The sequence below is a fragment of the Fusobacterium sp. SYSU M8D902 genome (genome assembly GCF_040199715.1).
In the GTDB taxonomy this organism is placed as follows: domain Bacteria; phylum Fusobacteriota; class Fusobacteriia; order Fusobacteriales; family Fusobacteriaceae; genus Fusobacterium_A.
Window position 1 is genome coordinate 1 of the sequence record NZ_JBEFNA010000013.1, and the last position, 54,597, is coordinate 54,597.

At 29.9% G+C, this 54,597-nt stretch carries 51 protein-coding genes; 24 read left to right on the plus strand and 27 right to left on the minus strand.

Annotation, left to right across the window (positions count from 1 at the left end; genetic code table 11):
• Window positions 1–848: TolC family protein (locus tag ABNK64_RS06255; RefSeq protein ID WP_349763838.1), on the minus strand; the 848-nt coding region annotated here is incomplete at its 3' end.
• An 88-nt stretch (window positions 849–936) separates the two neighbouring features.
• On the minus strand, window positions 937–1,557 hold the full coding sequence (locus ABNK64_RS06260) for a TetR/AcrR family transcriptional regulator (RefSeq protein WP_349763839.1): 621 nt from the start codon (window positions 1,555–1,557) through the stop codon (window positions 937–939).
• 116 nt (window positions 1,558–1,673) lie between these two features.
• Here ABNK64_RS06260 and ABNK64_RS06265 point away from each other — a divergent pair, with 116 nt between their 5' ends.
• The 5 genes from ABNK64_RS06265 (at window position 1,674) to ABNK64_RS06285 (ending at window position 6,865) form a co-directional block, all read left to right on the plus strand.
• Entirely contained in the window at window positions 1,674–3,968 is a 2,295-nt protein-coding gene (locus ABNK64_RS06265) for a patatin-like phospholipase family protein (RefSeq protein WP_300390492.1), read from the plus strand.
• A gap of 169 nt (window positions 3,969–4,137) precedes the next feature.
• A complete protein-coding gene (locus ABNK64_RS06270) occupies window positions 4,138–4,749 on the plus strand; it encodes a MotA/TolQ/ExbB proton channel family protein (RefSeq protein ID WP_291256522.1) in 612 nt (203 codons plus the stop codon).
• 3 nt (window positions 4,750–4,752) lie between these two features.
• Entirely contained in the window at window positions 4,753–5,145 is a 393-nt protein-coding gene (locus ABNK64_RS06275) for an ExbD/TolR family protein (protein ID WP_291256521.1), read from the plus strand.
• On the plus strand, window positions 5,138–5,869 hold the full coding sequence (locus tag ABNK64_RS06280; protein WP_349763840.1) for a TonB family protein: 732 nt from the start codon (window positions 5,138–5,140) through the stop codon (window positions 5,867–5,869). The genes ABNK64_RS06275 and ABNK64_RS06280 overlap by 8 nt, the downstream gene beginning before the upstream one ends.
• A gap of 114 nt (window positions 5,870–5,983) precedes the next feature.
• Window positions 5,984–6,865: an ROK family protein gene (locus ABNK64_RS06285; protein ID WP_291256519.1), complete on the plus strand. Its 882-nt coding sequence runs from the start codon at window positions 5,984–5,986 to the stop codon at window positions 6,863–6,865.
• A 97-nt stretch (window positions 6,866–6,962) separates the two neighbouring features.
• Here the strand turns inward: ABNK64_RS06285 and ABNK64_RS06290 are convergent, their stop codons facing one another.
• From ABNK64_RS06290 to agaV, 4 genes are read right to left on the minus strand one after another with little or no spacing between them, the layout of a single operon-like run.
• Window positions 6,963–7,388, minus strand: a complete 426-nt coding sequence (locus ABNK64_RS06290; RefSeq protein WP_349763841.1) for a PTS sugar transporter subunit IIA domain-containing protein — start codon at window positions 7,386–7,388, stop codon at window positions 6,963–6,965.
• A 16-nt stretch (window positions 7,389–7,404) separates the two neighbouring features.
• Entirely contained in the window at window positions 7,405–8,211 is an 807-nt protein-coding gene (locus ABNK64_RS06295; RefSeq protein WP_349763842.1) for a PTS system mannose/fructose/sorbose family transporter subunit IID, read from the minus strand.
• Window positions 8,201–8,983: a PTS N-acetylgalactosamine transporter subunit IIC gene (agaW, locus tag ABNK64_RS06300; protein ID WP_291256516.1), complete on the minus strand. Its 783-nt coding sequence runs from the start codon at window positions 8,981–8,983 to the stop codon at window positions 8,201–8,203. Before agaW ends, ABNK64_RS06295 begins: the two co-directional genes overlap by 11 nt.
• Window positions 8,984–9,002: 19 nt before the next feature.
• Complete coding sequence (agaV, locus tag ABNK64_RS06305) at window positions 9,003–9,479, minus strand: PTS N-acetylgalactosamine transporter subunit IIB (RefSeq protein WP_291256515.1); 477 nt, start codon at window positions 9,477–9,479, stop codon at window positions 9,003–9,005.
• A gap of 276 nt (window positions 9,480–9,755) precedes the next feature.
• Between agaV and ABNK64_RS06310 the strand changes: the two genes are divergently transcribed.
• From ABNK64_RS06310 to pfkB, 3 genes are read left to right on the plus strand one after another with little or no spacing between them, the layout of a single operon-like run.
• The gene (locus ABNK64_RS06310; RefSeq protein ID WP_291256514.1) at window positions 9,756–10,895 is read left to right on the plus strand and encodes an SIS domain-containing protein; all 1,140 of its coding nucleotides are present in this window, start codon (window positions 9,756–9,758) and stop codon (window positions 10,893–10,895) included.
• Window positions 10,896–10,922: 27 nt separating this feature from the next.
• Window positions 10,923–11,774 carry a tagatose bisphosphate family class II aldolase gene (locus ABNK64_RS06315; protein ID WP_291256513.1) on the plus strand — a complete coding sequence of 284 codons (852 nt, stop codon included), beginning with the start codon at window positions 10,923–10,925 and terminating at the stop codon, window positions 11,772–11,774.
• 2 nt (window positions 11,775–11,776) lie between these two features.
• The gene (gene pfkB, locus ABNK64_RS06320; RefSeq protein WP_349763843.1) at window positions 11,777–12,721 is read left to right on the plus strand and encodes a 1-phosphofructokinase; all 945 of its coding nucleotides are present in this window, start codon (window positions 11,777–11,779) and stop codon (window positions 12,719–12,721) included.
• A gap of 97 nt (window positions 12,722–12,818) precedes the next feature.
• On the opposite strand, the gene ABNK64_RS06325 is transcribed toward pfkB, so the two are convergent.
• The 11 genes from ABNK64_RS06325 to kduI form a co-directional block, all read right to left on the minus strand.
• Window positions 12,819–15,230, minus strand: a complete 2,412-nt coding sequence (locus tag ABNK64_RS06325) for a polysaccharide lyase 8 family protein (RefSeq protein WP_349763844.1) — start codon at window positions 15,228–15,230, stop codon at window positions 12,819–12,821.
• 257 nt (window positions 15,231–15,487) lie between these two features.
• Window positions 15,488–15,916 (minus strand): PTS sugar transporter subunit IIA, encoded by a 429-nt coding sequence (locus tag ABNK64_RS06330; RefSeq protein ID WP_291255534.1) that lies wholly within the window; start codon window positions 15,914–15,916, stop codon window positions 15,488–15,490.
• 13 nt (window positions 15,917–15,929) lie between these two features.
• Window positions 15,930–17,825, minus strand: coding sequence for a heparinase II/III family protein (locus ABNK64_RS06335; protein ID WP_349763845.1), 1,896 nt, complete (start codon window positions 17,823–17,825; stop codon window positions 15,930–15,932).
• A gap of 1 nt (window position 17,826) precedes the next feature.
• On the minus strand, window positions 17,827–18,648 hold the full coding sequence (locus ABNK64_RS06340) for a PTS system mannose/fructose/sorbose family transporter subunit IID (protein ID WP_300342027.1): 822 nt from the start codon (window positions 18,646–18,648) through the stop codon (window positions 17,827–17,829).
• Window positions 18,638–19,456, minus strand: coding sequence for a PTS mannose/fructose/sorbose/N-acetylgalactosamine transporter subunit IIC (locus tag ABNK64_RS06345; protein ID WP_291255244.1), 819 nt, complete (start codon window positions 19,454–19,456; stop codon window positions 18,638–18,640). Before ABNK64_RS06345 ends, ABNK64_RS06340 begins: the two co-directional genes overlap by 11 nt.
• Window positions 19,457–19,474: 18 nt before the next feature.
• Window positions 19,475–19,975 carry a PTS sugar transporter subunit IIB gene (locus tag ABNK64_RS06350; protein WP_349763846.1) on the minus strand — a complete coding sequence of 167 codons (501 nt, stop codon included), beginning with the start codon at window positions 19,973–19,975 and terminating at the stop codon, window positions 19,475–19,477.
• Between the two features lie 12 nt (window positions 19,976–19,987).
• Window positions 19,988–21,175, minus strand: coding sequence for a glycoside hydrolase family 88 protein (locus ABNK64_RS06355; protein ID WP_349763847.1), 1,188 nt, complete (start codon window positions 21,173–21,175; stop codon window positions 19,988–19,990).
• Between the two features lie 161 nt (window positions 21,176–21,336).
• Window positions 21,337–22,074 carry a GntR family transcriptional regulator gene (locus ABNK64_RS06360; protein WP_349763848.1) on the minus strand — a complete coding sequence of 246 codons (738 nt, stop codon included), beginning with the start codon at window positions 22,072–22,074 and terminating at the stop codon, window positions 21,337–21,339.
• Between the two features lie 60 nt (window positions 22,075–22,134).
• The gene (locus ABNK64_RS06365) at window positions 22,135–22,971 is read right to left on the minus strand and encodes a hypothetical protein (RefSeq protein ID WP_291255240.1); all 837 of its coding nucleotides are present in this window, start codon (window positions 22,969–22,971) and stop codon (window positions 22,135–22,137) included.
• Between the two features lie 172 nt (window positions 22,972–23,143).
• The gene (gene kduD / locus ABNK64_RS06370; protein WP_300342021.1) at window positions 23,144–23,917 is read right to left on the minus strand and encodes a 2-dehydro-3-deoxy-D-gluconate 5-dehydrogenase KduD; all 774 of its coding nucleotides are present in this window, start codon (window positions 23,915–23,917) and stop codon (window positions 23,144–23,146) included.
• Window positions 23,918–23,946: 29 nt separating this feature from the next.
• Window positions 23,947–24,777, minus strand: a complete 831-nt coding sequence (gene kduI, locus ABNK64_RS06375) for a 5-dehydro-4-deoxy-D-glucuronate isomerase (protein ID WP_291255238.1) — start codon at window positions 24,775–24,777, stop codon at window positions 23,947–23,949.
• A 226-nt stretch (window positions 24,778–25,003) separates the two neighbouring features.
• On the opposite strand from kduI, the gene ABNK64_RS06380 reads away from it, so the two are divergent.
• Window positions 25,004–25,771 carry an IclR family transcriptional regulator gene (locus ABNK64_RS06380; RefSeq protein WP_349763849.1) on the plus strand — a complete coding sequence of 256 codons (768 nt, stop codon included), beginning with the start codon at window positions 25,004–25,006 and terminating at the stop codon, window positions 25,769–25,771.
• Window positions 25,772–25,846: 75 nt separating this feature from the next.
• On the opposite strand, the gene ABNK64_RS06385 is transcribed toward ABNK64_RS06380, so the two are convergent.
• The 6 genes from ABNK64_RS06385 to ABNK64_RS06410 all read right to left on the minus strand — a co-directional run bounded on the left by ABNK64_RS06385 (window position 25,847) and on the right by ABNK64_RS06410 (window position 32,852).
• On the minus strand, window positions 25,847–26,455 hold the full coding sequence (locus ABNK64_RS06385; RefSeq protein ID WP_349763850.1) for an HAD family hydrolase: 609 nt from the start codon (window positions 26,453–26,455) through the stop codon (window positions 25,847–25,849).
• Window positions 26,452–27,240, minus strand: coding sequence for a response regulator transcription factor (locus ABNK64_RS06390; RefSeq protein ID WP_349763851.1), 789 nt, complete (start codon window positions 27,238–27,240; stop codon window positions 26,452–26,454). Before ABNK64_RS06390 ends, ABNK64_RS06385 begins: the two co-directional genes overlap by 4 nt.
• Entirely contained in the window at window positions 27,237–28,940 is a 1,704-nt protein-coding gene (locus ABNK64_RS06395) for a sensor histidine kinase (RefSeq protein WP_349763852.1), read from the minus strand. Before ABNK64_RS06395 ends, ABNK64_RS06390 begins: the two co-directional genes overlap by 4 nt.
• A 52-nt stretch (window positions 28,941–28,992) precedes the next feature.
• Window positions 28,993–30,648 carry an ABC transporter permease gene (locus tag ABNK64_RS06400; RefSeq protein WP_291255233.1) on the minus strand — a complete coding sequence of 552 codons (1,656 nt, stop codon included), beginning with the start codon at window positions 30,646–30,648 and terminating at the stop codon, window positions 28,993–28,995.
• Entirely contained in the window at window positions 30,638–31,759 is a 1,122-nt protein-coding gene (locus ABNK64_RS06405) for an ABC transporter ATP-binding protein (RefSeq protein WP_349763853.1), read from the minus strand. Before ABNK64_RS06405 ends, ABNK64_RS06400 begins: the two co-directional genes overlap by 11 nt.
• Before the next feature lie 76 nt (window positions 31,760–31,835).
• Window positions 31,836–32,852 carry an ABC transporter substrate-binding protein gene (locus ABNK64_RS06410; RefSeq protein ID WP_349763854.1) on the minus strand — a complete coding sequence of 339 codons (1,017 nt, stop codon included), beginning with the start codon at window positions 32,850–32,852 and terminating at the stop codon, window positions 31,836–31,838.
• Between the two features lie 247 nt (window positions 32,853–33,099).
• Here ABNK64_RS06410 and hrcA point away from each other — a divergent pair, with 247 nt between their 5' ends.
• From hrcA to ABNK64_RS06465, 11 genes are all read left to right on the plus strand, one after another.
• Complete coding sequence (gene hrcA, locus ABNK64_RS06415) at window positions 33,100–34,125, plus strand: heat-inducible transcriptional repressor HrcA (RefSeq protein WP_291255230.1); 1,026 nt, start codon at window positions 33,100–33,102, stop codon at window positions 34,123–34,125.
• Window positions 34,118–34,708: a nucleotide exchange factor GrpE gene (gene grpE, locus ABNK64_RS06420; protein ID WP_300342011.1), complete on the plus strand. Its 591-nt coding sequence runs from the start codon at window positions 34,118–34,120 to the stop codon at window positions 34,706–34,708. Before hrcA ends, grpE begins: the two co-directional genes overlap by 8 nt.
• A 62-nt stretch (window positions 34,709–34,770) precedes the next feature.
• Window positions 34,771–36,591 (plus strand): molecular chaperone DnaK, encoded by a 1,821-nt coding sequence (gene dnaK, locus ABNK64_RS06425; protein WP_291255228.1) that lies wholly within the window; start codon window positions 34,771–34,773, stop codon window positions 36,589–36,591.
• Window positions 36,592–36,683: 92 nt separating this feature from the next.
• On the plus strand, window positions 36,684–37,556 hold the full coding sequence (locus ABNK64_RS06430; protein ID WP_349763855.1) for an aldose 1-epimerase family protein: 873 nt from the start codon (window positions 36,684–36,686) through the stop codon (window positions 37,554–37,556).
• Between the two features lie 62 nt (window positions 37,557–37,618).
• Window positions 37,619–38,797 carry a molecular chaperone DnaJ gene (dnaJ, locus tag ABNK64_RS06435; RefSeq protein WP_349763856.1) on the plus strand — a complete coding sequence of 393 codons (1,179 nt, stop codon included), beginning with the start codon at window positions 37,619–37,621 and terminating at the stop codon, window positions 38,795–38,797.
• Window positions 38,798–38,860: 63 nt separating this feature from the next.
• Window positions 38,861–39,133, plus strand: coding sequence for a preprotein translocase subunit YajC (yajC, locus tag ABNK64_RS06440; protein ID WP_349763857.1), 273 nt, complete (start codon window positions 38,861–38,863; stop codon window positions 39,131–39,133).
• Window positions 39,134–39,197: 64 nt separating this feature from the next.
• Window positions 39,198–40,205 (plus strand): N-acetylmuramoyl-L-alanine amidase family protein, encoded by a 1,008-nt coding sequence (locus tag ABNK64_RS06445; RefSeq protein WP_349763858.1) that lies wholly within the window; start codon window positions 39,198–39,200, stop codon window positions 40,203–40,205.
• Between the two features lie 14 nt (window positions 40,206–40,219).
• Window positions 40,220–40,750 carry a GerMN domain-containing protein gene (locus ABNK64_RS06450; protein WP_349763859.1) on the plus strand — a complete coding sequence of 177 codons (531 nt, stop codon included), beginning with the start codon at window positions 40,220–40,222 and terminating at the stop codon, window positions 40,748–40,750.
• A 127-nt stretch (window positions 40,751–40,877) separates the two neighbouring features.
• Window positions 40,878–41,456: a bis(5'-nucleosyl)-tetraphosphatase (symmetrical) YqeK gene (yqeK, locus tag ABNK64_RS06455; protein ID WP_349763860.1), complete on the plus strand. Its 579-nt coding sequence runs from the start codon at window positions 40,878–40,880 to the stop codon at window positions 41,454–41,456.
• Window positions 41,453–43,585 (plus strand): ribonuclease R, encoded by a 2,133-nt coding sequence (gene rnr / locus ABNK64_RS06460; RefSeq protein ID WP_349763861.1) that lies wholly within the window; start codon window positions 41,453–41,455, stop codon window positions 43,583–43,585. The genes yqeK and rnr overlap by 4 nt, the downstream gene beginning before the upstream one ends.
• A gap of 122 nt (window positions 43,586–43,707) precedes the next feature.
• Window positions 43,708–45,951 (plus strand): diguanylate cyclase, encoded by a 2,244-nt coding sequence (locus ABNK64_RS06465; protein WP_349763862.1) that lies wholly within the window; start codon window positions 43,708–43,710, stop codon window positions 45,949–45,951.
• Window positions 45,952–46,008: 57 nt separating this feature from the next.
• Here the strand turns inward: ABNK64_RS06465 and aroA are convergent, their stop codons facing one another.
• Complete coding sequence (gene aroA, locus ABNK64_RS06470; protein ID WP_349763863.1) at window positions 46,009–47,274, minus strand: 3-phosphoshikimate 1-carboxyvinyltransferase; 1,266 nt, start codon at window positions 47,272–47,274, stop codon at window positions 46,009–46,011.
• An 87-nt stretch (window positions 47,275–47,361) separates the two neighbouring features.
• Between aroA and ABNK64_RS06475 the strand changes: the two genes are divergently transcribed.
• The 3 genes from ABNK64_RS06475 to ABNK64_RS06485 are packed head-to-tail and all read left to right on the plus strand — an operon-like array spanning window position 47,362 to window position 48,417.
• Window positions 47,362–47,649 (plus strand): chorismate mutase, encoded by a 288-nt coding sequence (locus ABNK64_RS06475; protein WP_349763864.1) that lies wholly within the window; start codon window positions 47,362–47,364, stop codon window positions 47,647–47,649.
• A gap of 2 nt (window positions 47,650–47,651) precedes the next feature.
• Window positions 47,652–47,993 (plus strand): ethanolamine utilization microcompartment protein EutS, encoded by a 342-nt coding sequence (gene eutS / locus ABNK64_RS06480; RefSeq protein WP_291256701.1) that lies wholly within the window; start codon window positions 47,652–47,654, stop codon window positions 47,991–47,993.
• Between the two features lies 1 nt (window position 47,994).
• A complete protein-coding gene (locus ABNK64_RS06485) occupies window positions 47,995–48,417 on the plus strand; it encodes a EutP/PduV family microcompartment system protein (RefSeq protein WP_291256700.1) in 423 nt (140 codons plus the stop codon).
• A gap of 72 nt (window positions 48,418–48,489) precedes the next feature.
• On the opposite strand, the gene brnQ is transcribed toward ABNK64_RS06485, so the two are convergent.
• The 3 genes from brnQ to yfcC form a co-directional block, all read right to left on the minus strand.
• Complete coding sequence (gene brnQ / locus ABNK64_RS06490) at window positions 48,490–49,764, minus strand: branched-chain amino acid transport system II carrier protein (RefSeq protein ID WP_349763865.1); 1,275 nt, start codon at window positions 49,762–49,764, stop codon at window positions 48,490–48,492.
• 95 nt (window positions 49,765–49,859) lie between these two features.
• On the minus strand, window positions 49,860–51,221 hold the full coding sequence (locus ABNK64_RS06495) for a sodium/glutamate symporter family protein (protein WP_349763866.1): 1,362 nt from the start codon (window positions 51,219–51,221) through the stop codon (window positions 49,860–49,862).
• Between the two features lie 72 nt (window positions 51,222–51,293).
• On the minus strand, window positions 51,294–52,796 hold the full coding sequence (gene yfcC, locus ABNK64_RS06500; protein ID WP_349763867.1) for a putative basic amino acid antiporter YfcC: 1,503 nt from the start codon (window positions 52,794–52,796) through the stop codon (window positions 51,294–51,296).
• Window positions 52,797–53,131: 335 nt separating this feature from the next.
• On the opposite strand from yfcC, the gene ABNK64_RS06505 reads away from it, so the two are divergent.
• Window positions 53,132–54,499, plus strand: coding sequence for an ATP-binding protein (locus ABNK64_RS06505; protein WP_291256696.1), 1,368 nt, complete (start codon window positions 53,132–53,134; stop codon window positions 54,497–54,499).
• Window positions 54,500–54,597: the final 98 nt, after the last annotated feature.

Here is a 54,597-nt window from a genome sequence, read left to right on the forward strand (position 1 = left end):
GGTAGCTCCACTACTTTTGTATCAATTTTTTCTAAAACAATATCCTCTTGTAAGTTTAAGTTAAGAGTTCTTTTTAAGTTCATTTTAGCTATTTTTAACTCTCTCTCATTTTTATTTAAAGATATCTTTTGACTTTCAACTAAAGTTTGAACTTTTTTTAACTCCCAATCTAAAATACCCTCAACTTTTAGAGATACTTCTGCTTTTCTCTCTAACTCTTCAGAGGATTTTAGATTGTTTATTAAAGTCTCTCTCTCTGACTCTAGTGCTAATATATAGAAATATTCACTCATCACCTGTAATTGCAACATCTTGTCAGCAAAGCTCTCAGCCAACTTGCTTATATCCTCACCTTTTTTTCTAGCACTATATAGATACCAAGTAGATGGAACAAATATTGGTATTTGAGCAGCTATTCCTACAGTTTGAAAACTCTCATCTACAAGTTTTGTCTCTATTGATTTTGGTAATTTAGATAAGAATCCTCCTACTTGGGGTGGCAATGGCAATGCTGATGGTAATGGTGGTAATGAAGGTAATCCCATCTCCAAATTGATAGGGTCATCTAGCTTTGTGTAATTTGCACCCAATGTTATAGAGGGTAAAAAATTTCCAAAGGCTATCTTTCTATCTAAACTTGCTATCTCTGTTTCTAGTCTTTTAATTCTTAAATCTAAGTTTCTATCTCTAGCTATCTCTATCACTTCATCTAGAGATAGTGATGTACCATATTTTTGTAGGTACTCTCTCTCTTCCTGTACAGTTACTAGTTTTTCATCTTTTGGCTTATTATTACTACATCCAAATAAGAATAAAATCAAAAAAACTATTAAACTCTTTATTTTCATTTTCTCCTCCTTTTAGACCTAAGAGTCTAGTTTTTATTATATTAAATATTTTTAAATATTTTTTGACAAGATTATAAAGAATTTTATACTAATCTCTTTCACATATTCCATAAAGTATTATGTCAATCCATTTTTCTGCTGTCTTTTCATACTCCAAAGAGATGTCATTCCCCTCCTCTAAACTCTCCATTTTTTTGTGAAATTTCTCATTTAACATATTTTGCACTACATCTAACAAAAATATTATCTCTTCCGGTTTCAATCCATATCTTATCTTAATTTTTTGTAAAATCTTCATTGAAAAATTATAGTTTAATTCATCTAAACTTTTTGTTATTCTTTTTATCTCTTTCTCTAAATGTTTAGGCATTCTCAACAAAGTATTAAAAAATATTCTCTTTAACATTGGATTCTCTCTAAAAAAATTATATCTAATCTCAAAAAAGCTTTTTATCTCATCTTTCCAGTTATCACTTGAGATTAAATTATCTTTATAATAGCTCGTCATTACATCATAGCAATACCTAATACATAGTAGATAAAGTTCATCCTTATCTTTAAAATGATGATACATCACTCCCTTAGATATATTTCCTTCACTACAAATTCTATTTATTGATGAGTTTTCATAACTATAATTGGCAAACTCATTTAAAGCTACTTGAAGTATCTTAAATCTCGCTATCATACTCTTATTCTTCTGTGTCATTATCCTTTAATCTCCCCCTTAAAAAATAGACTTATTAGTTTAATTTTATTATGATATAATATTAACATATTTACAATATTTTCTCTACTATATTTTACTTTTTAGGAGGGTATTTTATGATCTATAAAATTCTATTATTTCTCTTTCTATCCTTGTCGATTTTTTCCCAAGAATATCAGAATAAAACTCAGAGAATGGAAGCTATTGATAAAGAGATTGAACTTCTTATGATGAAAAAGGAGAATCTAGAAAATCTAAAAAACAAAATCTATAATAGTAATTCTGATGGAATTACTACTGGTAATTTCAACTCCTCTCGTCCAAAGATTGCTCTTGTTTTGAGTGGTGGTGGGGCAAAAGGAGCTGCTCACATTGGTGTTTTAAAGGTATTGGAAGAGTATCAAATTCCTATTGATTTTATTGTAGGTACTAGTGCTGGTAGTATTATTGGAGCTATGTACTCTGTTGGCTATTCTCCAGAAGAGATTGAAAAAATCATTCTTCAAATGAACTTTCTAGCTCTTATGAACAACAATAAAGATCGTACTTTAAGAAATATCGAAGATAAATTTGCCAGTGAAAAATATCCATTTAAAGTGAGTATTGATAAGGATATGAATCTATCTCTTCCTATGGGATTTTTAAATGGTGAATATATATATCTACAACTTAAATATATCTTTAATAGAGCTGAAAACATAGATAATTTTGATGATTTTCCTATTCCATATAGAGCTATCACTACTAACTTAAATACTGGTGAAGAAACTATATTAAAAGATGGAGATCTAGCTCTTGCTACATTCAAAAGTATGGCTATTCCTAGCTTTTTAGAACCTGTACAAGATGGTGACAACTACTATATTGATGGTGGAGTTACTAATAACATTCCTGTTGATGTGGCTATAAATATGGGAGCTGATATTGTTATCACTGTAGACATTAGTGCTGATCCTACTAATATCAAAAAAAATTCAAATGTTGTAGCAGTTTTGGATAAGGTTGCCACTTATCAAGGTAATAAAAATATAGAGTTCCAGAAAAAAATATCTGATATACTCATCACTCCAAAAGTTAAAGATCATAATACTGTTGATTTTTCAGATTTAGAAAAGTTGGTTGATGAAGGGAAAACTTCAGCTTTGGAAGTTGATTATCTTCTTAAAAACCTATCCTATAAAGATGAGTTTATAAAGCAAAAAGCAAAAGTTCTAAAGGATAATACTCTAAAAATATCTGATATAAAATTAGTTGGTAACTCCATTCTTACCAAAAAGAAAGTTAGAGAGTTAGCTCCTAAAACTAAAAATGGCTCATATACCAAAGAGGATCTACAACTTTGGGCTAAAAAGATATACTCTATTCCATATGTAGAAAAACTTTATTATGAAGTAAATGGTTCTGATATAACATTTATTATAAAGGAAAAAGATAGTATTGATATTAGTGCATCACTTAACTATGTATCTGATTATGGTGCTGCTGTAAAAATAGCTACCACTGTGCCAAACTTTGGTGTTTGGACTAGAAACTATAGCCTTACTGCTGAAATTTCAAAATATCCAAAAATAGCAGTAAATACACTCTCTTTCTATGAAATGGGAGATTTTAAGATCTTAGGATCTTTTGATATGGGATATAAAACTTCTCCTTACTTTATATATAATGAAGGAAAAAAAGTTTCAACCTATAGAACTGGTATATTTTCCACTGAGTTTTCTTTTGGAACTACCTTCTCCAATAGCCTTGTTTCTGGAATTAAATTTGGATATGAAAACCATAACTCCTCACACTATGAAGGAGATTCAAATTACTTAGATTTCCAAGGTAAAAATCAATTTGGATATATTAAACCTTTTATCTACTTTGATACATTAAATAATAAGACTTTCCCTTCTAGTGGTACATCATTACTACTTCAAGCTTTTGTAGGAGAGGAGCTCAAAAAGAACAGTGACTACAATGGTTTCTCTGGAGAAATCTCTTTAAATTATCCTTTGGTTAATAGATTCTCAATCTCATTGGGAACAAATTTTGGAAAAATCTCTGGAGATCATGTTGAGAATAGTAAATTATTTAGAATTGGTGGAAGTAAAAATAGTGAGATCAGCCAAAGCTTTATAGGATTACCTATAATGGGTAAATATGCTGATGAGTTCTATATCGCTTCCTTAGGTACAAAATTTAATTTGAGTGAGACTCTTTATCTTTTGACAAAAGTTAATGTTTTAACATACTCAAATTCAAATCTAAGCTTCCAAAATTCAACTAAGGTTTTTGAAAATAGAGAGTATGGATATGGTGCTGGAATTGGTTGGGACACTTTTTTAGGTCCTATGACTTTTATGATTTCAAATAATATAGAAGACTCTTCACCTCTATTCGAAATTTATTTAGGTCATACATTTTAATTTGCCATACAAAATATATACATAATAAAATTTTTGAACTTGACTTTTTTTTGATTTAATAGTATTATTTGTTAGGGTACCATTTTAGTCTGTGGTATCCTACATTTTTATAAAATTAATTTGAAAAACAAATTTTTAGTTATGTATATTTTAAGGAGGACAATTTATTATGATGTATTATTTAAATGCTGGTGGACCATTGATGTGGGTGCTATTTTCTATGTCGATTGTTGCATTGACTATTATTTTAGAAAGATTATTTTTCTTTTTCCGTAGAGAAAAAATTCAGAATAAAAATTTTATAAATGAAATTATAACTGCTGTTGGATCTGATGATATGTGTTGTGCTATCAACCTTTGTGATAGAGAGAAAAACTCTGTTGGTTGTACAGTTAAATCTTTCCTTTGTCGTTGTGATAGAGAGGGGGATTTCCACCATTTCGATCAACTAGTTAAAGAGATCAGTATTGATCAAATTGGATACTTAGAAAAAAGATTACACCTTCTTGGTATAATTGGTTATATAGCTCCAATGATTGGATTATTAGGAACAGTTACAGGTATGATTGAAGCTTTTAGAAACCTTGCTACATTTGGTGCTGGAGATCCTACTCTTGTTGCTGCTGGAATCTCTAAAGCTCTAATTACTACTGCTGGTGGATTGTCAATAGCTATCCCTACAATTATTGCTTACAATCTTTTCAATAAAAAAATCGAAGAAATTGAAGTTGATATTGACAAAGTTACAACTAATCTTATCAATATCTTAAGAAAGAGGTAAGAAATGGGAAGATTTAGAAAAAAAAGACCTATTATGGCATTAGATTTGACTCCACTTATTGATGTCGTATTCTTACTTATAATTTTCTTCATGGTTTCTACTACTTTTAATAAATATGGAAATATAGATATTGAGCTTCCTTCAGCCAATGTTGAGACTCCTAATCAAGACAATAAAAGTATTGAAATCATTATAGACAAAGATGGTAAATACTTTATCAGTAAAGATGGACAGTCTGAACCTATAGAACTTGAAAACTTAAATACACTTTTAAATGGAGTAAATGAAGTAACAATTTCAGGAGATAAGGAACTAAAATATCAGGTTATTATGGATGTAGTTTCTAAAGTTAAAAATGCTGGTGTAGAGAATTTAGGAATAAATTTCTATGAATAAAAAAGATAATATTCTTTACTTTTTTATTGTTGCTCTTTTAATCCATATGTCTCTTTTCATAGTGCATGAAAGAGGAGTAAAGGGTGATGCCCCTGTATCATTAAAGACGAATGTGGCTCCTATCTCAGTAAAGATAAAGAGTCCTGTTAAAAAGGAGAGTCAAAAAGCTGTTACTCCTACTCCACCAAAGGAGGAGAAAAAGCCAGAACCTCCTAAAATTGAAACTCCTAAAAAAGAGATTGTTAAACCTGATGTTAAAAGCAAGATAAAAGATAAGAAAAAGAAAGTTGAAAAAGTAGAAAAAAAACAGATTGAAAAAGTTGAAACAATCAAAGAGGAAAAGGTTGAAGCTACTAAAAATACAGCTTCAAATGAAACTGAAGAGATTTTAGCAAGTGGAAACTTTTCTATTGGTAAAGATGGTATCTTCACAGCCTCATCTTCTGACGGAATAGAGTATAAGATACTTAAACAAGTTGAGCCAGATTATCCAATTCAAGCTGAAAAAATAAGATATAGAAAAAAAGTTATTGTTTCAGCTAGATTCCTAGTTGGACTTAATGGTGAAGTAGAAAAAATTGAGATCACACAATCACATAAAAAATTTGGTTTTGATAGTGAAGTGGAAAAAGCATTGAAACACTGGAAATTCCACCCTATCTTCTATAAAAATAAAAATATTAAGGTATATTTCTCTAAAGATTTTATTTTTGAACCAAAATAAAAAATCAAAGGTTATTATAATTTTATAGTAACCTTTTTTATATAATTAGCAAGGAAATTTTATTTTTTTGTGGTAAAATATAGTATAAAGAATTTGTTAAGGAGGAAGATTTTTATGAAATTTGGTGCTATTGATGCAGGTGGAAAAAGATTTATTTGTGGTATTACAGATGAAAATGGAAATACACTTGAAAAAACTAGTTTTTTAACTGAAACACCAGACAAAACAATCCCTTTAGTCTTGGATTTTTTTAAAGATAAGGAGATTTCTGCTTTGGGTATCGGTTGTTTTGGTCCTTTGGATCTAAATCCTGAGTCTGAAACTTATGGATTTATAACATCCTCTCCAAAAGAGCCTTGGAGAAATTACAATATTGTTGGAACTTTTAAAGAGAAACTTGGAGTGCCTGTTTTCTTAGATACCAATATAAATGCTGGTTTACTTGGAGAGACTACTTGGGGAGCTGCTAAAAATGTTAAAAATGCCATATATCTTACTATTGGTAATGGTATTGGTGGAGCTGCTATTGTTGAAAATAAACTTATACACGGACTTATACACCCTGAGATGGGACATATTTTTGTAAATAGACACCCTAGAGATAAGTTTACAGGTAACTGTCCTTTCCATGGTGGAAACTGTTTGGAGGGTATGGCTTCTGGTCCTGCTATTGAAAAAAGATGGAATCTTCCACTTGAAAAATTGTCCTCTGATCATCCAGCTTGGCATTTAGAGGCTTACTATATTGCTCATGCAATAGTTAACTATATCTTAGTTTTATCACCTGAAAAAATCATTTTAGGTGGTGATGTAATGAAACATAAACAATTATTCCCTATAATTAGAAAATCTGTTATAAATCTTTTAAATGGATATTTACAAAATAAATTTATCTTCAATGATATTGAAAACTATATTGTTGCTCCAGATCTAGGAGAGAACTCTGGATTTTTCGGAGCTGCTACTCTATGTATTAAAAATTTTAAACAGAAATAATAGATATGAAAAAAGGAAAAAAATTACTACAATGAACATTGCACAAGCACTAGCCATTGAAAATAATTTTTTTCCTTTTATATTTTAACTATCTACTCTATATTCCATCATCTTCTATTAGATTCTCTTCAACTTTTACAGTTTGAAATTGAATAGCTCCATCTTTGGCAGCATTTAATATCTCCTCAGTAATATCCTCAATACTATCCTCTTCTGATAATTCTACTGCTGTGATAACCATAGGCATATTACAACCACCAAAAACTTTATATCCTGGTTTATTCTCACTCAATAGTACAGCTGTTGAAAATGGTGTTCCTCCAGCTAAATCAGTTAAAAATATTACCTGATCGCTATTACATTCACAAAGAACCTCTTTCAATCTATCTTCAAGCTCTTTATTTCCCATTCCATTATTAAAATCTATAAAATGAAGATTAGGTTGCTCTCCAATAATATATTTTATAGTCTCTTTTATTGCTGTGGCAAAAGATCCATGACCTGTTATTATAATAGGTATCATAACTGCTTCACCACTCCTATAGTATTCCTATAAATTTTCCAGCTATTCCAATTACCAATGTTACTAAAATTAAGAATATTGGTTTTTTACCTTTTTTCAATAAATAGAACATAAATAGTGTATATAGTAATGGAAGCATGTTAGGCATAATCTTATCAATGATATCCTTTTGAATATCTATGCTAATACTTCCTAAATTTACAACATAAGCTATATTCATTCTTACAAATGAAGCTATTAATCCTCCAATTACAGTTAATCCTAAGATTAATGATCCATTTGTTACATATTGAGTGTCATCTTTTAATTTTTCAATTGCACCAACTCCCATTTTATATGAGTAATGCATTAAGAAAAATCTTAAGAATATGTGTACTATATTGAATATTAACAAGAAAATAATTGGCCCTGCTATATTTCCTTGTATTCCTAATGAAACTCCAACAGAGGCTGCAATAGGAAGTAATGTAAACCAGAATAGAGCATCTCCTATTCCTCCAAGTGGTCCCATAAGAGCTATTTTTATACCCCTTATTGAATCTCTACTCTCTTTATTTTCCTCCATTGCTAGAACTAATCCTTGTACAAATGTTACTAAGAATGGGTGAACGTTAAAGAATTCTAGATGTAATTTCATTGAATTACTTAAATCCTCTTTATTTTTATGGATTTTCTTTAATCCTGGAAGTAAAGAGTATAACCAACCACCAGCTTGCATTCTTTCATAGTTAAAAGATGCTTGTAATAAAAGTGATCTCCAAACCATATTATTTAGATCTTTTTTATTTAAAACTTTATCCTTACTTGTATCTCTATATTCCATCACTATAGTCCTCCTCACCATTTGTTGTTGCAACTGGTTCTAAACTATCCATTTTTTTATTGATATAGTAATCATATAAAGCAATGATGAAACCAATAGCTGCAATACCTATAACAGGTAGGTTTAAATAAGTTGCTAAAATAAATCCTAATACGAAGAATATAATATAATTTTTCTTAAACATGATATTAAGTAACATAGCAAAACCTATTGCAGGCATTAATCCTCCTGCTACTCCAAATCCAGCAATTAACCATTCTGGTAGTAGTTCTACTATATTTTTAGCAGCCTCAGCTCCCAATGATATAGGAAGGAAAGTTACAACGAAATAAAATACAAATAATAAAGCCATTCCCAAATAGTTTATTTTTTCAATTCCAAAAGTATTACAATCTTCTGCATATTTATCAGCCTTGTGCATTACTGGTGAGAAAAATGTAAATAGTAATGTGATACAAGCTTGTACAGCTACTGCAAAAGGTATTGCAATTCCAACAGCTGTTGCAGGATCTTGTTTAGTTAATATAGCAAAAGTACTTCCAATTATACCTCCAACTACAACGTTAGGTGGTTGTGCTCCTCCAACAGGAACTGCTCCCATCCAAACAAGCTCAAGAGTTGCTCCAGCAATAAGTCCCATTTTTAAATCTCCCAAGATTAGCCCAACGACTGCCCCTGTTACAAGAGGTCTGTGAATATGGAAAAGTCCGTTGAACAAATCAATTCCAGCAATACCAGCAAATATTGCTATTAACAGTGATTCTACTAACATAGTCTTCCTCCTTCAATTTTTACTTGATAAGCTCCCAAATATTATCTTTTGATTCTGTAGGAACTCTCTGTATTTCTACTTCTACCCCTAATTCCTTCAATCTTAAAAATGCTTTTATATCACTTTCATCTACACACACTGCTTTAGATATCTGTTTTTTACCTTCAGACATATGCATATTCCCAACATTAACCTTAGTAATTGGTACCCCACCCTCTACTAATTTTACTACGTCTTGCGGAGTTTCAGCTATAATTGCAATTAGCTGTCTATCTGCAGCCTTGTGAATAATATCAATTGTTTTTTGAATAGAAAAATATCTTGTTTGAACTCCCTTAGGTGCTGCAAGGTTCATAAGATTTTGTCTAGTAGTATTCACTGCAACATCATCATTTGGAACTAGTAAAAGGTTAGCTCCTGAGTATTGAGTCCAAGCAGTTGCTACTTGACCGTGTATCAATCTGTTATCAATTCTAGTTAATACGATATTAGGCATAACGAGCCCTCCTTAATTTTAAAAAAATTATTATGTTGTACGTACCTTTTTAATCAATTGTAATACCTTTTTTTGTAATTGTCAATACTTAAATGTATTTTTTTAATATAAAAAATATTAAAACAGTTTAGTAGATATGTAAATAACACGTTAACATGTCATTAAAAATTAACTTGTAAAAATCTTATAAAAATGTTATTATATCTGTATAAACATAAATTTGTACGGACAACATAATGATGTGAATAATAGTATTTTGATTAAAAGGAGTTTATTATGGAATTTAAAAATTGTGTAACTTGGGAAGAAATTATTCAACAACCTTCTATTTGGAAAGAAGAACTTGAAATCGTAAAGAAAAATCTTAAATCAATTGGGGAATTTATTAATAGAGTTAAAGGGGAAAAAGTTAAAGTTATTTTTACTGGAGCTGGATCTTCTGAGTTTGTAGGAAATACTCTATGCTCATATGTTAATAGCAAAGTAGATATTGATGTTTTATCAGTTCCTACTACTGACATCGTTTCTATGCCTGAACAATATCTTGAAAAAGATGTTGCAACTATTCTAGTATCTTGTGCTAGATCTGGAAATTCTCCTGAAAGTGTTGCTACAGTTAATCTAGCTGATAAATTAGTTAAAAATATACATCACATTTTCATAACTTGTAATCCTGAAGGACAACTTGCTAAAATCTCTAAAGAAGGGGAAAATAAATACCTTCTATTGATGCCAGAAAGAACAAATGATAAGGGATTTGCTATGACTGGAAGTTTCTCTTCTATGGTGGTTGCAGGTGTATTAATCCTATTGAGAGAAAACTTTGCAGAATTAGAGGAAAAAGTTGCTTATGTTTCAAATGTAGTTGAAAAAAATATAGATAGAATCCTTGAAAATATAGAGATCATAACAGATTTAGATCTAGAAAGAATAGTATACTTAGGAGATGGTGCTCTAAAAGGACTTGCTGAAGAAGTTTCATTAAAAGTACTAGAGTTAACTGGTGGAAAACTTGCATCATTCTACAATACATTCTTAGGATTTAGACATGGTCCTAAATCAATAGTAAATGAAAAAACAGCTATTGTATGTATGATGTCTAATAACTCTCACACAAGAGTTTATGAGTTAGATCTATTAAAAGAGTTTAAAAATGAGGGTGGAAAGAAAAAAATAGTAGTTTTAGATACTATTTTTGATGAAGAAGTTAAAAATAATTGTGATTATTATTTCTCATTTAATGATGAAAAATTAGGAAAAATTGAAGAGGTATTCGCAGGTTTAGGATACTTAGTATATGGACAATTGCTATCTCTTATGAAATCAGCAAAACTAGGAATAAATCCTGACAATCCTTGCCCAACTGGAGAAGTAAATAGAGTTGTTAAAGGTGTAATAATCCACGAGTACAAATAGTTAGAAAAAATTTAGAGGAGGAAAAAAATGTTAGTATCAACAAGACAATTATTATTAGATGCACAAAAAGGAAAATATGCTGTACCAGCTTTTAATGTACATAATATGGAGACTATTCAAACTGTTGTAGAGGCAGCTGTAGAACTTAGATCACCAATTATCGTAGCTGCTACTCCTGGAACAATGAAATATGCAGGACCAGAATTTTTTATAAAACTAGTTGAGATCTGTGCAAATAAGTATGATATACCAATAGCAATGCACTTAGATCATCACGAAAGCTTTGATGAGATCAAAAATGCTATTCAAATAGGTACAAAATCAGCAATGATAGATGCTTCTCACTTTGATTTTGAAGAGAATGTAAGAAGAGTTAAAGAGGTTGTTGACTATGCTCATAGATACGATGTAACAGTTGAAGGTGAGTTAGGAGTTTTAGGTGGTCAAGAAGATGATCTAGTAAGAGATTCAAAAGATAGTAAATATACAAATCCAGCTCAAGCAAAAGAGTATGTAGAGAGAACTGGAATAGATTCTTTAGCTGTGGCAATAGGGACAGCTCATGGAGTTTACAAAGAGGAACCTAAATTAGATTTTGAAAGATTAGCAGAGATTAGAGCTGTTGTAGATATTCCATTAGTTCTACATGGAGCATCTGGTGTTCCAGCTGACCAAGTTAAAAAGGCTATCGAGCTTGGAATAACAAAAGTTAATATAGCAACAGAATTAAAAATGCCATTTGCTGCAAAATTGAGAGAAGTATTAGTATCTAAACCTGAAGAAAGCGATCCTAGAAAATATTTTGGACCTGCAAAAGAGGTTATGAAAAAGGTGGCAATGGAAAAAATATTAATGTGTGGAAGTAACGGAAAGGCTTAATTATGAATAAGATCCTAACTATTACACTGAATCCTGCTATAGATGTTAGATATTCCATTGAAAATTTTACTCTTGGAAATGTAAATAGAACCAAAGAGATAGAAAAAAATGCTGGTGGAAAGGGTATAAACGTAAGTAGAATAATAAATATTTTAGGTGGAGATATTTTAGCTACAGGTATCATTGGTGGCTTTACAGGTAAGTTATTTTTAAAGAAATTAAATGAAAATTCAATAAAAAATGATTTTTTAGAGAGTGAGTACGAAACTAGAACTTGTATAGCTATTGTAGATAAAAATATTGATGGCATTACAGAGATCTTAGAATCTGGAAAAGGAGATCTTGAAGTTTCTAATAATTTCAAAGAAAAATTCTCAGAGATTTTACAAGATGACTCTATAAAAATAATCTGTGCTTCTGGAAGTTTATTAAAAGGAATTGACCCTTTAATGTATAATACTCTTATAGAGAAAAGTAATAAAAAAAGGGTAAAATTTATTCTAGATACCAGTGGTGAAACTCTATTAGCAGGAATAGAAGCTAAACCATTCTTGATAAAACCAAACAAAGAGGAGTTAGAGTTTATCTTAAATAGAAAACTTGAAACTGAAGTTGATATTATCAATGCAGGTAAGGAGTTAATTTGTAGAGGAGCTCAAAATGTAATGATTACTCTTGGAGGTAGTGGAGCTCTATTAGTTACAGCTGATAGGATTTATAAAGGGACTTTCCCTAAAGTTACTATAAAAAACACTGTAGGTTCTGGAGATTCAACAGTAGGTGGTTTTGCATATGCTCTATCTCAAGATAGAACCCTATCTGAATGTTTTAAATTAGGAATTGCCTGTGGAACAACTAATGCTATGTTAGATACTACAGGAACAATAGATATGGATATATTAAATGATATTCTTCCTAAAATAAAGATAGAAGAGATTATATTATAAAAATTACTACCAATAACACTTTAAATTATAAAGAAGAACAGTTCCTTTCAAGGAAGTGTTCTTCTTTATTTGGGAGTATAATATATACTCCCAAACCTTATTTATTCAATTTTTGTAAAACTATTTTTTGAGTGCTTCCATTATTTCTTAAATCTATCTCTAATTTTGTTGTATCTTTACTATTTTTTACCAAAATACCTTTATCACTACTTTCAATCACTTTATAATTTCCTTTAATTTCAAGTATTGATCTATAGTTTTGAAGTTGTGTTGGATCACTTACATATAGTTCTAATATATCATCTTTTTCATTTTTGATAATTGACATTGCTGAAAATACTTTTATATTTTCAAACTCCTGTACACTATCCTTCCAAAAATTCATAGCTAATACTCCACTATTTCTATCTTTTACTATATGAGCTTCCTCATCCAATTTAACTATTTCAAATCTTGAAACATCATAGTTATCTACGGCTTCTTTGGAAAACATTGGAAGTATTAAATAAGCATAACTATCTTTTCTTGGATCCTTTCCATGATCCATATAAGTAACAAAATATCTCTTACTTATCTCCTCAGTTAAAGTTCCACCTATATTTTTCCAAGAACCTTTATTCTCCTTAATATCTACTTTTATTTTTGGTCCTTTGATTACTCTGTATCCTATATTTTCTTCAGAATAATTACCATTAAAGTTTATTGAAAGATTTTTAGAATTTTCTATAACTTTTCCATCTATTAACTCTTCACCATTAACAAATATTTTTCCATTATTTAGAATTCTATTATCTATAGTAGTGTGTATCTCTCCATCATTACTTCTGATATTTGAAGCTAGTGCTAAAGTTACACCATCTATCATAAACCAAGATTTTTTCATTCTAGTTTGTTTGTTCCAAGAGATCATATCCATTCCTACAAAAGCTGAATCTTTACCTTCAACTCCTCCTACAAAAGCTTTTGGACTTACTAGAGCTTTTACTCTTCTCTCCCCTGCTTTATCTCCCATTTTATTGATACTATTTGTTACTCCAGGTAAGTGATACATATCCACTGTTGGCCAAAACTCTGTATATGTACTAGAATCTTTACCATAAATATATGTCATTCCATCTCCAGTATACCAACCTTTAATATTTTCTCCATTCATAGTTTCATAATTTGCAACTCTATTTGAATGCATAGATACTACTACTTTTCCATCTTTATCATTTATATAGACAGCTCTATCCATAGCTCCAAATACCTTTGCTCCTTGTACATCTAGAGCATCTATCTCTCCACTTTCTACTATCTCTTTTAAAATACTTTTTATAAGAGGGTTTGTTTCTTTCTCCACTAATGAGTATTGATTGTTATCTAAAACAACTTTCTTTATTAACTCTTTCAATTTATCTTGATAATTTTTTGAAGCTCCTTCAGAAAGAAGTGCAACAGAACCAATTAAAATTCTAGCTCTCTCTATATCACTTGACTTATCTCTTGAAATAGATCTTCCATTTACAGAGTCATTTATTCCTCCATTTATCAAAAGATAACTATATCCATTCAATATCGATTCATAAATATTATCCAATCTAGGATCTTCCATTTTAAACTCTGTTCCATTGATTAAATATAGCATCAATCCTAGCCCATCAAATAGTACAGCTGCATAAGTTCCATTATATGCTACATTGTCATGTTGAATAAAAGATCCATCTCTATAGAATCCATCTCCTATAGTTACTAGCTCTCCTACCTCTACGGCAGCATTTAATCCTTCTAAAACCTCCTCTTTATCCTCCATTAAAACTCCTCTCATAAAAGAGATTATAGAAGTATCTATTCTATTCCCACCTGTTGATACTCTTTTGTTTGGAGCTGATGAATATGTAGCAGAAGGACTTACTCCTGACCACTTCGCATCTGGTTGAAAATATTCTGAGGCTTTCAAATATTTAATCCTATTCTCTTTAGAGATATCTTCATACATCAATGTAATTATCTCATTTAATTTTTTAGGAATTCCTAACTCCCATTGCCACCAGTTTCCTAATTCTGGTAAATCTTCATGATAAGCATTGATATATAACCATTCTAAAGCTTCAACTATCTCATTTTTTATCTTCTCATTCTTATAATATTTAGTTTCTGGTGTTACATAAGCTATTGCTAACTTAACTAGGTTGTTATATTGGATTAATACATCCACTCCACTTGTCATATTTTCAGCACTTTTAAAGATTGATTTTCTATCTTTAGATAGATTTATTTGACTATACACTGCATCAGCTGACTTCTCATTTAATCTTGCAACTTCAGAAAAATCAAAATCTAATTCCTTTCCATTCTGAGGTAATCCAACTAAAAATTTTGTCCATTTATCCCTTATTTTTCTATAATCTTTTATTTCATTTTTCTCTTGTTCTTGATAATTTACTTCTTCTACTTTTTGAATATCCTTAGAAAAAGAAGTATTACTCAATATTAAAACAGCACATAATAAAATTAATTTTTTCTTCACTCTTATTCCTCCTCACTATTAGAAATTATAGCTAAATCCTAATTTTGGTCTAAATGAATATGATTTTGTAATTCTTCCATAATTTTTAGTTCTAATATTCCCTATGTATCTAAATTTTAACTATCTTCTTTGTATTCCATAATAAATCTATTTTGATTTCATTTAAATAATAAAAAAAGTATAGGTAAGAACTTAGATTAATTTAATTAGTCCAAGTTCTGCCTATACTACACTTCTACATTAAAATTTTTTCTTAATTAAATCCCATCATCAAAGTTGTCATCATCATTATTAGGCTTTTCAGGTTTAAATTCAGCAATCTCATCTTTAGCAGCTTCTATCATTTCAGCTATATCCTCATCTATATCATCTGAATCAGCAGTTAAAGCTGAGTATACTAAAGTAAAGTTAACTCCAGCTAAAATTTTAACATTATCATTTCCAGCATATTTCATAGCTGCTCTATTGAATGGAGTTCCACCAAAAATATCTGTTAAAAATATGATTTTATCATAAGCTTTTAACTCTTCCATAGCTTCTTCATATTTTTTTTCTAGATCAGTAACAGACATCTCTGCTACATAATCTACAGTTCTTAGGTTTTCCATCTCTCCACATACTAATTTTATAGTACTTTTTAATCCACTTGCATAGTTTCCGTGAGTTGCAACAATTACTCCATACATAAATTTACGCTCCTTATTTTATCCTAATTCTGTTACCATTCTCAAATACTACAACACTACCATAAAACATATGGTTGTTATCCCCTATTAACAACTTGTCATGTTTTACTATTTCAGAACTGTTAACATAGATCTCTTTTATCTTTCCACCCAAACTTAGTTTTATACCTTTACAACTTTCAAATTCCTCATCACGATTATTTTGATGAACTGGAATATTTTCAATCTCAATATCTTTTTCCAAACTGATTACAGTTGCTACAAAATTATTATTACTAATTTTTATTGCAGTATGCTCTTTTAATTGATTATATCTTGGTGAGTGATAATGAGTAAAAGTTGAGATATCTCCATCTGAATAGACAAATATATCATCTGTTTTTAAAGTTCCTTTCTCCAATGAAAACTGAACTTTATCATTCAAGTGAAAATATGCTTCTAATCTATCCTCTTTATCTACCTTTACATCATCAATAACCACTAGAGTTTTTATATCTTTGAATAAGAATACATCTCTTCTAAAAACTCCCATATTTTCATTATTTTTTGCTAACCAAACCATCTCAACAAAAGATAATTCATCTCTATTTTTTACAGACATTCCTAAAGGTTCAATTAATCTTTCATACTCCCATGAATTTTTAATAACTGTTCCCTTTAGTTTTTCTAAGGTTGCTGTATTATGTGAGAAATCACTATTTAATTCTATTCTCTCTCTACACTCAGTATATGAGTATCTTCCACCATCAATTAGTATAGGAGTTCCTCTGTAATTTAAAGTGATTGCACCTTGTGAACTCTGTCCATGTGAACTACCATGTAACCCATTAAAACAAGTTAAATAGTAATCTTCATCTTTTACCACTGCTAATCCAGCCATATTATCATAGTAACTATCTTCGTATTTCTCTTTTACAGGTTCATCCATCTTACTAAGATAATAGTCACCTAATAAAACCTTAGATTTTAAATTTTTCAAATAGTTAGAATCCTTATCATTTAATAGTTGCATTCCTCTATAGAAATCATATACATATGAAAAATCAACATAATCACTATCATTTAAAGCTAGTAGATAATCTTTTTGATCACACATATAGTAAGCTGATTTTACAAATCTCTTTAAAATTTCTCTTAGATTGATTGGTAATTCTATAGATAAGGTTTCACTAATCTGTAAAATGTGAGCATAATTTAATATAACCTCATGATGATACAATGGACTCTGTTCCCATTGTATTCCATCTTCAGTAAATTGTAATTCAATTGTAGTTTCTAATTTGTCCCAGATGTCTCTATAGTTTTTTACACTCTCTTTTTCAAATAAAACACTTAAAATCAAACCACTTAAAGCAAGCACTCCCCAGTTGCTTAATAAAAGTTTATCTTTAAAATTAGACTTCAAGTATTCTCTATGAACTTCCATTGAAGTTAAAAGTTCTTTCCATTCTTGTTCAGTAAAATTTTCTTTTCTAATATATACTAGACTACGTACCCAGAAGCCAAGTCTTAAACCTGTATCTAAGGTTCTCCAACATCTTTTATTTTCAGAGTTAGGTTCTCCCTCTTCTCTGATAAATGAAAAAACTAAATCTTTCCACTTTAGCAAGTACTCTTGCTTATCTGTTAACAGATAAGCAAGAGCTAAATCTAAAGTAAATCCATTACGACTAAGCATGAAGCACCACTCCTCATCCCCATTAGGAGTGTCCTTCCATTTATAGTCATTTATTTTATATGGAATAAAAGAACTTTCCATATCCATTGAATCAGTAAATACTATCTCGTCATTTAATAAGTATTCACATCTTTTCATAATTTCTGATATAAAGTCATTATCTTCTTTTCTTACTCTCTCAACAAAAGAGTTTCTAAAAAAGTAACTTTGATAATCTTTTAATAGTTCCATACTACTTCAAGATTCCTAAAGCTGATAAAGTGATACCTAAAGTAAATAATAGAATTAATAATCTATAAGTATTCCATTTTTTCTTTTTAAGTAGATATAATACTAATCCTGTTATTGCTATTGGTAGTAAGCTTGGTAATATTTGATCTAAAACTTCTTGGAAACTTACTATTTTTTGAGTAGTTTGACCATTTATTGTCATTTCAGTAACATATTGTACTGCTAATTTTGCCTTAACAAATTTTGCTGCTAGTGCTGATATAACTGTTACTCCAACTATATTAGCTGCTTCTGATACCTCTCCAATTTTATCACTTAAACTTTTTATTGCTTTAGTTCCTAATTTATATCCTAAGAATCCTAAGAATAATTTTATCATAAGTGTTACAGATATCATTGCGAATAGGTATCCTAATGGAGCAAAACCAAGTCCACTAAGAGCAAGACCTGCAAATATTGTAGAAAATAGTGGTGCTAATCCAAACTGAGATATTGAATCTCCAATTCCTGATAATGGTCCCATTAGAGCCATTTTTATACTTCTAACGTTTGCTGCTGACTGACCATCTTGGTACATAGCAAGTTGTAAACTTGTTATGAAAGGTATTGTTTGTGGGTTTGTGTTATAAAATTCAAGGTTAGCTATTGCTACTTCTTTTAATTTTTCTTGGTCATTCTTATATATTTTTTTAAGTCCAGGTAATATAATATTTAAATATCCTACACCTTGATACTCAGTATAGTTAAAAGCACTTTGTAAAAGGTGTGCTCTTATTGTAGCTATTATATAATCTTTTTTAGTCAACATATTTTTAGATTCCATCACTAAAGTCCTCCTCATCAATATTATCTGTTACTGGTTTTACATTTCTAGTTTCAGTTACTGCTACAGGTGCATTAGCTTTTCCATTATAAGCTATTAAAGCAAATATTGCTCCTACTAAAGCTACTGCCATTATTGGAAGATTTAAGTAAGCAATACATACATAACCTAATATTGCATAAGGAATTACTTCTTTCTTTAACATTACAGATAATATCATAGCAAATCCAATTGCTGGTATTAATCCTCCTGCTACTGAGAATCCATCTATTAACCATTTTGGTAAAGCATCAACAAATAATTTTAATGCTGGTAAGCTTAAAGAAGCTGTTACCCCAATTATAAATCCTATTACTGCAAGTCCTAAAAAAGTAGAGTTAGCTATTAAAGCAAATTTCCCCCATTGACTCTTTTCTATAGCATTCTTTGCCCATTTTCCAGATCCAGCAAATAGTGTATAAGTAGCTGTTGTAATAAATTGGAAAAGAATTGCAAATGGGAAAGATAATGCTAATGCTGATTCAGGTGTAATTCCTTGATCTTTAAGTGTTATAGCCATTATAGTTCCAACTATTCCAGGTCCTACTGGGTTAGGTGGTACAGTTCCTCCAGGTCCAACTCCAAATCCCATAAATGCCAATTCAGATATAGCTCCAAATATAAGTGCAGTCTGTAAATCTCCTAAAACAATTCCTACAAAGAAAGCCATTACAATAGCTCTATTTGTATATATTCCAAGTAACATTCCTGAATAACAGAAGGCTGTTACTAATCCAATTAATATCCCTTGTACCAATGTAATTTCCATTACCTTAAACCCCCTTGATTATTTACGAATAGCTTGTCTTAAAGTTTCTACTGTTTGCTCTCCATCAGTAGATACTGGAGAAACTTTAGTGTTTAATTTTACATTGTATTTGTCCTCTAAAGTTCTTAAAGCTTCTTTATCTTCTGCTCCTAAGTATATGAATTGAGATACTTTCTCTTTTCCTTCACCAGAGTGGATATTTCCAACATTTAACTCTTCCATTGGGAATCCTAAGTCACATAATCTTCTAGCATCTTCTGGACTAGCTACGATTACAAATATAGTTTGGTGTGGAGCTGCTTTCCAGATTACTTTTGCAGTTCTTTCAACTGACCAGAATCTTGTTCCTATCTCTTTTGGTACAATTGAACTCATTAAAGTTTGTTGAATTTCATTTTCTGCTGCATCATCATTTGCAACGATTACTAGGTTTACTCCTAGGTTTTTGATCCATAATTGTCCTTGTCCGTGAATTAATCTCTCGTCAATTCTTACCATTTTAATATTAGGTTTGTTCATAATAAATTCCTCCTACCAATACATTTTCCAATTCTTTTTAAATCTAACTAAAGCTTCTAAATAAAAATAATCTCCCCAAATGTTTCCTTCATTGACACCTTTTCCTGAATGCCAAGAGTAAACACCTTCATTTATAAGAGCTTGTATTCCATCTGTTAAGTCATCAGTATAGTTATCAATTAAGCTTCCTAACATTGAATGTGCAGCATACTTATAAATAAGTTTATACTTATTTGTTTCTGGTAAATACTTATCCATCAAATTCATTCCACACACTGCTATTGCTGTAGCTGATGAATCTTTTGATTGTCCAGAATTATCTCCAAATATTAAATCCCAGTAACTTACGAAGTCTTTTGGTAATCTATTTAAGAAATAGTTTGTAATAGCTTCAAATAACTCAATATTATCTTCATTTTCTACATATGAGTGGTTTAATGCTATTCCATATACTAACCAAGATTGACCTCTTGCCCAGCTTGAATCATCTGAATAACCTTGTCTTGTTTTTCCATGTGATGGAAGTCCTGTCTCTGGATCGAAGTAAAAAGTATGGAATGCTGATGCATCTTCACGAATTGCATTATTGATTGTAGATATATAGTGTTTCTTTGCAATCTCTTTATATTTAGTATCATTAGTTACTTCAGTAGCCCAGTATAATAATGGGATATTTAATAGACAGTCAACTATTAAACGATAGTTATCTTTTGCTCCTAATTCTCCCCAAGCTTGGATAAATTGTCCTTTCTCTTGATAACGGCTAATTAGTTTATCTGCTGCTAAGATAGCTGCTTTTTTAGCTTTCTCGTTTCCAGTTAATTTGTATGCACTTACACAAGATATACTGTATAAGAACCCTAAGTCATGGTGTTCTACTTCTATGTTTTTCTCTATTCTATCTAAGAAAGACTCAACATTTTTTTCAGCTAAATTACGATATTTTACATCATTTGTAAGTTCATAACAAAGCCATAAAATTCCTGTCCAAAATCCATTAGTCCATTCTGTATTAGGCATTGGCTTATAAGCATTATTAAAAGTTGCAGGTGTTGGGAAAAGTTCTCCTAACTTAGCTATGTTTTTATCTACCTTACGTAGACACACATTGATTGCATCATTTAATTTCTCTTCTGAAATAAGTCCGTTATTGATATAACGCTCACTTCCTAATAAAAGTTCATGGTTTATTTTTCTCATTTCTACCTCTTTCCACATTTAAAAATTTGTTCTCAACTCAACACGTTAATCGGTTATAACTTTATATTATAACAATTTCATTTTAATGTCAATATTTTTTTGAAAAATAAAAAAAACAGTCCTTTTTAGAACTGTTTTTTCAATTTTAAAACATAAATATTTTAGTATTCTGAAGCTATCTCTATCTCATAATAGTTAGGATGAATATAACTTTGCATATAAACTATAGGCTCTTCATCTGAGTTATAAGTTATTTTTTCCAGGCAAATAAGAGATATATCCTCTCTCTTTTCTAGCTCATCATTTCCTTCAACCATTATTTTAAAAATATCTGAACTTCTATCTAAAGTTACATATCTAATTTTCATCTTAATAGGAAAATTCACAGTGTGTTCAGTTATATTTAACTCTTTTGATAAACTTGCACCTTTATTTAATCTCTTTATTACATCAGCAGATAACTTATTGCTAAATATATATCTATCTTGAACTTTCCAAATAACTTCATTTACATAAGCTATCTGTCTAATATGAATAATTTTTTCTTTTCCTGTTCTACTTCCTAATTTCATACTTATCTCTTTATCAGTATAAGGAGAAGAAATTTTTGTCACTGTCTTTTCAGCAACTATCTGTGATACTTTATCTTTTGGAGTAAGTTCGCTAAATAGTACTTTTTTATGTAAAAGATGTCTTCTTACATACGTTCCCTTACCCTGTCTTCTTATTAATATTCCCTCATTAACTAAATCATTTAAAGCTTTTACAACTGTAGTATTACTAACTGAATACTTTTCTTTTAATTCACTCTCAGAGTAAATCTTTTCTCCAGCCTTAAATATCCCCTCATCTATTTTTTTTATAATCTCTCTTTTTATGATCTCATACTTAGGTAGCATATACCTCCTCCTACTTAATTCTTCTAAAGTTATTATATAATACTTTTTTATAATTTAAAACTACTTTAAATTATTTTTTCCATATACATCTAACTGTGTAAGTGCTGGAAATGGAGAAGGATCTGTATCTTGAATCAACTCTTGGAATCTTACCCAAGTTATTAATTTCTTTTCAAATCTGAATTTTTGAGGTGTATGAATTTTATTTAAACTTATAACCTCTTTACTTCCATCAGAAAATTCTAAAGTAGCCTGTGTCCAATAACTATCATGTGGAAAATCACATCTTATTGTTATATCTACTCTATCTATCTCTACTTCACGTCCAAAATCCAATGTTAAAGCAGCATCTAGCTGTTGATTTATACCCCAAGATGCATATGGATATGATCCGTGACTATTATTTGCATATACTCCATCTATTGCATTACAAGCAAAAAATGTAGCTTCATTTCTTGTTTCTACATTTGCAAAGGCATATGGATAAGCACCGTTGTACTCATTTAAAGCGTGTGTATTTCTTGCTAAGTTTCTATATTGACTTATCTCGAAATCCTCAGCATATCTTACACTAATATAGTGTCTTTTTCCTGTAAATGCTGTGTCAACTCTAGCTTTTACACGATTTTCAGCTATTGGAACTGTATATATCCATTCTGTCCCTTTTAAATAGATTAAATCTTCATTTAAGCTCTCATCTAAACGAACCATTAGATATTGGTTAGGTTCATCAACTACTATTTTAAAATAATCTCCCTCTTCATATATCAAATCTTGTGTTGAAAGATAAGTTATAGCCTCATCTGTTTTTGCCATAATAGTTGGAGCTTTTCCTGGTTTATTTTGTCCATTACGTATATTTCCATTTTTATTATGTAAAGAAATTGTTATTGCCATATATTGTCCCCCTTGTTTTTATTAATCTTATCATCTTAATTTTAACACGTTAACACGTTGTTTGCAAGTTGTTTAATAATTAATTTTTAACCTAAATATAAAAACTACACCCTCTCTCAAATACTGAGTTTTAGGGTGTAGCATAAAAGGGATTATTTAATTAGATTATAAATTATCTTACTAACCAACCACCGTCAACAGCTAATATATGTCCATTTACATAGTCTGAAGCACGGCTTGCTAAGAATACTACTGTTCCCATTAAATCAAATGGATCTGCCCATCTATTTGCAGGAATTCTTCCTAATATCTCAGCATTTCTCTCTTTGTCAGCTCTAATTGGAGCTGTGTTAGCTGTTTTTATATATCCTGGAGCTATTGCATTTATTTGGATATTTTTACATGCTAATTCATTAGCAAAAGCTTTTGTAATTCCTGCTACAGCATGTTTACTAGCTGTGTATGGAGGTACAAATTTTCCACCTTGGAATGATAACATTGAAGCTATATTGATTATTTTTCCTGATCCTTGTGGTACCATAACTTTTGCAACTTCTTGGCTTAGGTGGTATACAGCATCAATATTTATTGCCATAACAGCATCCCAATCCTCTTCTTTGTACTCAAGTAATGGAGCTCTTCTAATAGTTCCTGCATTGTTTACTAATATATCTATTTTTCCATAAACAGATAAACACTCAGCTACTACTTTCTTAATGTCATCTTTTAATGTTAAGTTAGCCTGAACAAAGTGAACTTTTCTTCCCTCTTTTTCAACTAACTCTCTTGTTTCTTGCCAATCTGTATCATAAGTTACAACTAATAAATCTGCACCAGCTTTTGCAAGAGCTACAACATAAGCTTGTCCTAACCCTGTATTTCCTCCAGTTACAATTGCAACTTTATCTTTTAATGAGAAAAAATCCATTGAAAAATTATTTAACATTATCTATTACCTCCAAAAATATTAATTGACTATCTTAAATCTTCCATTGCTACGTGGTCCATATCAGTAAATGTTTGGTTTTCTCCAACCATTCCCCATATGAATGTATATCCACCTGTTCCTACACCACTATGAATTGACCAAGATGGAGAGATTACAGCCTCATCATTTTTCATAACTATGTGTCTAGTCTCAGTAGGCTCTCCCATTAAATGGAATACTCTTGTATCTTTTTCCATATCAAAATAGAAGTAAACTTCCATTCTTCTGTCATGTGTATGGCAAGGCATACTGTTCCATACTGATCCATCTTCTAATGCTGTCATTCCCATTACTAATTGACAAGTATCTAGTACATCTGGGTGAATATATTGGTTAATTGTTCTTTTGTTTGATGTTTCAATGCTTCCTAAGTGAACTTTTTTAGCATCAACTAATCCTATTTTCTTTGTAGGATATGCTTTGTGAGCTGGAGCTGAGTTCATATAGAATTTAGGTGGATTTTGAGGATCTACTGCTTTAAATAATACCTCTTTTACTCCCATTCCAACATAGATAGCATCTTTGAATCCTAACTCATATTCAGTTCCATCTAGAGATATTACTCCTGCTCCTCCAACGTTTATTATTCCTAACTCTCTTCTCTCTAAGAAAAAGTTACTTCCTAACTCTTTACTTCCCTCTAATTTTAAAGTTTCTTGTGCTGGACAAGCTCCTCCAACAATTATTCTATCAAAGTGAGAATAAACTAATTTTATTTTATCTGCTAAAAATAAATCTTGAATTAAATATTCCTCTCTTAGTCTATTTGTATCATATGCTTTTGCATCTTTATTATTTGAAGCATAACGTATTTCCATTGTTTCATCTCTCCTTTTCATTTAAATTTATATTTATTCGTATTTACGTTCTAGTTCGTATTTTAGTACATCTTAATAAAAAGATATCATATTTTTTTCAATAAGTAAAGCAAAATTTTATTTTTTTGAAATTATTGAAACAAGTTTATAAAGTTTGATTTTTTGAAAAATTTTTGTTATCATAAACATAGAATATGTAAAGAAATAAAAAAGGAAGTATTAAATTATGAGCTCACATAAACCAACAGAGAGAGTTATAAATATATTGAATATTGTTTCAAAAAATCCAAACAAACTAACTCTTTCAAATATATCAAAACAATTGAATATACCTAAAAGTACACTATCACCAATTTTAAAAACACTAGTTGAATCAGAACTTTTAAATTTTGATATAGCTACTCAAACCTATGCTGTAGGTCTTGAAACTTTTCAAATTGGACAATCATACCTAAATAGCATCAATGGATTGGATATTGTAAAATCTCATATGAGAAGTATTGTAAATGAGTGTAATGAAACTTGCCAATTGGGAATTAACCATAGAAATGAAGTTCTATATCTCACTAAAGTTGAAAGTCGTCAACCTATCAAACTACTATCTTCTATTGGTAGAAATTTACCTCTTTATTGCACTGGACTTGGAAGAGCTTTATTATTTGAATATTCAGAGGAAGATATTAGAGAGCTTTACTCTGAAGAATTAGATAAATTTACAGAATATACCATCAATAATCTTGATGATATTGTCAATCTAGTAAATAGATGTAGAGAAGAGGATTATGCATATGAGAAACAAGAGATAACTACTGATGCTTGTTGTATAGCTGTTCCCATAAGAATAAACAACAGTATTCAAGCGGCTCTTGGAGTTAGTTTTCCTGTGGTTAGGGCAACTGAGGAGCATATTAATGACATTATCTCCCTTTTAAAACTACACTCAAAAATGATCTCCCATGAATTAAGCAATCTAAATATAAATCACATATTATAATATCTATGCTTAAAATCTTGAGAAAACTGTAAGAATTGTAGAGTCATAACAATTCTTAAGTTTTCTTATTTTCAGCTAGATTTTCATCTTTAAAACTCTTTCTAACTCCTCTTTCAGTTTGGATTTTTCAGTTAAGTGTATCGTCTCTATTCCCAATTCACTAGCTTTTTCAACATTGTTCAAGGTATCATCTATAAATAAAGTTTCTCTCTCTAACAAATCATATTTTTTCAAAAGAGTTCTATATATATCCTCTTCAGGTTTTAACAAGTTTACATCATAAGAGATTACTCCACCGTCAAAATATCTATCAAAATTGCACTTTTTAGCTATCTCTAAATATGCTTCTCTGTGAAAATTTGAAAGTATATACAACTTATAACCTTTTCTCTTTAAATTACTTAAAAGTTCTAAATTCTCCTCAATAGGGAACAAAACATCTTGTATACTATTATCAAATAGATGCTTTATACTCTCCCTCTCTTCAGGAAGTTTTTCTGAAAATATCTCCACTGCTCTATTATATTCTAGTATTCCTCTATCTAGATCTAACCACTCTTTACTTTTAAAAACAACTTCATTAAATTTAGTAAAATTCTCCTCTTTCACATTCCTAATAATAAATTTTTGAGGGTTATACTCTATCAACACATTTCCTAAATCAAATATAATATTTTTTATCATTTAGACACCTCATTTTTTATAAACTCTCCTGGAGCTACTCCCATATATTTTTTAAACACATTACAAAAATGCTTGTAATCTGTGAATCCTACTCTATCTGAAATCTCATACATTTTTAGCTCCTGTTCTAAAAGCAATTTTATAGATTTTTCAACTCTATACTTATTCACAATCTCCAAAAATGTTTCATCTAACTCCTCTTTAAACTTTCTACTCAAATAGCCAGAACTCACCTCCAACTCCTCTGAAACATCAACTATATTCATTTTTTTACTATAATTCTCCTTGATATTTTTCAATGCTTTATACACATACTTATTTTGTGCTCTTGCCTTTTCAATATGAGAATCTATATCAAAAAAGCTATTTTTTTCCTCTTCATTACCTGTTATTTTTTTAAGATTTTTTTGCTCCTCAACTCTTTGTTTAACCTTATCTAAAGCTGAATATAGTAGTTCCTCGTCTAAAGGTTTTAAAATATAGTCTATAACTCCTAAATTTATCCCCTCTTTTGCATACTCAAATTCACCATAACTTGTAAGTAAAATAGTTTCAAAATGGATCCCTCTTAAGTAGCACTCCTTTACCATCTCAAGACCACTCATCTTTGGCATTTTTATATCTGTAATAACTAAATCTGGAAAATTTTGAATTATTTTCTCCATACCATCTAATCCATTTATAGCTTCTCCTACTATAGTACAACCCTTTGATTCCCAATCAATTGTTCCAATAAGTCCCTTTCTTATAATCTCTTCATCTTCCACAATCAATACTTTAATCATCTGACCTCACTATCTCTAAAGGGAATTTCTATCTTTATATATGTTCCCTTTCCTACAGTACTTCTTATTTTTAAACCATAAGCATCTCCATATAGTAGCTCTATTCTTCTTTGAACGCTATATATACCTAAATTTTCCTTCATTGTTAAGGAATTTAGATACAATTTATTTCTCAACTCTCTCAAAATTTCTCTTTTTATTCCACTTCCATTATCAAATATCTCTATTCTAATATCTCTATTTACCTTTCTTATTCTTATATGTATCTTGAATTCCCGATCTTGAGTATATCCATATTTTATTGAATTTTCAACAATTGGCTGGACTATTAATTTAGGAGTTAGATGATTTTTTAGTTCCTCTTCTCCCTCTATCAAATATTCAAAATTCTCTCCCAATCTCAATTTTTGAAGTTCCAAATAGTTTTTTATATAAAAAATCTCCCTCTCTATTGTCACTTCAGAACTTTTGTTTTCAATACTAAATCTAAGTATTGATGCCATATTAAGTATTATTTTATTGGCTTTTACCTTGTCTAAATGAATAGTATATCTCAACATCTCTAAAGTATTAAAAAGAAAGTGTGGATTAAATTGACTCTCTAACTGTTTTATCTCAGCTAGTACACTGTGTCTTGCCTCCTCTTTATTCTTCTCAATAAGTTTTTTTATATTTAAGAGCATCTGATTGTATGTTCGCCCTATCAATTCAAACTCATCGTTAGAGTTTATATCAATCTCTGTATCTAGATCCCCAGTTTCAATATTTTTAATTGCTCTCACTATCTCCTCAATTGTTTTTGTTTTATTCAAAGCTATTCTTTTAGCAACTTTAGACATAAAAAATATCAAAAATATAAAGACTAACGTTATATAAAGAAAGCTTTCACTAAAATTATTGAATATATAATCAACAGATGAGATACAGTAGATCTCTACATTTGAATAAAACACCTTTTTTCTATTTATGTAGTATCTCTTACTACCATATTTTAAATGTTTTTTTTCAATTCTAAACTCTTTTTTTAACTTATCCAAAGAATCTTCAAAATTTGTACTATTGGTTGCTATAATATTATTATACCTATCTGTAATAACAACTCCAAAATTCTCAGAATTTCCCATTATTTCTTGGAAATTACTATCTAAAATATGATGTACAAGATAACCTCTAACCTTGCCATCTATTTTTATTGCTTTACCAACTGAATAGTTACTTGAGTGTCCATCTCTAAAATAGAACTTTCCTACAAAATCTATCGTCTTATTTTTATTGGATAACATTCTATAAAAAAATCCCCAAATATAACCATTACTTTTTCCTAAAAACTCTGCATTTGTCATCAATATATTTATATTCTCATCATATAGTACAAACTTCCCTTTTACCTCTCTATTCAACAAACTTTTATAGAAAATACTATATGTTTTCTCATCAACTTTTCCATTAAGAACAACATTTTTTATACTCTCATCTGAACTCAATCTCTCAATTTCAGTATAGGTTTTAGAGATTAATTCATCTGTTGTCTGTGCTAAAAAATCTAAATTTTTCTGGTTATTACTCTTTATTGCCTGATAATTTAAGTAATATATCATTCCATAACCAATAAGTGCTGTAAAAATAATAGGAATGAGTGAATAAAAAATCAAAATTTTTTTCATTTGTTCTTTAAAACTGATAAAATTTCTTTCCTTCATTCTACTCATTCCTTTTTTATCTTATTGTAGCACTATTTTTTTATTAATTCCATTAAATATTTACATTTCTTCCACCAGTTACTCTAAAGAAAATCAATAAAGAGATTATGGTAGTAACAGTTAATATTGTAGATAGAGCAGCAGCTGTTCCGTAACTTGCTCTAATAACCTCAGTATAAATAGATACAGACATTGTTCTAGTAAATCCAGTATATAATATAACTGAAGAACTCAATTCATTTATAACTGTTATCCAGCTTAGAATAGCTCCTGATAATACTCCTGGTAACATCATTATAGATGTTATCTTGAAGAAAGTTTTTACTGGTGAACACCCTAAACTAATAGATGCCTCCTCTAAACTTGGACTGATCTGATATAAAATTGCAGCTGCAGATCTTAAAGTATATGGTAATCTTCTAATTACAAAAGATATTACAATTATAATTGCTGTTCCACTTAGTAATAATGGTTTACTATTAAAAGCTAATAGTAAAGTTATACCGATTACAGATCCAGGTATAATATATGGGAACATTGTCATTGTATCAATAATTCCTGTTAAAAAATTTTTCTTTCTTGTTGAAATATATGCAATAAACATTCCTAATAAAATTATTATTACAATTGCTGTTCCACCATATAAATATGTATTAAAAATAGCATTTCCCATTCTAGAGAAAACTTTTTCATAGCTTTCTAGAGAGAACTCTCTTACAAACATTGAACCTCTAGTCTTTAAAAATGATGTATAAATTACTGTAATTTGAGGTATTATTGATAAAATAACAACAAAATAGATAAATATATGCATCAATATTCCTTTAGTTCCTTTTAACTCTTTAGGTTGAATAGGTCTCAGAGAACTCATTACAAAGGATTTTTTATTAACTATATATTTCTGCCCTAAAAAAAGCACTATTGTTATAAACACTAGAACAGTTGCCATAGCAGCAGCAAAGTTAGCGTTTCCTCCCATCTCTCCTACAAACTCCGAATAAATTAGTACTGGCATAACATTATACCCCTCTCCTATCAACATTGGAGTTCCAAAGTCTGCCATAGCATTCATAAATACTAATAACCCTCCAGACATAAGTGTAGGTAAAATCAAAGGCATAATAATAGTAGAAACCTTCTTAAATGTTGTACAACCTAGACTTTCAGCAGCTTCACTCAAAGATACATCAATTTTTTTCAATGCTCCTGAAACATAGAGATATATAAATGGATATAATTTTAAAGTAAATACTAAGAGTATTCCTGAAAATCCATAAATTGTAGGTAGTTTTATTCCGAAAGAGTTTCTAAAAAACTCTGTTACAACTCCACTTCTACCACATAACAATACCCAAGAGTAAGCCCCTATAAATGGTGGTGACAACATTGAGATTATAATTAAAACTTCCATAAGTCCTTTTAATTTAACTTTATATGCTGTCATAAAATATGCTATTGGCACTCCGATTAAGATAGCTATTACAGTAACACAAGTAGTTACCTTAAAACTATTTAACAAACCTTGATAATAGTATTTTCTTCCAAAAAATCTAGCAAAATTTGTCAAACTCCACTGATCAGTTGCAGGATCCTTAAATCCACTTATAAACAGTGAAAAGAGTGGATATATTAAAAATAGTGTAAATATTAGGGCAATTATCAATGTTATACTTGTCCAAAAATCCCATTTGAATTTTTTATTCAACATATATCTCCACCCCTTTAATCAAACTTTTTTCTCCATCTGAAGAGAATATATTTATCTTTTTAGAATTAGGTTTTAAATATATCTTCTCTCCTACTTGATATATTCTATTTGCATGTCCTATATCTTGTGAAAACTCTAAAGCTGGCATATTTTCCACAATCTCATCTTTTAAAGCTTCCACTTCATAAGTATTGTATTTCCCTAAGAAAGTACTTGTTTTTATCTCTACTTCTATCCCTTTTTCAGCTATAGAGAACTCTTCTGGACGAATGGCTATCATAACACTTTCACCATCTTTGACACTGTCTAACAAATTATCCATCTCTATCTCATAACCACTTTTTAAAACTACAATTTTCTTATTATTTTCAACTCTTACTCTTCCTCTAAATAGATTAGAATAACCAATAAAAGTTGCTACAAATTGATTATATGGTCTTGTATATATATCGTGTGGAGCTCCTAATTGCTGTATTACCCCTTTATTTATAACTGCTATTCTATCTGAAATTGCCAAAGCTTCCTCTTGATCATGAGTTACATATACAGTTGTTATCCCAACTTTTTTCTGTACATCTCTTATAGCTGAACGCATCTCCAATCTCAATTTAGCATCTAAGTTAGAAAGAGGTTCATCCATCAATAAAACACTTGGATGAATTACAATTGCTCTTGCTAAAGCTACCCTCTGTTGTTGCCCTCCTGATAATCTCTCTGGTAATCTATCTTGGTACTCAGCTATTTTAACAACATCTAAGATATTGTCAACTTTACTTTTTATCTCATCTTTCTCTATTTTTCTCAATTTAAGTCCATACTCTACATTCTCTCTAACTGTCATATGTGGAAAAATAGCATAACTTTGGAAAACCATTCCTATATTTCTTTTATGGGCAGGAACATCATTGATTGCTTTATCATCAAAACAGATCTCTCCATCTTCAATACTATTAAATCCAGCTATCATTCTTAGAAGTGTAGTTTTTCCACAACCAGAAGGACCTAAAAGAGTAAAAAACTCTCCATTCTTTATTTTTACTGACATTCCAGGGATAATTACATTATCGCCAAATTTTTTTACTACATTATTTACATTTATAGCTACACTCATTTTCATCTCTCCTTATATATAAAATTGCCCATCAACATAGTATCAACTCTGTAAATGGGCAAATCATAATTACAACTTATTTTGTATAAATATCTTTAAATTTATCTAGCCAAACCGCTTTTTGAGATTTTACAACTTCAATATCATCTTCAATTACGTTGATATCTTCCAATCTTTTTAATCCTTTTCCAGGTTCAACATCTTTTCTGATACTTCTTCTATTCAACTGATTTGTAATCATTGTTTGAGCCTCTTTACTAGTTAAGAAATCAACAAATAATTTTGCATTTTCCAAGTTTTTACAATTTTTAATAATATATGTACCATCTGGTTTAACTATAACTCCCTCTTCCATATATACAACTTCCACTGGAGCATCAGAGTTTACATATTTTACAGCTCCCTCTTCAAAAGTCAATCCAACTGTATACTCTCCATCAGCTACTCCTTTATAAACAGCTGAAGATCCTGAAAGAAGAGTGTAGTTTAAGTTCTCCATCAATTGTTTTACATAATCCCAACCATTATCTGGATTACCATTTCCCATTGCATATAACATATTAACTAGGTGTTCAAATGAAGATGATGATTTTGCTGGGTCAGAAAAAGCTATTTTTCCTTTTAAAGCTGGATTTAATAGATCTTTATACCCCTCTATCTTAATATCTCCAATCAGATTTTTATTTACCATTATGACACTTGGAACTGCTGTAAATCTTGTCATATTTCCTTCAACATTTTTATAACTATCATAAAAATACTCTTCGTTTTTACTTGTATATGGTAAAAATGAGTCTTTTATAGGTTCAACAGTTGTTATTGTTCCTCCCCATAATACATCTGCTAATGGATTATCTTTCTCAGATTCTATTCTCTTCATCAACTCACCAGTACCAGCTGCTATAACCTCAACTGAAACTCCATTTTTCACTTCAAACTCTTTTACTAGAGGATCTATAAATTCCAAAGGGTGTGGACAATAAACAGTTAGCTTTTTAGTATTAGTCTGTTCTGCCTCCTCCTTCTCTCCACCGCAACCAATAAAGAATATAGACATTATTAAACTTAAAATAAATAGAAATAATTTTTTCATCATATATACCCCCTTTATATCTTTATAACTTTATAATACTTTAATATTTTAAATTTTAAAATACTATTTTATGCTATTTTATACTTAAAACGTACTTTTTTTTCTAAAAATATATAAATAAATCTGCAAATTATCATAAATAAAGGTTTTTATAAAAAACTATTGACAAAAAAGAAAAAATATTATATATTTACTGTATAAGAATTAGCACTCTTAAATAGTGAGTGCTAACAAAAAGGTGGTTAAAATGTCTATAACAGATAGAGAAAAGTTAGTATTAAATGCTATAGTGAATTATTATCTCACTTTCGGAGATACTATAGGCTCTAGGACATTGGTAAAAAAATATGGAATAGATCTTTCATCAGCAACTATTAGAAATGTAATGGCTGATTTGGAAGATATGGGATTTATAGCAAAAACACATACTTCTTCTGGAAGAATTCCTACTGACAAAGGTTATAAATATTATCTTGAAGAACTTTTAAAAGTAGAAAAATTAACTAAACAAGAGAAAGAAAATATTGAGTTAGCGTATGAAAATCGTGTAAATGAATTAGATATGCTTTTACAGCAAACTTCTTCATTATTATCAAAACTAACTACATATGCTGGAATCGCTATGGAACCAGCTGTAGTAATGGAAAGAGTTAAAAAAGTTGAGTTGGTACATATTGATGATTTCATGGTTGTAGTAATTATTGTTTTAGATAATAGATCTGTAAAAACTAAGAAATTAGTACTTACTTCTCCTATTAGTAGAGAGGAGTTAGCTAATATTGCTCATGAGTTAAATAAAAGAGTTTTATTGGAAGATCTAAGTCTAGTTGATATTGAAAACTACATCTTAGGAAAAAATGAGATCATTACAGATGTAGCTGAACATTACGAAGATGAGGGAAAACTATTTATTAATAATGTTCCAAGCATTTTTAGAGATAAACATGTAAATGAGGTTTCTGAGGCATTGGAGCTATTCCATCATAGAAGAGATATAAGAGGAATATTTGAACATATAATTAATACCAAAAAATCTACAAATGGAAGAGTGGAGGTAGTTTTTGGTGATGAGCTTGGAATTAAAGGATTAGAAGATTACAGCTTTGTGTATTCAACTTATAATATAGGTGATTCTCAAGGTGTTATTGGAGTAATCGGTCCAAAAAGAATGGCTTATTCAAAAACAATGGGATTAATTAAATATGTAACTCAAGAGGTAAATAAGATAATAAATAAAAATCAGATTGAAAGAAAGGAAGAAACAGATGTTTAAAAAGAAAGATAACAAAGCTGAAGAGATAAAAGAGAAAAAAGAGTGTGGTTGTGAACCAGATTGCAACTGTACTTGTAAAGATGAAGATAAAGTAGAAGAGTGCAAATCTGAGGATATTCTATCTCTTAAGGATGAAGAGATTGGAAAATTAAAAGCTGAAGTTGAGGATTGGAAACAATCATACTTAAGAAAACAAGCTGAATTCCAAAACTTTACCAAGAGAAAAGAAAAAGAGATGGAAGAGCTTAGAAAATTCGCTTCTGAAAAGATAGTAACTAAACTTTTAGATGGATTGGATAACTTAGAAAGAGCTATCTCTGCTTCTGAAGCTACTAAAGACTTTGATGGACTAGTAAAAGGTGTTGATATGATACTTGGTCAATTAAAGGGAATTATGGAGAGCGAAGGTGTAGAGCCTATAACTGCTGAAGGAAAATATGATCCTGTTTATCATCATCCAGTTATGGTTGAAGATAATCAAGAGTTTGAAGATGATCACATCATCTTAGAACTTCAAAAAGGTTATACAATGAAAGGTAAAGTAATTAGACCATCTATGGTTAAAGTTTGTAAAAGAGGATAATTAATAATTGAGTATATAAAAAATTTAAATATAGAATTAAGAGTATTTTAGGAGGTTTTAAAATGAGTAAAATAATCGGTATTGACTTAGGAACAACAAACTCTTGTGTATCAATAATGGAGGGAGGTAACGTAACTGTTATCCCTAACTCAGAAGGAGCAAGAACTACTCCATCAGTAGTAAATATAAAAGAAAATGGAGAGATCATTGTAGGAGAGATTGCAAAAAGACAAGCTATTACTAACCCTACTTCAACTGTAAGTTCAATCAAAACTCATATGGGATCTGATTATAAAGTAGAAATATTTGGAAAAAAATACACTCCACAAGAGATTTCTGCTATGACATTAAAAAAATTAAAAAAAGATGCTGAAGCTTACTTAGGAGAAGAAATTAAAGAAGCTGTTATCACAGTTCCTGCATATTTCACTGACTCTCAAAGACAAGCTACTAAAGATGCTGGAGCAATAGCTGGATTAGATGTAAAAAGAATTATAAACGAACCAACTGCTGCTGCATTAGCATATGGATTAGAGAAGAAAAAAGAGGAAAAAGTTCTTGTATTTGACTTAGGAGGAGGAACTTTTGACGTATCAGTTCTTGAAATTGCTGATGGTGTAATAGAAGTTATGGCAACTGCTGGAAACAACCACTTAGGTGGAGATAACTTTGACGATACTATTATCGAATGGTTAACAAGTGAATTCAAAAAAGAAACTGGAATAGATTTATCTAATGATAAAATGGCTTACCAAAGATTAAAAGATGCTGCTGAAAAAGCTAAAAAAGAGTTATCATCAATGATGGAAACTTCAATCTCTTTACCATTCATCACTATGGATGCTACAGGACCTAAACACTTAGAGATGAAGTTAACAAGAGCTAAATTTAATGATTTAACTAGACACTTAGTTGAAGCAACTCAAGGACCTACAAAAACAGCTCTTGCAGATGCTAAATTATCACCAAACGAAATTGATGAGATCTTATTAGTAGGAGGATCTACAAGAATACCAGCTGTTCAAGAGTGGGTAGAATCATTCTTCGGTAAAAAACCTAACAAAGGAATCAACCCAGATGAAGTAGTTGCTTCAGGAGCTGCTATTCAAGGTGGAGTATTAATGGGAGACGTTAAAGACGTGTTACTACTAGACGTAACTCCATTATCATTAGGAATCGAAACTCTTGGTGGAGTATTTACTAAGATGATAGAGAAAAATACAACTATTCCTGTTAAAAAATCACAAGTTTATTCTACAGCAGTAGATAACCAACCAGCTGTTACAATCACTGTATTACAAGGTGAAAGAGCTAAAGCTGCTGACAACCATAAATTAGGAGAATTCAACCTAGAAGGAATTCCTGCAGCTCCAAGAGGTGTACCTCAAATTGAAGTAACTTTTGATATAGATGCTAACGGAATCGTTCACGTATCAGCTAAAGACTTAGGAACAGGAAAACAAAATACTGTAACTATCTCTGGATCAAGCAACCTATCTAAAGAAGATATTGATAGAATGACTAAAGAAGCTGAAGCTAATGAAGCTGAAGATAGAAAATTCAAAGAGTTAGTTGAAACTAGAAACAAAGCAGATATGTTAATCTCTTCTACTGAAAAATCATTAAAAGAGTATGGAGATAAAGCAACTGAGCAAGAGAAAAAAGATATTGAAGCTGCTATAGAAGAGCTTAAAAAAGTAAAAGATGGTGAAGATAAAGAGGCTATCGATAAAGCTATGGAACACCTATCTCAAGTAGCACACAAATTTGCTGAAGAGATCTATAAAGAAGCTCAAGCTAAGGCACAAGCAGGTCAAGCAGGAGCTGGACAAGAAACTAAAAAAGCTGATGATGATGTAGCTGAAGCTGAAGTAGTAGACTAATATATAGTTAAAAGATAGATATATTAAAAGGGAAGATGGGGGAAGCCCCTCTTCCCTTATCTTAAATTTAAGAGATAATGGGAGAGTAAATTATGGAGATAAAATTAAATAATGGGCTACTTGAAGTTAGAGTAGAGAGTTTTGGAGCTGAGTTAATAGGATTAAGAGATTTAAAAACTAATAGAGAATATATGTGGCAGAAAGACCCTAAATTTTGGGCTAAATGTTCACCTATACTATTTCCATTTGTGGGAGCATTAAAAGAGAATAGATACTTTTATAATGGAGAAAAGTATAGTATAACTACTAGACATGGGTTTGCAAGAGATTATGAATTTACTATTAATTCTCAAGATGAAAATTCAGTGGAATTTCTATTTGAAGGAAATGAAACTACTAAAAAATCTTATCCTTTCAATTTTAAACTTTATTTAAAATATGTACTAGTTGGAAAAAAATTGAGATTAGAGTATAGAGTTGAAAACTTAGATGACAAAAAAATGTACTTTTCACTAGGAGCTCATCCTGCATTTGCAACTCCTATCTCTGAAAATATTGATTACTCTGATTATTATATTGAATTTGAAAAAGAGGAGAGCGGAGAGGTTAAAGTATTAGAAGGTGGTTTTGTTAACCCTGAACTTACTAAAAAAGTATTTGATGGAAAGAAAATCCCATTAGCTAAAGAGACTTTTAAAAATGATGCCCTTGTTATTGAAAATCCTAATTCATATAGGGTAAATATAAAAAATGATAAAAATGGTTACAATATGAGCTTCTCTTATGAAGGATTCAAATATATGGCTTTCTGGAATGTCCCAGGTGCTGAATATGTTTGTTTAGAGCCTTGGTGTGGAATAACTGACTATGCAAACTCAAATGGTAACATAGAAGATAAGCAAGGTATTGAAGTACTTGAAGGTAAAGAGAATTTTACAAGAAATATTGAAATAGAAATTCTTTAATTAAAAAAATTATGATATAATAGTTGGGTATATATTAAAATTTTAGAAGGAGAGAATATTAAATGGCAGAAAAAAGAGATTATTATGAAGTTCTTGGTATATCTAAAGGAGCTTCAGATGATGAGATAAAAAAAGCATATAGAAAAGCAGCCATGAAATACCACCCTGATAAATTCAGTAATGCAAGTGATAAAGAGAAAAAAGATGCTGAAGATAAATTCAAAGAAGTTAACGAAGCATATCAAGTGTTATCTGATAGTCAAAAGAAAGCTCAATATGATCAATTTGGACATGCAGCTTTTGAACAAGGAGCTGGTGGATTTGGTGGCGGATTCGGTGGATTCGGCGGAGCTGGTGGATTTGAAGATATATTCAGTTCATTCTTTGGTGGTGGCGGAGCTGGATTCGGTGGATTTGGTGGCGGATTCGGTGGTTCGTCTAGAAGAAGTTATGTAGAACCTGGTAGAGATCTGAGATACCAAGTTGAGATTACTCTAGAAGAAGCTGCTACTGGTGTAGAAAAAACTATAAAATATAAGAGAAATGGAAAATGTCCTAGCTGTAATGGTTCAGGTGCTGAAACTGGAAGTTCTATGAAAACTTGTCCTAAGTGTAATGGTAGAGGATATGTTGAGGTTACTCAAAGAACTATCTTAGGTAACATGGTCAGTCAGTCTGAATGTAGTGAATGTCATGGTAAGGGAGAAATTCCTGAAAAGAAATGTAAAACTTGTGGTGGAACAGGTATTACAAAAGAGACAATTGAGAAAAAAATAAAAATTCCTGCTGGAATAGAAGATGGACAAAAACTTAGACTTGATGGTATGGGAGAAGCTAGTGAAAACGGTGGTCCAAATGGAGATCTTTACATTGTAATCAGGGTAAAAGATCACGCTATTTTTGAAAGAAGAGGTATGGATATCTATTGTGAAATCCCTATCAAATTCACAACTGCTGCTCTAGGTGGAGAGGTTGAGATCCCTACTCTAAAAGGTAAGAAAAATATGAAAATCCCTGCTGGAACTCAAACTGGTAAGATGTTCAGAATGAGAGGAGAGGGAATACAAGCATTGAGAGGATCTATGGTAGGAGATGAGATCATACAAGTTGTTGTAGAGACTCCAATAGATCTAAACGAAAACCAACAAAAGCTATTGAGAGCCTTTGAAGAGAGTTTAAAAGACAAGAATTATAAAAAGCACAAAACTTGGTTAGATAAAGTTAAGTCTTTTTTTAAATAATTTGAAAAATAAGATATTTTGTGCTATACTTAAGGAAAAATAACTTTTATAGGGGGATCACAAATGGAACAATTATTTGGTAAATACAGTGGTATGGTCATAACTTTTGTTATTTGGATTGCTGTATTTTATTTCCTATTAATACAACCAAACAAGAAAAAACAGAAAAAACAACAGGAAATGTTAGATTCAATTAAAGAGGGTACAGAAGTTTTAACTATTGGTGGAATAAAAGGAACAGTAGTTTCTGTATTAGGAGATTATGTTGAAATAAGAGTGGATAAAGGAGTTAAATTAACTTTCAGAAAATCTGCAATTTCTACAGTTTTACAATAATTGGATAGACAGAGGGTGAGATAATTACTTTACCCTCTTTTTTCTTAATGATATGGAGAGATAAATGAAAAAATTATTAATACTATTTTTGATTTTAGGAAATTTTTGTTTGGCAGGAACTATCAGTTCAGTAAATGAAAAGGGAAGTAAACTCTCTTTTCTATTCTCAGGGAGTGCAAAACCAGCCTACCAAATAAGTTATGATTCCTATAATAGATTGATTTTCCTTGAGTTTCCAGGAAGCAATATGTCTACAAAATTAAATGATAAAAACTATACTTCAAAATATGTGGAGGATTTTTCAACTGTTAATTATGATGGATCTGTTGGATTTTTTATTAAATTAAATAAAAATATATCCTATTCAACATCTTTTAGTGGCAATGATTTTATTCTTTCATTCAATGATAAGAGTGGTAAAAAACAGTATACTATAGCTATTGATGCTGGTCACGGTGGTAAAGACTCTGGAGCAGTTGGTTATAAAAAATATTATGAAAAGACAATAGCTCTTTCTGTAGCAAAATATTTAAGAGATGAACTTCAAAAAGATTTTAATGTGGTTATGACAAGAGATAGTGATGTATTTGTAACTTTGGGAAATAGACCTAGAATAGCTAACAAAGCTAAGGCAAATATGTTTGTAAGTGTCCATGTCAACTCTGCTATCAAAAATACTCTATCTGGAGTTGAAGTATTCTATTTCTCTAAAAAATCATCACCTTATGCTGAAAGAATAGCTGCTTTTGAAAATAGTGTTGGTGATAAATATGGAGAGAAAACAAGTAACATTGTACAGATAATGGGTGAACTTGCCTATAAGAAAAATCAGGAGATCTCTATTGGATTTGCAAGAAAAACTTCAGCTGCTCTAGCTAAGGCTATGGGTATGAGAGATAGAGGAATACATGGAGCTAACTTTGCTGTACTTAGAGGATTTAATGGACCTGGTGTTCTTGTAGAGCTAGGATTTATTAACAACAATGCTGATATTAAAAAACTAACAAGTCCTACAGCTCAAAAGAGAATGGCTCAAGAGATTGCTAAAATGGTAAGAGAAAATTTCTATTAATGTGAGGTGAAAGATTGAATAAAAAAATAATAGTTGTACTTGGAATAATATGGGGCTTGGTACTTTGTAGTGGTCTTACTTACTATCAATTAAAAAGTTCTAGTAAGAAGATTCATACAATCAATCCTATTGAGAAAAATGATAATCTAAATGAGAAACAAAATTTTGAAAAAGTAACTATCTATACAGTGACTAATAATAATAAATTAGCTACTCATCAAGAGGATATCCCCCTATCTCCAAAATTAAGAGATAAGATAAAAAGTATAGCTGAAATAAACTTAAAAAATTTACAAGAACTTAAAGTTTTGACTAGTGAAAAAGTTGAAATTGATAATATCTATATAAAGGGTGACACTGTATTTTTAGATATATCTAATATATCTGAATTGAAAACAGAGAACAGAAAAAATTTACTATCTATCTACTCAATAGTTAATAGTATTACAGAATTAGGAAATATAAGAAAAGTTAAGATTCTAGTAAATGGAAGAGAAGAAACAGGAGTTTTTGCTAATACATATACTAGAAATACAAATATTTAAAATTAACAAGCAGGTAAATGTCAGGTTAAAATTAAAGGAATACTTATCTAAATATGGTATAATTATAATGAGTACTTAGATAAGTAAAATCTGAAATATTTATCTGCCTTTTTTTATAGGAGGAGAGATGCTAGAAAATTTAAGAACAATAGTAAAAGAAAGAGTTACAGAAAAAAGATATATACATACCTTAGGTGTTGAAGAAAAAGCAGTTGAACTTAGTAAAAAATATGGTGTAGATGAAACTAAGGTAAGAGTAGCTGCTATTTTACATGATATAGCCAAAAGTATGGACATAAATAGAATGGAAGAGATTTGTAAAGCTAATTTTAGTGATGAATTATCTGAAGAGGATATGAGAATCTCTGAGATACTCCACGGTTTTGTTGGTTATCTTATTGCTAAAGATGAGCTTAATATCACTGATGAAGAGATTCTCTCTGCTATTAAATACCATACTATTGGTAAAAAAGGATTATCTCTAGTTGGAAGAATAATATATATAGCTGATGGAATTGAAAAAAATAGAGTCTATCCTGGAGTAGATGAGATTAGAAGGGTTACTGATACAAATTTAGATCAGGGAATTATATTTGAAATTGAGAGAAAAATTACCTATCTTCAAAGTACTGGTGGAAAGATACATAGGAATACTCTTGAGATGAAAGAGTGGCTTGAAGATAGTTTGAATGGAGGTAAAATATGAAAATTGAAAAAGAATTAGAAAAATTAAAAGAGATATTTAAAAATACTAAGGGAAAGGGATTAAAATTAGATGAGATTACAAAATTATTAGGTTGGTCTCCTAAATTCAAAAAAGAGAATAGAGAGATAATTGATAATTGGGTAACTGAAGGAGAGCTTATTAAAAACAATAGAGGTAAGTATAATCTTCCTGAAACTCAAGGGTATATAAAGGGAGTATTCAGTATTATAAAAGATAGATTTGCCTTTGTAGATACTGAAGATGAGGGAATTTTTATCCCTAAAAGCGGATTTAATGGAGCTCTTGATGGAGATACAGTATTTGTAAAACTTACTGCTGGTATGAATGGAGATAGGAAAAAAGAGGGAGAAGTAGTTAGAATTATCAACAGGGATAAAGATATTGTTATTGGTATCTTTCAAAAAAATAAAAATTTCGGATTTGTTACTCCTACTCACTCTTTTGGTAGAGATATCTATATCCCAGCTATCAGAATGAAAAATGCACAACATAATCAATTGGTTGTTGTTAAGATAACTTTCTGGGGTGATGCTGAAAGAAAACCGGAAGGAGAGATTGTTGAGATACTTGGAGATCCATATAACACTGATAACATGATTGAGGCTCTAATTATCAGAGAGGGTATGTCTGAAACTTTCCCTAAAGATGTTATGGAAGAGGCTAAAAAAATACCTACTGAAATTACTAAAAAAGAGTTAGATGGAAGAAGAGATTTGAGAGATCTACCTATTATTACAATAGATGGTGATGATGCTAAAGATTTAGATGATGCTGTATATGTAAAAAAATTAAAAAATGGTAACTACAAATTGATCGTTAGTATTGCTGATGTTTCACACTATATTCCTGAAGGATCAGCTCTAGATAGAGAGGCATACAAAAGAGGTAACTCAGTATATCTAGTAGATAGAGTTCTCCCTATGTTTCCAAAAGAGATCTCCAATGGTATCTGTTCTCTAAATCCTAATGAGGACAAACTTACATTTACTTGTGAAATGGAAATTGATAGCAAGGGAAAAGTAGTGGACTCTGACACTTATAAATCTGTTATAAAAACTGCTTACAGAATGACTTATACAAATGTTAACAAGATTATTGCTGGAGATGAAGAGATATTAAAAGAGTATGCACCTATCAAAGATATGGTTATGGATATGTTGGAACTTTCTAAAATTATTAGAGAGATGAAATACAAAAGAGGAAGTATTGATTTTGATATACCTGAAATTAAACTTGTCCTTGATGAAAATAAAAAGGTAGAATATATAAAAAGTAGAGATAGAGGGGAGTCTGAAAGAATAATTGAAGATTTTATGATAGCTGCTAATGAAACTGTTGCAGAGAAACTATTCTGGTTAGAGATACCTTCAGTATATAGAACTCATGAAAAACCTGATATGGAAAGAATTAAAAACTTAAATGAAACTCTTGCTAAATTTAAATATAGAATACACTCACTTGAAGAGATACACCCTAAACAATTCCAAAAAATAATAGAGGACTCAAAAGAGAGAGGAATAAATCTTCTTGTACATAAGATGATATTGATGGCACTTAAACAAGCTAAATATACAGTTGAAAACTTTGGACACTTCGGTCTTGCTTCTGGTTATTATACACACTTTACTTCTCCAATTAGAAGATATGCTGACCTTACTGTTCATAGAATTTTAAACTCTGTTTTACATGGTTATCCAAATAAAAAATCTATAATCAAAAATATGGAAGAGCTACCTGTTACTTGCTCACATATCTCAAAAACAGAGAGAGCAGCTATGAAAGTTGAAGATGAAAGTGTAAAAATAAAACTTGTTGAGTATATGATGGATAGAGTTGGTGAAGAGTATGAAGCTACAATAGTTGGTTTTAGTAATAAGAGAGTATTCTTTGAAACTGAGGATCATATTGAGTGTTTCTGGGATGTTGTTGCTGCTAAACACTATTATGAATTTGATGATAGAGAGTATGTTATGAGAGATACTGATACTGGAAAATTCTATAGTATCGGAGATAAATATAAGGTTACATTGGTAAGAGCTAGTCTTGCAGAGTTAGAGATTGAGATTGTACCTAATTTTGTTATGGACGAAGGACTTATTTTGAAATAACACCAGTTATTTTTCACTTTAATATGAATCGTATTAAAACTATTCATTTATTCCTTGATTATTTATATTGAATTTGTTACAATTTATATGATTTCAATTAAAAGATAATTTTGGAGCTGAATATGAAAAAATTTTTAATCAAAGATAGAACTTTTATAGGTATAATTTTATTATTAATTTGTATAGTTATCTCATCTTTTATCTCTTTACAATCTACAATAAAGAACGAGGAGATCAAAAGATTTAGAGAAAACCTCGATAAAACCACTCATTATTCCACTTTGAATGCTAAACTTCTAGTTGATGAAATGATTAAAGATTTGAGTAAAATGAGTAAAATGATTGGAAAATATGAAAATATTCATACTCCTATTGTAAAAGATATTTTAACCTATACTCAAGAGCTTAGCTACTTTAATGTTGTTGGTGTTGTTGATGAAAATGGAAATGGATACAATAGTTTTGGAGATTCTTTCAATCTATCTGATAGAGATTATTTTAAAAAGAGTTCTCTTGGAAAACTTGGAATCTCTAATATCTTCAAATCAAAGGTATTTAAAGATAAGTATACACAAATTTTTTCATATCCACTTTATGATAAAAATAAAAAAATTAAAGGTATTGTTTTTGGAGCTTTCTACTTTGACTCCATTGAAAAAATAACCAATATCAGACTAAAAAATGATGATAAAACTACAATGTTTCTTTTAGATTCTGAAGGAAATTACATCAGTAATAATGAGTTTTTTAAAAATAAATTTACTTTCTGGAAATATTTGGAAAGCATCAAAATTAACAAATACTATATTTCAGAGATGAAAAGAGCTTTTAGAGAAAATAGATCTTTAGGATATAAATATCAAAAAAATGGAGCAACCTATTATGGACACTCCTTTCCTTTTGAAAACTTAAATGGTTATTTAGTAAGTGAAACTAGTGATAAAGAGGTTACTAGCTATATAGATAAGATCAATCGTTTAGTTTTAAAAGAGGAGTTAATTACAGGAAGTTGTTTTGCTCTTATGATACTCATTATCTGTATCTACTTTAGAAGAATTAACAATGAAACTAAAGAGGCTAATAAAAAAGCTGAAGATAATATGGAGATAATCTGTAAAGTGGCTGAACACTCACAAAAAACAGTATTCTCCTATGATAGTAACACTAAAACTCTATCTATAAAGACAAATCTTTTTGATAACTTTTTTTTAAAAGATTTAAGTTCTGATAAAGTTATAAATAATTTTCCAGAAAGTTTAATAAGTTCAAATATAGTTGATCAAGATAGTATTAAAAATCTAAGAAAACTGTTCTGTGATGAGCATGATCAAAATTTTATAGAGATAAAAACAATTGTTAACAATAAAGAGGAGTGGAGTAGAATCTCTATTTATAATAAATTTAGTGATAAGAAAAATAACTTTGATGATATAGTTGGAATAATCGAAAATATCACACAAGAAAAACTTAGAGAATCTGAGCATGAGAAAAAATTAGAAATCTATGAAAAATTGATAAAAAATGCCATTTTTTATGCAAAAGCTGATCTATGTACTGATACTGTCTTTGAATTAAATGGAAAAAATGTAAAATTAAAGTTATCTGAATTTATAAGGAATGATTTTTTACTAAAAATTAAAGATCAATACTTAGACTATGTTATTGAAAAATTTTCTCTTGAAAATTTAAATCATATTTTTACTGAGGGTAATGATCTATTGAAATTAGAGTTTTTAGTTGAAAATAAAAAAGTAGAGCAATGGGTATCTTGTATTATTTACAAAATAAGTTCAAATGATAATAATAAAATCCTATTTGTTGTTAAAGATATTGATCAGAAGAAAAAAAGAGAATTAGAACTAAAAAATAGAGCTGAAAAAGATGGATTAACAGGACTTTATAACTCTATCACTTTGAGAAATAAAATCGAAGAAACTTTACAAATTAAAAATCATAATGATTTGAAAAAGGTATTTATTATCTTGGACTTAGATAATTTCAAAGAGATAAATGATAAATTTGGTCATAGCTATGGAGATAAAGTTTTAATTGAAATAGCTCAAATTTTGAAAAATAAGTTCAGACCTAATGATATTATTGGACGTTTAGGTGGGGATGAATTTGTAATTTTCTTAAATGGAGTAGAGAATTATGAAGCTGCTGAAAAATATATAGAGTGCTTGAAACTAGCTGTTGAAAAGGTGTATAAAAAAGAGAGTGTAACTGTTAAAATCAGCGGTTCTATTGGCTTTTCTATATCTCCTGATGATGGTTCAACATTTGAGGAGTTATATACACGAGCAGATTTAGCTCTGTATGAAATAAAAAAATGTGGTAAAAACAACTATAAAAAATATACCAGATAATAAAAAAGAAGTTAGATTAACTTAGTGAGATACACTCTAGCTAATCAACTTCTTTTTTTATAAATACTCTATTTTTATTCCTAAGCTTGATAAATCTTCAAAAAATTTAGGATAAGATTTATTAATAGCCTCTGCTCCTTCAATAGTAAGAGGTTTATCTAAGAGAGTAGCCATCACAGCCAAACTCATTACAATTCTATGATCTTTGTGTCCAAAAGCATCTATACAAGAGTTATAATTACTCTTTCCAACAATAGTTATACTACTTTCATCAGAGGTGATCTCAACACCCATTTTTTTTAATTCAATCTCCATAGCTTCAATTCTATCACTCTCTTTTAGTCTCAATCTTTGAGCATTATAAATTTTAGATTTTCCCTCTCCATAAGCTAACAAAACTGTTAAAATAGGGCCAAGATCTGGACAATTCTCTAAATCTATATCCATCTCCTTAGGAGTTCCACTATAAAATTTATATCCATCTTCTTGCTCTTCAACTTTTAACCCTGCTCTTTTTATGATATTTACAATCTCTCGATCTCCCTGTTTTGAGTCTAACTTCAACCCTTTACAAACTATATCATTATTCAAAGCTCCCAACACTGCAAAAAATCCAAGTTGTGAATAATCTCCCTCAACTCTATAATCAGTTGCTCTATATTTTTGATTTCCCTTGATGTAGATCTCTAGTTCATCTCTATATTCAACCTCTACACCAAAAGTTTTAAGCATATCAATTGTTAAATCCATATATGATTTTGATTCAAATGGAGGATTGATTTTTATTATTGAATCTCCATTGAGTAAAGGAAGTGTAAATAGTAGTCCACTTATAAATTGTGAGCTGATATTTCCATCTACTACATACTCTCCTGACTTTAAACTTCCATCTATTACAATCTTCTCGTCATCTTGCTCAAATACTAACCCCTGATCCTTAAATATTTTTTCATATATCTTCTGTGGTCTTTTTAATAATCTATTTCTCCCATAGAACTCTATATTTTTTCCAGTGAGAGAGAAGATAGGTATAAAAAACCTCAGTGTAGAGCCAGACTCATTACAATCAATTTTATTATCATTAAATCTTGAAAAATCCTCAATCCCCTCTACTATCAGACTGTCTTCCATCTCAGAGATATTTGCTCCCAATTTTCTCATTCCTGCAATAGTTGCTAAAATATCCTCTGAATATGCTATATTTTCTATTTTACTTTTTCCTCTAGCTAAAGTTGCACATATTATCGCTCTATGAGCCATACTTTTAGAGGGTGGGAGCTTTATATCTCCTTCAGCTTTAGACGGATATATTTTAACTTTCATCTCATTCTCCTTAATTTAAAATTTTATTATATTTTACAACTTTTTTTTATTAAATAATAGTGGTATAATTAAAAAAAGGAGAGATATATGAATAGATTAGAATTAGCTAGAATAGAGATAAATAGGGTAGATAAAGAGATTGCTAAGCTTTTTGAAGAGAGAATGAAAGCTGTTGAAGAGGTTATTAATTTCAAAATTGAAAACAACTTAGATATTTTAGATTCTTCCAGAGAAAATGAGGTTATTAAAAGAAATAAAAAACTCATTGAGGAAAAAAAATATGAAAAATACTATGTAGATCTAATTACAAATATGATGAGAATATCAAAAAATTATCAGAAGGAGATAGTTGATAAATATAGTAAGGGGGAGTAAATTTGGAAAAAAATAGGGTTATACAGGAATATGTACCAGGAAAGCAGATAACACTTGCACATATTATTGCACATCCAGATAAAGATATCTGTAACAAATTGGGGCTAAATATTGAAACAACTCAAGCTATTGGAATACTTACAATCACACCTGGAGAAGCTGCAATCATAGGGGCTGATATTGCTACTAAAGCAGGAGAAATAGAGATCGGATTCTTGGATAGATTCAGTGGGACACTTGTTATTAATGGTAAGGTCTCAAGTGTTGAAACATCTATTAACAGTGTTTTAAATTTTTTAGAAAACACTTTAAAATTCTCAATTTGTGAGTGTACGAGGTCATAGTATGAAGATAATGCTAGTGGGAAAAACAGGAAGTGGTAAGACTACTCTCATACAAAGATTAAAAGGTAGTGAAGTTAAATACTCAAAAACTCAGATGATATCCTATGATGATAGATATATTGATACTCCTGGTGAGTATCTTGAGAACAAGATGATGCTTAGAAATCTACTTGTAAGCTCTATGAATGTTGAAAAGGTCATCTTTGTTCAGAGTTCAGAGGACACTCAAACAATGTTTCCTCCTAATATCTCCAATATGTTTATGGGCAAAAAAATAATTGGGGTAATCACCAAAATTGATAAGGGTCAAAATATTAAGATGTGTGAAGAGTGGTTAAAAATAGCTGGAGCTACTCAAATATTTCATATTGGTTTTAATGATGAAAATGAGTTGAATAGATTAAAAGCTGAATTAGATAAATAATTAGCTAAAAAGAGCAAGTACCAACCTGCTCTTTTTATTATTGTCTTGAATTAATAATTTTTTCTAATCACTCTATTTTTTAGGAATAAACTTAAAAATTACTCCTCCTAATATTGCTGGTAATACCCAAGCTAATCCTAAAGATGTCAATGGAATTACTGAATATACTTTATCAAATAATTCTATACTATATCCCATAGCTTGTAAAGCTTCATAACCACTTATAACTCCAGCTCCAATAACTGTTCCAAGAAAAATATTGTCATTTTTTATATTATTTTTAAATATATTCAAAAATATCAAAGCTATCGCAATCGGATATAGAAAAACTAACACAGGAACAGCTAGTTTTATTATTATATCCACTCCAAACATTGCAAAGATAATACTTATAACAGTAGTGATCACTGCTAATTTCTCATATGATATCTTTGTAAGTTCACTAAAATAATCAGCCACAGTAGCAGTTAATCCAATTGCTGTTGTTATACAAGCTCCTGTAACACAGATTGCTAAAATTATTTTTCCACTATTTCCCAATAAAGTTTTCACTATTGAAGTTAGTAGCTCAACACTTCCAGCACCTTTCAATGCCTCATCTGTTATTGTACTTCCTATAAAACTCAAACCACCATAGACAATAGCCAATCCCCCAATAGCAATTAAACTCGTTTGTAATAAAAATGAAAACTCTTGCTTAGGTGAAAGGTTCTTATCCTTTCTAATTGATTTTAAAATAATATCTGAAAAAACAATAGCTGCCAATGTATCCATTGTTTGATAGCCATTTAAAAATCCATATTTAAATGGTGCTAACTCTTTTACAGTTGTAATAGAGTTTCCAATAGGAAAAAATACCCCTTTAAATATTATTATTGCAAGTACTGCTAATAATATCGGTGTCAATATAGCTCCAACTCTATCCACTACCTTACTAGATTTCAAAGAGAATAAAAGTGATACCCCAAAGAAAACAACAATAAAGATAATTTTATACATGTTATAGTTACTACCACCCTTTGAAAAAATCATCTCAAAGGCTGTAGCTCCTGTTCTAGGTAAGGCTAACAATGGACCTATAGCAAGTATCAAAGCCACATTAAAAAACTTACTAAATTTAGGTGATACCCTCTTAGCAAAGCTATCTAAATCCTTTCCAGCAAAAGCTGAAGTAAATATAGCTAAAAGTGGAAATCCAGCTCCTGTCAATATAAATCCTATTGTTGCTAGAGCCCATTTATCTCCATTGATAAATCCTACCATAGGTGGAAAAATAAGATTTCCAGCACCAAAAAGCATAGCAAAAAGAGCAAAACCCGTTATAATAACATCTTTCTTTTTATACATTTTCTCCCTCCAAAATTATTAATATTTACATAGAGTACTATATTTATTACTATATAATATAAAAATAATTTTTTACTGTCAATATAAAAATCAGATTATTTTTTTCTATTTATATTATAAATTACAAGTGAGAAAACTATAATTAATATGGTATGGAGTATCACTGGTATCACTGGATTATATAGTGAACTCAAAGTTATCGAATATATGATCATAAATGGTCCAACTAATGCTGTTAAAGAGAATCCTAAAGAGTAATCTCCCAATACTGGTGACTTAAACTCTGGATCACAGATTTTCAAAAGTAACATACCTGTAAAAAATACTCCAAAACTAGTTCCTGCCATTGATATTGCTCTTTCAAATGGGTAATTATTTTTGAAACATCTATAACAATAGTATTTTATACAATACCAAGTTCCTAAAAATCCCAAAACTACCATGATAATTATTGGATAAAAATATGTAAATACCGCTTTAAGAGGAAGTGAAGTTATGGCACTCACTATTGCAAACTCTGTAAATAAGCTTGATATTCTACTCTTCACCTTCACGTCTATGCACCACTCTAAATTTAATTTCTTTATAATCTGCCATACAATCATCATTAATAACATTGCAAATATCCAAATAGATATTGATGAAAGAACTGGCACCCTATATTTCTTCACTAAGCTTAAAATTATATAAGCAAGACCACACACTGAGAAAACAAGTGCCATATGAAAAGCTAGAGTATCAATTGATGATGCTAACATAGTCTCTCTTCCCAATGAGCTCTGTTTTGAAATATCTGTATAATACCCTCTTTTCAACTCTAAAGATATATCACTTGGATTTTTTAAGATAGCTGTTTCTCCTTTTTTACATGCTCTATTAATTAAAACTATTCCAAATAAAATTCCACCTATAAGTCCAAAAGTAGCAGTGGTTGTAGCTATTCCTTGAGCTGTCTCCCAATACCCCATATTCATCTCTTGCAAAACTCTTCCTATCATTCCTGCTGTTCCATGACCACCAGCAAACCCTGTATTTAATTCAGCACCAAAAGTCTCATATAGGGGTTTATTTAATATATATTTATAGACAAAATTTACAAAATACCCTATCCCCAATTGAAGAAATGTGACTATGAATAGAATGAATCCTGTTGTTAAAATATCTCTAAACTCACCCTTACTATTTTTTATCTTTAGATTCATTCCTAAGGGAATACTTGCAATTACTGGAATGATCAATAAACTTGGGAGTAAAGAGATCTCTTTGCTCCACACTACTGGAGTAGAGATATTAAATACTCTCCCCATAATTTCAGGACCTATTAGTAAACCAACTGTTCCACCAATAATTGATGCTGGAATAAATAGATCTTGAAAAATTTTAAATTTTGATTTAATAATAACTCCCAAAATTAAAAGAAAACTTAAATAACATAAAATATAAAAAAATTGTTGCACTATACCTCCTAAAATAAAGAGTGACCAAAAGATATCACTACTATCAATTGGTCACTTAAAATATAATATAAATTACTGTAAGTTCATTAAAACTCCACCTACAACAAATAAAGAACCTAAGAAGAATAAAGCTCCTTGTAATTTAATTTGGAACTTAGCCCAAATTACCCAATCTAGTTTTGCTATTCCTAATATGGCAATTAAAATTCCTGATGTTGGAACTATTAGATTTGTAAATCCATCTCCAAGTTGGAAAGCAAGAACAGCAACCTGTCTAGGTACACCAACTAAATCAGATAATGGTGCCATTATAGGCATAGTTAAAGCAGCTTGTCCTGATCCTGATACAACAAAGAAGTTGAATATTGATTGGAATATATACATTACCCAAGCACAGAAAGCAGCAGGTAATCCACTTAAACCTTCAGCTACCCAGTTAAGTATAGTGTTTAGAACACTTGGCTCTCCAGCTTCAGAACCACCTAAAACTAATACAATACCTTTAGCCATACCAACAACAATTGCAGCTCCTATTAAATCCTCTGCTCCTTTTCTAAAAGATGAAGCAATATCATTAACACACATATTATCAAGCTTGAATAAAACTCCTATTATTCCTGATGCTACTCCCATTATTACAAATTGAGTTGCTATTTCAGGTAAGAAATATCCAAACTTAACTACTCCATAGATGATCCAAGCCATTCCTAATACAACAACTAAAAGAACTAACTTATGACCAAATTTAAACTCCATATCCTGTTGCTCTGAAAGTTTGAACTCCTCTCTATAATATGCATCTGAAGCATATGAAATAGAGCTTTCTGGATTTGCTTTTACTTTTTTAGCATAACTTAATGTATAAGCTATTCCTATTCCTGTAAAAAATACCCACATAAATATTCTAAATCCAGCTCCTGATAATACAGGTATTCCAGCTACTCCTTGAGCTATTGCAACACTAAATGGATTCATCCAAGAAGTTGCAAACCCTATCTGAGTTGAAACATAAGTTATTAATATTCCTGTAATAGCATCATATCCCATTCCAATTACTATTGGTATTAATACCATTGCAAATGGAATTGCTTCCTCTCCCATTCCAAATACTGCTCCTCCTAAAGAAAAGAAGAAAAATACAATTGGAAGTAAGAGATATTCTGATCCCTTTGTCTTTTTAATCAAAGTGAATAATCCAGCTTCTACAGCTTTTGTTCTTAAGATAATTCCAAAAGCTCCTCCAGTTATTATGATAAAGGCGATTACTCCAACAGCTGTTCCCCATTTATCTCCGCTTACAATCCCTTCAAATACATAGTTAGAAACTCCAACTTCTCCTCCAGGCTCAAAAAACTTCACTCCCTCTACAAGTGGCTTTCCTTGTTCATTTAACTCATAAGAAAAACTTCCTGCAATTGGAACTACTTTTGTTTTTTCTGCACCTGTCTCAGTAATATAAGTTACCTTTTCCATCTGAAATTTCCCCACTGGAACTGTATGTGTAAGTATTGCTGCAAATATTACAACAAAAAATATTATCACATACGTGTCAGGCATATTAAATTTTTTCTTCATTGTTACCCCCCTTGTTTAAAGTTTGTCTATATGATTATACTTTATAACTTCAAATTTATCAATACAATAAATCAATTTTATATATTACTTTTTTAATATTTTTTAAAAAATTCTTAACTTTTTATAAGTTATTAATAAAAAAAATTGATATTGATATATTTTTTTTATGTAAAAAAATAAATTAGTATAAAAAATTATATAAAAATAAAAAATGATAAATTTTTATAATCAGTAAAAAAGATAATCTAAATTATGATAATTTAAATTATCATAATTTGAATTATATTTATTAAAGTGGTATAATATAGTAAAATATAATTCTTCGAGGTGATAAAATGAAATTTATTAACAGAAAAAGAGAGATGGCTACCTTAGAAAAAGAATATACTCGAGAAAAAAGTTTTGTTGTTTTATATGGAAGAAGAAGAACGGGAAAAACTACACTTATAAAAGAATTTATAAAAGATAAAAATGCTTTTTATTTTTTTGCTGACAAACAAAATGAATCACTTCAAATTAGTAGATTTAAAAAGCAATTAGCAGAATATTTTAAAGATGAATTTTTAAAAAAAATAGAAATTAATGACTGGGACACAATTTTTGACTATTTTATAAATAAAATTAGAGATGATGAAAAATTTATTCTAGTTATAGATGAGTTTCAATATCTATGTTCTGTAAATAAGGGGTTTTCCTCTATATTTCAGAGAATATATGATGAAAAAATGTGTCATAAAAATATTATGGTTATTCTGTGCGGTTCTTTAATTTCTATGATGTATTCTGAGGTTCTATCCTATGATAGTCCTCTCTATGGAAGAAGAACAGCTCAAATAAAGCTTCAACCCATTACTTTTGAATACTATAAAGATTTTTTTGAAAATAAATCAAAAAAAGAACGTATTGAATTTTACTCAATAACTGGTGGAATTCCAAAATACATTTTAGAGTTTGATAAAACCGAATCTCCTCTGTGGAATATAGAGAATAATATTTTTAATAAAGATAACTTCCTGTATTCAGAACCAAAATTTTTACTTCAAGAGGAGATTAATGATTTATCAAGATATTTTTCTATATTAAATTCTATAGCTTCAGGAAATACTAAGCTATCTTCTATCTGCTCCAATCTTGAATTAAATTCAAATGGAATAACACCCTATATTACTAAATTAATAGATTTAGATATATTAGAAAAGGAAGTTCCTGTTACTGAAAATTTAGAAAATAGTAAAAAAGGATTGTATAAAATTAAAGATAACTATTTAAAATTTTGGTTTAGCTATGTTTATCCTTATCAAAGTTATTTAGAAATCGAAAATTTAACCTATCCTCTAGATAAAATTAAAAATGAATTTAATCTTTGGGTATCTAAAATATATGAGGAATTGGCTAGAGAAACTTTATTCAGTAATTTACAAATTCCATTCCCTATAAAAAAACTTGGAAGATGGTGGAACAATAATGAGGAGATTGATATTGTTGCATTGGGTGATAAAGATATAATTTTTGGTGAATGTAAGTGGAGTAATAAAAAAGTAGGTTTAAGTGTCTTATTTTCATTGAAAGAAAAGAGTAAAAAAGTAAACTGGAACAACAATAGTAGAAAAGAGTATTTTATCCTATTTTCTAAAGAAGGATTTAGTGAAGATTTGATAGCTCTAAGTCAAAAAGATAAAACAATTATACTTTCTGATTTTTGATAATATCTAATATAAAAGTATAAAGGGGCTGTTGCAAACTTAATAGCCATATGTTTTAAAATTAGCTAAAGAGATTTTTTAATCTCTTTGGCTTTTTT

What these genes read in the sequence shown, in the direction of transcription:
- dnaK (WP_291255228.1), top strand. Translation starts at nt 34,771, where the DNA reads ATGAGTAAAATAATCGGTATTGACTTAGGAACAACAAACTCTTGTGTA.
- ABNK64_RS06395 (WP_349763852.1), bottom strand. Translation starts at nt 28,940, where the DNA reads ATGAAGGAAAGAAATTTTATCAGTTTTAAAGAACAAATGAAAAAAATT.
- ABNK64_RS06295 (WP_349763842.1), bottom strand. Translation starts at nt 8,211, where the DNA reads ATGGAATATAGAGATACAAGTAAGGATAAAGTTTTAAATAAAAAAGAT.
- grpE (WP_300342011.1), top strand. Translation starts at nt 34,118, where the DNA reads ATGTTTAAAAAGAAAGATAACAAAGCTGAAGAGATAAAAGAGAAAAAA.
- ABNK64_RS06280 (WP_349763840.1), top strand. Translation starts at nt 5,138, where the DNA reads ATGAATAAAAAAGATAATATTCTTTACTTTTTTATTGTTGCTCTTTTA.
- ABNK64_RS06380 (WP_349763849.1), top strand. Translation starts at nt 25,004, where the DNA reads ATGAGCTCACATAAACCAACAGAGAGAGTTATAAATATATTGAATATT.
- ABNK64_RS06400 (WP_291255233.1), bottom strand. Translation starts at nt 30,648, where the DNA reads ATGTTGAATAAAAAATTCAAATGGGATTTTTGGACAAGTATAACATTG.
- brnQ (WP_349763865.1), bottom strand. Translation starts at nt 49,764, where the DNA reads ATGTATAAAAAGAAAGATGTTATTATAACGGGTTTTGCTCTTTTTGCT.
- agaV (WP_291256515.1), bottom strand. Translation starts at nt 9,479, where the DNA reads ATGCCTAATATCGTATTAACTAGAATTGATAACAGATTGATACACGGT.
- ABNK64_RS06275 (WP_291256521.1), top strand. Translation starts at nt 4,753, where the DNA reads ATGGGAAGATTTAGAAAAAAAAGACCTATTATGGCATTAGATTTGACT.
- ABNK64_RS06360 (WP_349763848.1), bottom strand. Translation starts at nt 22,074, where the DNA reads ATGCTACCTAAGTATGAGATCATAAAAAGAGAGATTATAAAAAAAATA.
- ABNK64_RS06310 (WP_291256514.1), top strand. Translation starts at nt 9,756, where the DNA reads ATGGAATTTAAAAATTGTGTAACTTGGGAAGAAATTATTCAACAACCT.
- ABNK64_RS06385 (WP_349763850.1), bottom strand. Translation starts at nt 26,455, where the DNA reads ATGATAAAAAATATTATATTTGATTTAGGAAATGTGTTGATAGAGTAT.
- pfkB (WP_349763843.1), top strand. Translation starts at nt 11,777, where the DNA reads ATGAATAAGATCCTAACTATTACACTGAATCCTGCTATAGATGTTAGA.
- ABNK64_RS06330 (WP_291255534.1), bottom strand. Translation starts at nt 15,916, where the DNA reads ATGTATGGAGTAATTGTTGCAACTCACGGAAACTATGCAAGTGGATTA.
- ABNK64_RS06270 (WP_291256522.1), top strand. Translation starts at nt 4,138, where the DNA reads ATGATGTATTATTTAAATGCTGGTGGACCATTGATGTGGGTGCTATTT.
- aroA (WP_349763863.1), bottom strand. Translation starts at nt 47,274, where the DNA reads ATGAAAGTTAAAATATATCCGTCTAAAGCTGAAGGAGATATAAAGCTC.
- yqeK (WP_349763860.1), top strand. Translation starts at nt 40,878, where the DNA reads ATGCTAGAAAATTTAAGAACAATAGTAAAAGAAAGAGTTACAGAAAAA.
- ABNK64_RS06285 (WP_291256519.1), top strand. Translation starts at nt 5,984, where the DNA reads ATGAAATTTGGTGCTATTGATGCAGGTGGAAAAAGATTTATTTGTGGT.
- ABNK64_RS06315 (WP_291256513.1), top strand. Translation starts at nt 10,923, where the DNA reads ATGTTAGTATCAACAAGACAATTATTATTAGATGCACAAAAAGGAAAA.
- ABNK64_RS06390 (WP_349763851.1), bottom strand. Translation starts at nt 27,240, where the DNA reads ATGATTAAAGTATTGATTGTGGAAGATGAAGAGATTATAAGAAAGGGA.
- ABNK64_RS06410 (WP_349763854.1), bottom strand. Translation starts at nt 32,852, where the DNA reads ATGAAAAAATTATTTCTATTTATTTTAAGTTTAATAATGTCTATATTC.
- ABNK64_RS06340 (WP_300342027.1), bottom strand. Translation starts at nt 18,648, where the DNA reads ATGGAATCTAAAAATATGTTGACTAAAAAAGATTATATAATAGCTACA.
- agaW (WP_291256516.1), bottom strand. Translation starts at nt 8,983, where the DNA reads ATGTTAGTAGAATCACTGTTAATAGCAATATTTGCTGGTATTGCTGGA.
- kduI (WP_291255238.1), bottom strand. Translation starts at nt 24,777, where the DNA reads ATGGAAATACGTTATGCTTCAAATAATAAAGATGCAAAAGCATATGAT.
- rnr (WP_349763861.1), top strand. Translation starts at nt 41,453, where the DNA reads ATGAAAATTGAAAAAGAATTAGAAAAATTAAAAGAGATATTTAAAAAT.
- ABNK64_RS06430 (WP_349763855.1), top strand. Translation starts at nt 36,684, where the DNA reads ATGGAGATAAAATTAAATAATGGGCTACTTGAAGTTAGAGTAGAGAGT.
- ABNK64_RS06290 (WP_349763841.1), bottom strand. Translation starts at nt 7,388, where the DNA reads ATGATACCTATTATAATAACAGGTCATGGATCTTTTGCCACAGCAATA.
- ABNK64_RS06445 (WP_349763858.1), top strand. Translation starts at nt 39,198, where the DNA reads ATGAAAAAATTATTAATACTATTTTTGATTTTAGGAAATTTTTGTTTG.
- ABNK64_RS06345 (WP_291255244.1), bottom strand. Translation starts at nt 19,456, where the DNA reads ATGGAAATTACATTGGTACAAGGGATATTAATTGGATTAGTAACAGCC.
- ABNK64_RS06485 (WP_291256700.1), top strand. Translation starts at nt 47,995, where the DNA reads ATGAAGATAATGCTAGTGGGAAAAACAGGAAGTGGTAAGACTACTCTC.
- ABNK64_RS06355 (WP_349763847.1), bottom strand. Translation starts at nt 21,175, where the DNA reads ATGAGAAAAATAAACCATGAACTTTTATTAGGAAGTGAGCGTTATATC.
- ABNK64_RS06505 (WP_291256696.1), top strand. Translation starts at nt 53,132, where the DNA reads ATGAAATTTATTAACAGAAAAAGAGAGATGGCTACCTTAGAAAAAGAA.
- ABNK64_RS06335 (WP_349763845.1), bottom strand. Translation starts at nt 17,825, where the DNA reads ATGGAACTATTAAAAGATTATCAAAGTTACTTTTTTAGAAACTCTTTT.
- ABNK64_RS06475 (WP_349763864.1), top strand. Translation starts at nt 47,362, where the DNA reads ATGAATAGATTAGAATTAGCTAGAATAGAGATAAATAGGGTAGATAAA.
- kduD (WP_300342021.1), bottom strand. Translation starts at nt 23,917, where the DNA reads ATGTTAAATAATTTTTCAATGGATTTTTTCTCATTAAAAGATAAAGTT.
- yajC (WP_349763857.1), top strand. Translation starts at nt 38,861, where the DNA reads ATGGAACAATTATTTGGTAAATACAGTGGTATGGTCATAACTTTTGTT.
- hrcA (WP_291255230.1), top strand. Translation starts at nt 33,100, where the DNA reads ATGTCTATAACAGATAGAGAAAAGTTAGTATTAAATGCTATAGTGAAT.
- ABNK64_RS06265 (WP_300390492.1), top strand. Translation starts at nt 1,674, where the DNA reads ATGATCTATAAAATTCTATTATTTCTCTTTCTATCCTTGTCGATTTTT.
- ABNK64_RS06260 (WP_349763839.1), bottom strand. Translation starts at nt 1,557, where the DNA reads ATGACACAGAAGAATAAGAGTATGATAGCGAGATTTAAGATACTTCAA.
- dnaJ (WP_349763856.1), top strand. Translation starts at nt 37,619, where the DNA reads ATGGCAGAAAAAAGAGATTATTATGAAGTTCTTGGTATATCTAAAGGA.
- ABNK64_RS06465 (WP_349763862.1), top strand. Translation starts at nt 43,708, where the DNA reads ATGAAAAAATTTTTAATCAAAGATAGAACTTTTATAGGTATAATTTTA.
- ABNK64_RS06365 (WP_291255240.1), bottom strand. Translation starts at nt 22,971, where the DNA reads ATGGCAATAACAATTTCTTTACATAATAAAAATGGAAATATACGTAAT.
- ABNK64_RS06350 (WP_349763846.1), bottom strand. Translation starts at nt 19,975, where the DNA reads ATGAACAAACCTAATATTAAAATGGTAAGAATTGACGAGAGATTAATT.
- yfcC (WP_349763867.1), bottom strand. Translation starts at nt 52,796, where the DNA reads ATGAAGAAAAAATTTAATATGCCTGACACGTATGTGATAATATTTTTT.
- ABNK64_RS06405 (WP_349763853.1), bottom strand. Translation starts at nt 31,759, where the DNA reads ATGAGTGTAGCTATAAATGTAAATAATGTAGTAAAAAAATTTGGCGAT.